The sequence below is a fragment of the Tenacibaculum aiptasiae genome, from assembly GCF_965221665.1.
GTDB classification, from domain to species: domain Bacteria; phylum Bacteroidota; class Bacteroidia; order Flavobacteriales; family Flavobacteriaceae; genus Polaribacter; species Polaribacter aiptasiae.
On record NZ_CBDCSN010000003.1, the window covers coordinates 1,384,116 to 1,441,786 of the forward strand.

Annotated in this window: 49 protein-coding genes and 1 other RNA gene (2 of these 50 cut by a window edge); 27 read left to right on the forward strand and 23 right to left on the reverse strand. The window is 30.4% G+C overall.

Features of this window, described 5'->3' with window-relative positions; translation table 11 throughout:
- Both fumC and ACOQN8_RS17730 read left to right on the forward strand, forming a co-directional pair.
- On the forward strand, positions 1–1,018 hold the 3' portion of the coding sequence (fumC, locus tag ACOQN8_RS17725; protein ID WP_420553712.1) for a class II fumarate hydratase. It extends 383 nt beyond the left edge of the window; the window shows 1,018 of its 1,401 coding nt (coding positions 384–1,401); the start codon falls outside the window, past its left edge; its stop codon occupies positions 1,016–1,018.
- A gap of 87 nt (positions 1,019–1,105) precedes the next feature.
- Complete coding sequence (locus ACOQN8_RS17730; RefSeq protein ID WP_150901430.1) at positions 1,106–1,579, forward strand: nucleoside deaminase; 474 nt, start codon at positions 1,106–1,108, stop codon at positions 1,577–1,579.
- Positions 1,580–1,621: 42 nt separating this feature from the next.
- On the opposite strand, the gene ACOQN8_RS17735 is transcribed toward ACOQN8_RS17730, so the two are convergent.
- The 8 genes from ACOQN8_RS17735 to ACOQN8_RS17770 all read right to left on the reverse strand — a co-directional run bounded on the left by ACOQN8_RS17735 (position 1,622) and on the right by ACOQN8_RS17770 (position 9,092).
- A complete protein-coding gene (locus ACOQN8_RS17735; RefSeq protein ID WP_420553713.1) occupies positions 1,622–3,133 on the reverse strand; it encodes a hypothetical protein in 1,512 nt (503 codons plus the stop codon).
- A 165-nt stretch (positions 3,134–3,298) separates the two neighbouring features.
- Positions 3,299–4,138 carry a prolipoprotein diacylglyceryl transferase gene (lgt, locus tag ACOQN8_RS17740; protein ID WP_420553714.1) on the reverse strand — a complete coding sequence of 280 codons (840 nt, stop codon included), beginning with the start codon at positions 4,136–4,138 and terminating at the stop codon, positions 3,299–3,301.
- Positions 4,139–4,159: 21 nt separating this feature from the next.
- The gene (yidD, locus tag ACOQN8_RS17745) at positions 4,160–4,420 is read right to left on the reverse strand and encodes a membrane protein insertion efficiency factor YidD (protein ID WP_272151504.1); all 261 of its coding nucleotides are present in this window, start codon (positions 4,418–4,420) and stop codon (positions 4,160–4,162) included.
- A gap of 1 nt (position 4,421) precedes the next feature.
- A complete protein-coding gene (locus ACOQN8_RS17750; protein ID WP_420553715.1) occupies positions 4,422–4,937 on the reverse strand; it encodes a GNAT family N-acetyltransferase in 516 nt (171 codons plus the stop codon).
- 5 nt (positions 4,938–4,942) lie between these two features.
- A complete protein-coding gene (gene cysS, locus ACOQN8_RS17755; protein ID WP_150901435.1) occupies positions 4,943–6,424 on the reverse strand; it encodes a cysteine--tRNA ligase in 1,482 nt (493 codons plus the stop codon).
- Positions 6,425–6,534: 110 nt separating this feature from the next.
- Entirely contained in the window at positions 6,535–7,986 is a 1,452-nt protein-coding gene (locus tag ACOQN8_RS17760) for a hypothetical protein (protein ID WP_420553716.1), read from the reverse strand.
- Positions 7,967–8,545 carry a hypothetical protein gene (locus ACOQN8_RS17765; protein ID WP_420553717.1) on the reverse strand — a complete coding sequence of 193 codons (579 nt, stop codon included), beginning with the start codon at positions 8,543–8,545 and terminating at the stop codon, positions 7,967–7,969. The genes ACOQN8_RS17760 and ACOQN8_RS17765 overlap by 20 nt, the downstream gene beginning before the upstream one ends.
- Entirely contained in the window at positions 8,538–9,092 is a 555-nt protein-coding gene (locus ACOQN8_RS17770; protein WP_420553718.1) for an RNA polymerase sigma factor, read from the reverse strand. The genes ACOQN8_RS17765 and ACOQN8_RS17770 overlap by 8 nt, the downstream gene beginning before the upstream one ends.
- A 99-nt stretch (positions 9,093–9,191) precedes the next feature.
- On the opposite strand from ACOQN8_RS17770, the gene meaB reads away from it, so the two are divergent.
- The 8 genes from meaB (at position 9,192) to ACOQN8_RS17810 (ending at position 18,816) form a co-directional block, all read left to right on the forward strand.
- A complete protein-coding gene (gene meaB / locus ACOQN8_RS17775) occupies positions 9,192–10,268 on the forward strand; it encodes a methylmalonyl Co-A mutase-associated GTPase MeaB (RefSeq protein WP_420553719.1) in 1,077 nt (358 codons plus the stop codon).
- Complete coding sequence (locus ACOQN8_RS17780; RefSeq protein ID WP_420553720.1) at positions 10,265–10,612, forward strand: tRNA-binding protein; 348 nt, start codon at positions 10,265–10,267, stop codon at positions 10,610–10,612. Before meaB ends, ACOQN8_RS17780 begins: the two co-directional genes overlap by 4 nt.
- A 13-nt stretch (positions 10,613–10,625) precedes the next feature.
- Positions 10,626–12,110, forward strand: coding sequence for a 2OG-Fe(II) oxygenase (locus ACOQN8_RS17785; protein WP_420553721.1), 1,485 nt, complete (start codon positions 10,626–10,628; stop codon positions 12,108–12,110).
- Positions 12,103–12,789 (forward strand): FISUMP domain-containing protein, encoded by a 687-nt coding sequence (locus tag ACOQN8_RS17790; protein WP_420553722.1) that lies wholly within the window; start codon positions 12,103–12,105, stop codon positions 12,787–12,789. Before ACOQN8_RS17785 ends, ACOQN8_RS17790 begins: the two co-directional genes overlap by 8 nt.
- 24 nt (positions 12,790–12,813) lie before the next feature.
- Positions 12,814–13,299: a hypothetical protein gene (locus ACOQN8_RS17795; protein WP_235275896.1), complete on the forward strand. Its 486-nt coding sequence runs from the start codon at positions 12,814–12,816 to the stop codon at positions 13,297–13,299.
- 78 nt (positions 13,300–13,377) lie between these two features.
- Positions 13,378–15,693, forward strand: coding sequence for a type IA DNA topoisomerase (locus tag ACOQN8_RS17800; RefSeq protein WP_420553723.1), 2,316 nt, complete (start codon positions 13,378–13,380; stop codon positions 15,691–15,693).
- 128 nt (positions 15,694–15,821) lie between these two features.
- The gene (locus ACOQN8_RS17805) at positions 15,822–16,205 is read left to right on the forward strand and encodes a hypothetical protein (RefSeq protein ID WP_420553724.1); all 384 of its coding nucleotides are present in this window, start codon (positions 15,822–15,824) and stop codon (positions 16,203–16,205) included.
- A 13-nt stretch (positions 16,206–16,218) separates the two neighbouring features.
- Entirely contained in the window at positions 16,219–18,816 is a 2,598-nt protein-coding gene (locus tag ACOQN8_RS17810) for a DUF4132 domain-containing protein (RefSeq protein WP_420553725.1), read from the forward strand.
- On the opposite strand, the gene ACOQN8_RS17815 is transcribed toward ACOQN8_RS17810, so the two are convergent.
- The 3 genes from ACOQN8_RS17815 to ACOQN8_RS17825 form a co-directional block, all read right to left on the reverse strand.
- Entirely contained in the window at positions 18,817–19,488 is a 672-nt protein-coding gene (locus tag ACOQN8_RS17815) for a TrmH family RNA methyltransferase (RefSeq protein ID WP_235275900.1), read from the reverse strand. It abuts the gene before it with no gap.
- A gap of 28 nt (positions 19,489–19,516) precedes the next feature.
- Entirely contained in the window at positions 19,517–20,749 is a 1,233-nt protein-coding gene (locus ACOQN8_RS17820; RefSeq protein ID WP_420553726.1) for an erythromycin esterase family protein, read from the reverse strand.
- 220 nt (positions 20,750–20,969) lie between these two features.
- Positions 20,970–24,359: a VIT domain-containing protein gene (locus ACOQN8_RS17825; RefSeq protein ID WP_420553727.1), complete on the reverse strand. Its 3,390-nt coding sequence runs from the start codon at positions 24,357–24,359 to the stop codon at positions 20,970–20,972.
- Between the two features lie 240 nt (positions 24,360–24,599).
- Here ACOQN8_RS17825 and ACOQN8_RS17830 point away from each other — a divergent pair, with 240 nt between their 5' ends.
- Together ACOQN8_RS17830 and ACOQN8_RS17835 are read left to right on the forward strand one after the other, a co-directional pair.
- Positions 24,600–25,283, forward strand: coding sequence for an SIR2 family NAD-dependent protein deacylase (locus ACOQN8_RS17830; RefSeq protein ID WP_420553728.1), 684 nt, complete (start codon positions 24,600–24,602; stop codon positions 25,281–25,283).
- 22 nt (positions 25,284–25,305) lie between these two features.
- The gene (locus ACOQN8_RS17835) at positions 25,306–27,066 is read left to right on the forward strand and encodes an amidohydrolase (RefSeq protein WP_420553729.1); all 1,761 of its coding nucleotides are present in this window, start codon (positions 25,306–25,308) and stop codon (positions 27,064–27,066) included.
- A 15-nt stretch (positions 27,067–27,081) separates the two neighbouring features.
- Here ACOQN8_RS17835 and ACOQN8_RS17840 read toward each other — a convergent pair whose 3' ends face one another.
- From ACOQN8_RS17840 to ACOQN8_RS17885, 10 genes are all read right to left on the reverse strand, one after another.
- Positions 27,082–27,555 (reverse strand): DUF6495 family protein, encoded by a 474-nt coding sequence (locus ACOQN8_RS17840; protein ID WP_420553730.1) that lies wholly within the window; start codon positions 27,553–27,555, stop codon positions 27,082–27,084.
- 77 nt (positions 27,556–27,632) lie between these two features.
- Entirely contained in the window at positions 27,633–28,565 is a 933-nt protein-coding gene (locus tag ACOQN8_RS17845; RefSeq protein ID WP_272151486.1) for a hypothetical protein, read from the reverse strand.
- Between the two features lie 74 nt (positions 28,566–28,639).
- Positions 28,640–29,311 carry a Crp/Fnr family transcriptional regulator gene (locus tag ACOQN8_RS17850; RefSeq protein WP_150901450.1) on the reverse strand — a complete coding sequence of 224 codons (672 nt, stop codon included), beginning with the start codon at positions 29,309–29,311 and terminating at the stop codon, positions 28,640–28,642.
- Between the two features lie 75 nt (positions 29,312–29,386).
- On the reverse strand, positions 29,387–30,535 hold the full coding sequence (argE, locus tag ACOQN8_RS17855; RefSeq protein WP_150901451.1) for an acetylornithine deacetylase: 1,149 nt from the start codon (positions 30,533–30,535) through the stop codon (positions 29,387–29,389).
- A gap of 1 nt (position 30,536) precedes the next feature.
- Positions 30,537–31,910 (reverse strand): YfcC family protein, encoded by a 1,374-nt coding sequence (locus ACOQN8_RS17860; RefSeq protein ID WP_420553731.1) that lies wholly within the window; start codon positions 31,908–31,910, stop codon positions 30,537–30,539.
- A gap of 92 nt (positions 31,911–32,002) precedes the next feature.
- On the reverse strand, positions 32,003–34,270 hold the full coding sequence (locus ACOQN8_RS17865; RefSeq protein ID WP_420553732.1) for an aconitate hydratase: 2,268 nt from the start codon (positions 34,268–34,270) through the stop codon (positions 32,003–32,005).
- Between the two features lie 175 nt (positions 34,271–34,445).
- Entirely contained in the window at positions 34,446–37,223 is a 2,778-nt protein-coding gene (locus tag ACOQN8_RS17870) for a bifunctional aconitate hydratase 2/2-methylisocitrate dehydratase (protein WP_420553733.1), read from the reverse strand.
- Between the two features lie 394 nt (positions 37,224–37,617).
- An RNA gene (rnpB, locus tag ACOQN8_RS17875) (RNase P RNA component class A) lies at positions 37,618–37,925 on the reverse strand.
- Between the two features lie 156 nt (positions 37,926–38,081).
- Positions 38,082–39,206: a molecular chaperone DnaJ gene (gene dnaJ, locus ACOQN8_RS17880; RefSeq protein WP_420553734.1), complete on the reverse strand. Its 1,125-nt coding sequence runs from the start codon at positions 39,204–39,206 to the stop codon at positions 38,082–38,084.
- A gap of 64 nt (positions 39,207–39,270) precedes the next feature.
- Positions 39,271–39,825, reverse strand: coding sequence for a nucleotide exchange factor GrpE (locus ACOQN8_RS17885; protein ID WP_420553735.1), 555 nt, complete (start codon positions 39,823–39,825; stop codon positions 39,271–39,273).
- Positions 39,826–40,030: 205 nt separating this feature from the next.
- Here ACOQN8_RS17885 and ACOQN8_RS17890 point away from each other — a divergent pair, with 205 nt between their 5' ends.
- Positions 40,031–40,237 (forward strand): hypothetical protein, encoded by a 207-nt coding sequence (locus ACOQN8_RS17890; RefSeq protein WP_235275913.1) that lies wholly within the window; start codon positions 40,031–40,033, stop codon positions 40,235–40,237.
- A 51-nt stretch (positions 40,238–40,288) separates the two neighbouring features.
- Here ACOQN8_RS17890 and pepE read toward each other — a convergent pair whose 3' ends face one another.
- Positions 40,289–40,987, reverse strand: a complete 699-nt coding sequence (pepE, locus tag ACOQN8_RS17895; RefSeq protein ID WP_420553736.1) for a dipeptidase PepE — start codon at positions 40,985–40,987, stop codon at positions 40,289–40,291.
- Between the two features lie 70 nt (positions 40,988–41,057).
- Here pepE and ACOQN8_RS17900 point away from each other — a divergent pair, with 70 nt between their 5' ends.
- The 7 genes from ACOQN8_RS17900 (at position 41,058) to ACOQN8_RS17930 (ending at position 49,468) form a co-directional block, all read left to right on the forward strand.
- Positions 41,058–41,837: a peptidase associated/transthyretin-like domain-containing protein gene (locus ACOQN8_RS17900; RefSeq protein WP_420553737.1), complete on the forward strand. Its 780-nt coding sequence runs from the start codon at positions 41,058–41,060 to the stop codon at positions 41,835–41,837.
- Between the two features lie 4 nt (positions 41,838–41,841).
- Positions 41,842–42,657: a carboxypeptidase-like regulatory domain-containing protein gene (locus ACOQN8_RS17905; protein WP_420553738.1), complete on the forward strand. Its 816-nt coding sequence runs from the start codon at positions 41,842–41,844 to the stop codon at positions 42,655–42,657.
- Positions 42,654–43,457: a carboxypeptidase-like regulatory domain-containing protein gene (locus ACOQN8_RS17910; protein WP_420553739.1), complete on the forward strand. Its 804-nt coding sequence runs from the start codon at positions 42,654–42,656 to the stop codon at positions 43,455–43,457. Before ACOQN8_RS17905 ends, ACOQN8_RS17910 begins: the two co-directional genes overlap by 4 nt.
- 125 nt (positions 43,458–43,582) lie before the next feature.
- Positions 43,583–44,377: a peptidase associated/transthyretin-like domain-containing protein gene (locus tag ACOQN8_RS17915; protein ID WP_420553740.1), complete on the forward strand. Its 795-nt coding sequence runs from the start codon at positions 43,583–43,585 to the stop codon at positions 44,375–44,377.
- A 30-nt stretch (positions 44,378–44,407) separates the two neighbouring features.
- Complete coding sequence (locus ACOQN8_RS17920) at positions 44,408–44,899, forward strand: DUF6702 family protein (RefSeq protein WP_420553741.1); 492 nt, start codon at positions 44,408–44,410, stop codon at positions 44,897–44,899.
- Between the two features lie 63 nt (positions 44,900–44,962).
- Positions 44,963–47,074 (forward strand): M1 family metallopeptidase, encoded by a 2,112-nt coding sequence (locus ACOQN8_RS17925; RefSeq protein WP_420553742.1) that lies wholly within the window; start codon positions 44,963–44,965, stop codon positions 47,072–47,074.
- A 165-nt stretch (positions 47,075–47,239) separates the two neighbouring features.
- Positions 47,240–49,468, forward strand: coding sequence for a M1 family metallopeptidase (locus ACOQN8_RS17930; RefSeq protein ID WP_420553743.1), 2,229 nt, complete (start codon positions 47,240–47,242; stop codon positions 49,466–49,468).
- A gap of 78 nt (positions 49,469–49,546) precedes the next feature.
- Here the strand turns inward: ACOQN8_RS17930 and ACOQN8_RS17935 are convergent, their stop codons facing one another.
- Positions 49,547–49,987 carry a hypothetical protein gene (locus ACOQN8_RS17935; protein WP_420553744.1) on the reverse strand — a complete coding sequence of 147 codons (441 nt, stop codon included), beginning with the start codon at positions 49,985–49,987 and terminating at the stop codon, positions 49,547–49,549.
- A 197-nt stretch (positions 49,988–50,184) separates the two neighbouring features.
- On the opposite strand from ACOQN8_RS17935, the gene ACOQN8_RS17940 reads away from it, so the two are divergent.
- The 7 genes from ACOQN8_RS17940 to ACOQN8_RS17970 all read left to right on the forward strand — a co-directional run.
- Positions 50,185–51,396: a peroxiredoxin family protein gene (locus ACOQN8_RS17940; RefSeq protein ID WP_420553745.1), complete on the forward strand. Its 1,212-nt coding sequence runs from the start codon at positions 50,185–50,187 to the stop codon at positions 51,394–51,396.
- 77 nt (positions 51,397–51,473) lie between these two features.
- Positions 51,474–52,139: a M15 family metallopeptidase gene (locus ACOQN8_RS17945; protein ID WP_420553746.1), complete on the forward strand. Its 666-nt coding sequence runs from the start codon at positions 51,474–51,476 to the stop codon at positions 52,137–52,139.
- 67 nt (positions 52,140–52,206) lie between these two features.
- On the forward strand, positions 52,207–52,884 hold the full coding sequence (locus ACOQN8_RS17950; protein ID WP_420553747.1) for a hypothetical protein: 678 nt from the start codon (positions 52,207–52,209) through the stop codon (positions 52,882–52,884).
- A gap of 142 nt (positions 52,885–53,026) precedes the next feature.
- Positions 53,027–54,022: a pyruvate dehydrogenase (acetyl-transferring) E1 component subunit alpha gene (pdhA, locus tag ACOQN8_RS17955; protein WP_150901470.1), complete on the forward strand. Its 996-nt coding sequence runs from the start codon at positions 53,027–53,029 to the stop codon at positions 54,020–54,022.
- A gap of 7 nt (positions 54,023–54,029) precedes the next feature.
- On the forward strand, positions 54,030–55,667 hold the full coding sequence (locus ACOQN8_RS17960) for a pyruvate dehydrogenase complex dihydrolipoamide acetyltransferase (RefSeq protein ID WP_420553748.1): 1,638 nt from the start codon (positions 54,030–54,032) through the stop codon (positions 55,665–55,667).
- A 124-nt stretch (positions 55,668–55,791) separates the two neighbouring features.
- On the forward strand, positions 55,792–56,994 hold the full coding sequence (locus ACOQN8_RS17965; protein ID WP_420553749.1) for an Ig-like domain-containing protein: 1,203 nt from the start codon (positions 55,792–55,794) through the stop codon (positions 56,992–56,994).
- Positions 56,995–57,010: 16 nt separating this feature from the next.
- Positions 57,011–57,671 carry the 5' portion of a hypothetical protein gene (locus tag ACOQN8_RS17970; protein WP_420553750.1) on the forward strand. Its footprint extends 200 nt past the window's final position, so only the first 661 of its 861 coding nucleotides appear in the window; its start codon is at positions 57,011–57,013; the stop codon falls past the right edge of the window.

Consider the following 57,671-nt stretch of genomic DNA (forward strand, 5'->3'; position numbering starts at 1 on the left):
AACTATTCAACCAAATGATGATGTAAATAAATCACAATCATCTAACGATACCTTCCCTACTGGAATGCACATTGCTGCATATAAGAAAATTGTAGAAACTACAATTCCAGGAGTTGAACAATTACGCGATACTTTACAAGCAAAATCTGAAACTTTTAAAGATGTTGTAAAAATTGGTCGTACACACTTAATGGATGCTACTCCTTTAACTTTAGGACAAGAATTTTCTGGTTACGTTGCACAATTAAACTTTGGTTTAAAAGCCTTAAGAAATTCTTTAGAGCACTTATCTCAATTAGCTTTAGGAGGAACAGCTGTGGGAACTGGGTTAAATACTCCTGCTGGATATGATGTATTAGTAGCAAAATATATTGCTGAATTTACGGGATTACCGTTTGTTACTGCAGAAAATAAATTTGAAGCTTTAGCTGCACATGATGCTTTAGTTGAAACTCATGGAGCTTTAAAACAATTAGCTGTTTCATTAAATAAAATTGCTAATGATATTCGTTTAATGGCTTCAGGACCTAGATCAGGGATTGGAGAAATTATTATTCCAGCAAATGAGCCTGGTTCTTCAATTATGCCTGGAAAAGTAAACCCAACACAAGCAGAAGCTATTACTATGGTATGTGCACAAGTTATGGGTAACGATGTTGCTGTAACTGTTGGTGGTACTCAAGGGCATTACGAGTTAAACGTATTTAAACCAATGATGGCTGCTAACGTATTACAATCTGCTCAATTAATTGGAGACGCTTGTGTGTCTTTCGATGTTAATTGTGCTGCTGGTATTGAGCCTAATCATGGAAGAATTACTGAATTAGTAAACAACTCATTAATGTTAGTTACTGCTTTAAATACTAAAATAGGATATTATAAAGCTGCTGAAATAGCAAATACAGCACATGCTAATGGAACTACTTTAAAAGAAGAAGCTATTAATTTAGGATATGTAACTGCAGAGCAATATGACGAATGGGTAAAACCAGAAGACATGACTGGAAGTTTAAAATAAAACTGTATTTTTGTACAAAACTTAAAAGCTGCAATTTTTGCGGCTTTTTTTAGCGAAAAGAATTAACCATATTAAAAGATAATGAAGATGAACAAACACGAAGAATATATGAGTGAAGCTGTAAAAGCAGCTTTACGTGGAATGCAAAATAACGAAGGTGGACCTTTTGGTTGTATCGTTGTAAAAGATGGTGAAATTGTTGGACGTGGAAATAACAAAGTTACTTCTACTAACGATCCTACTGCACATGCAGAAGTTACGGCTATTAGAGATGCTTGTAAAAACTTAGGTTCTTTCCAATTAGATGGATGTATAGTATACACTTCTTGTGAGCCTTGTCCTATGTGTTTAGGTGCTATTTACTGGGCTAGACCTGATAAAGTATATTACGGAAGTAATCAAGTTGATGCTGCTAATATTGGTTTTGATGACGAATTTATTTACAAAGAAATTCCATTACCATACGAAAAAAGAAGTATTCCTTTTGAGCAAATTGGACGTGACATTGCTTTAGAGCCATTCCAAAAATGGACTGAAAAGCAAGACAAAATAGAATATTAAAAAAAATCCCTTGTAATATGTACAAGGGATTTTTTTTAGCTTTTATTCTAATTGAAATCTAATAAACTCCTCTACTTCTTGTTTCGCTTTCATTGCTTCTACCTCATTAAATGTTTTTCCTTCTGCTCGTTTTATATAAGCATCAAAAATATGACTCATATAAATAGGCGAGCTATTTTTAGTATAGCTCACTGCATTATGACAACTAAAGCAATTCGCCAAATTCCCTACATTAACTTCCGACAGTTTATCTTGAAAAGTTTGAGTGAATGTTTCCATAGTAACATTTGCACAATTTAACGATCCTCTAGCGAAAGCTCCAGGATAAGCACTAGATACTTCTCCTCTTAATCCAACTAATATTTGTGCTTGTTGTTCTGGCGTAAATCCATCAGTATCTATCCAAATAGAACCATTGTAAAAATAGTTTTTCCAAGGCCCTTTTTCTTTCTCTAAGTGTCCTTTTACACAAGCATTAATATCACTAATATTTTTAAAGTTTATAGGCTCTTCTTGACTTGTATTCTTCATAAACCCTCCTGTACTATCTCTTGGAACTCCATATTGAAACAAATCAAAAGCCTTACTTTTTAAAACAGGTTGTTTTGTTAATGTATCCCAAGTTATACCTGCTATACCAGAGGTTTCTCCTTTTTCAAATAACAATTTCTCTGTTGAAGAACTTGCTTTATCTTCTCCTCTGTCATAATTTGGAGCCATATCTGTATGTTCAAAAGTTGCCCAAATAAACTCTGGATGATTTTCTACAACTCCTACAACATGCATTCCTAATAACGCTACTTCTGTATTAACATAATCTACTCCGTTTTCACTAATTCCTGCTACTGTTGTATAATAATCGTCTATTTTATCTTCTGGAATTGCTGATTTAGCTACCCAAGAAACTTTTAATTCTAATGAACCAACTGGAAAAGACGATAAATTATCTTTCGATAATGTCCCGTTTAAAATAGAATCTTTAAACTTAGTTGCAGCTTTTTTAAATATTGGACTTACATGAATTGAGTAGTAAACCGTTTCTGCTTTATTATTCTTTTTATTATATGCTGGATTAGTTTTTAATATTCCTGAAGATCCAGCTTGTTTAGTATCACTCAACATCACTGCAACTCCATTTTGTAATGGAACATCATCTAAATGTGAAGTTACCTGATGCATTCTTTGAGGATTTAAGAATAAAGGTAATTTTTTAGTAATGACTATTGGATCTGGCTCTCCTCTGATTATTATAGGAATTAAATCTATCTCAATAGTTGGTTTTGTTAACCATAAAAACTTTTGCCAAGACCATTGATGAAAAATTCTATTTGTAGTACTAGATACATCAAAAGGACTTCCTTTTCCTTCTTCTGGCGGAGGTGTTTGTTCATGAGGAAACCAATCGCTCATACACAAACTCGCATTTGACTTCTCGTTATAAGCTATTTTGTCCTTCTCTTTCTTTAACTCTTTTTCTTCTTTTTTACATGAAGTAAAAATAATAGCACTCAAAATGAGTGCTGCTATTAAATTTTGTTTTAATAGTAATTTCATAATTGGTTAGTTTTTGTTAATTACTAACAAATTATTGAATTTTGACACAGCGTCTTAAAAAAATGTCATGAAACCCTAATTTTACGTTGTGAAAAAAGAAATATTAGGATTTAGAAAATAATCTAACGAAAAAGCCAGTCAAAAATGACTGGCCTTAATTTTATTTTATGCTTCTGTTTTAGTTGTTTTTCTAAACATTAACCAAAACCCTATCAGTATTAGTGGAATACTTAATACCTGTCCTGTATTTAAAGAATTCAATACCCAATCTTCTCTTCCTTCTACTTGTGGTTTCTTTAAAAACTCTATAAAGAACCTCAACGACCATAAAACTACCATGAATAACCCAAATAAGAAACCTGATTGATTCTTTTTGTCTGTTTTCCAATAGAAGTACCAAAGTGCAAAAAACAGTCCTAAATAACTAAATGCTTCATACAATTGAGTTGGGTGACACGGTACAGTTTCACCTGCTCTTTTAAAAATAACTCCATAGCTACTTCCAGTTGGCTTTCCATAAATTTCTGAATTAAAGAAGTTTCCTAATCTAATAAAGAAACCAGATAAAGCTACCATAATTCCTAATCTATCCAAAATAAATAACCAAGGTTTATGTAAATGTTTCTTAGCATAAAAGTACATAGCAATTGGAATACCTATTGCTGCTCCATGACTAGCAAATCCTGTAAAACCAGTAAATTCCCATGAACCATCAGCCATTTTTTTAATAGGCAAAATTATTTCTATTAAATGATTTTGATAATAATCCCAACTGTAAAAGAAAACATCTCCTAAACGCATTCCTATTAACATAGAAACGAATACATACATAAATAACGGATCTAGTTTTTCTACTGGAACATTATCATTGATGTAAATTTTCTTCATAAAACGAAGTCCTAATACAAATGCTGCTACAAACATTAGGCTATACCAGCGTATTCCTAAACTTCCAATTTTTATGATTTCAGGATCCAAATCCCATACTATTGATAAAAAATTCATTTATATAATTTTAATTTGTCTTTATTGCTCATTAGAACAACAACTATTATTCTTCTTTTTTTCTGGAACAGGATCATAACCACTTCCTCCCCATGGATGACAACTAAATATTCTTTTTAATGCCAACCAACCACCATAAAACAATCCATGCTTTTGTAAAGCTTGTATTGTATAACTTGAACATGTTGGAGAATACCTACATGTTGCTGGTGTAAATGGTGAAATTGCAGTCTGATAAAATCGAACCAACATTATAAACGGATATGTTAAAATCTTTTTCAACTTACTGCCAATCCTTTTTTAATAATTCATATCGTCTATCTGTACAATCATCTTTTTCATTATGAAATTCCTTAACTGGCTTTAAAAACTTATTCAATACTTTATTAGATGGAATATTTTCCACCCAAACATCTGCTGTTATTTTTTCAAACTTTAATGATAAAAAAGAATGATTAATCATTTCTTTAGTAATTTCTGTAGCATAACCTTTACCCCAAAAATCTTTTCTAAAACGATATCCTAATTCTCTCTCCTCTTCATCATTTGTAAGAAAACCTGCTAAACCTATTAATTCATTTTTATTTTTCTCAAAAACTCCCAAAAGACTAATCTCATTTCCTTCTATATCTCCATCAAAAGAAAGTGCTATTTGAAATTTCATTTCAACATTTTCTTCCGAAGGCTTTTCTTGAGGAATTGCGCTTATTATTTCTTCAGCAGTTAAAAGTTCTACAAACTCATTTCTATGAATCTCTTCAATTTTTTTAACTACTAGTCTTTCAGTTTGAAAAACCATAACTCTTAATTAATTGTAAAAGTTGTCCCTTCTCTTCCGTCTTTTAATTGAACACCTAAAGCCAATAACTCATCACGAATCTGGTCAGATAATGCCCAATCTTTATTTTCTCTTGCCTCTTTACGTAACTTAATTAATAATTCTACAGTACCATCTAATGTTTTGGTATCCTGCTGATTTGTTTCTGAAACTAATCCTAAAACATCAAAACAAAAAGCATTTAATGTATTTTTTAATTCTTCTAAATCATCAGAAGAAATAGTTGCTTTTTTATCTTTTAATAAGTTTATAAATTTAACAGCATCAAATAAATGCGCAATTAAAATTGGAGTGTTAAAATCGTCATTCATGGCATCATAACATTTCTGTTTCCATGCCTTTACATCAAACTCAGAAGTTACTTTATCTGCATTAATCCCTTTTAAGTTCTTAATAGCTTCCATTAACTTATTAAATCCTTTTTCTGAAGCTAACATTGCTTCTCCAGAGAAATCTAAAATACTTCTATAGTGCGCTTGCATAATAAAGAACCTTACTACTCCAGCACTAAAAGCTTTAGGAAGAATATCATTCTCACCTGTTAAAATAGCTTCTGGCAGAATATAATTCCCAGATGACTTAGCCATTTTTTGACTATTTAACAACAGCATATTTGCATGCATCCAATAATTAACTGGCTGTACACCTGAACATGCATGTGATTGAGCTATTTCACACTCATGATGCGGAAATTTTAAATCCATTCCTCCACCATGAATATCTATTTGTTCTCCCAAATATTTTGAACTCATCACTGAACATTCTAAATGCCAACCTGGAAAACCATCGCTCCATGGCGAAGGCCATCTCATAATATGACGTTCATCTGCTTTTTTCCAAAGTGCAAAGTCTTGTGGATTTTTCTTATCCGATTGCCCGTCTAATGCTCTTGTATTGTGAATTGCATCTTCAACAGTTCTCCCTGATAAAATTCCATAATGACTTGTTTCATTATATTTTAAAACATCAAAATACACAGATCCATTTACTTCGTAAGCTAATCCTTTATCCATGATTTCTTTAATCATTTCTATTTGCTCTACGATATGACCTGTTGCTGTTGGCTCTATGCTTGGAGGTAAAAAGTTATAAAGTGCAGTTACCTTATGAAAGTCTACCGTATAACGTTGTACGACCTCCATAGGTTCAATCTCTTCTAAACGTGCTTTTTTCGCAATTTTATCTTCTCCTACATCTGCATCACTTTCTAAATGACCTGCATCGGTAATATTACGAACATAGCGAACTTTAAAACCTAAATGTAACAAATAACGAAACACCATGTCAAAAGACATAAATGTTCTTACATTTCCTAAATGTACATTGCTGTATACGGTTGGACCACATACATACATTCCTACACGTCCTTCAGTTACTGGTTTAAAAAGCTCTTTAGATTTTGTTAAAGAGTTATATATTTTTAGTTGATTTTCTTCGTATAATTTCATAGAAATAGTGACTATTAACAGATGCTAAAGATAGTCACTTTATGAAGAATAATGAAAAAGAATTTGTTAGCAATTTTATAAAAATTTAAAGTAATTATTTTTACTATAAATTATTGTTTTTTTAAGGTTAATTGACTGTATTTCCCTTTAACTTCTAAAGTTTTATTTTTTGAAGTAATTATAAAATCACCATTAAATTTTAAATCTCCATTTTTTAAAGTTCTCATATTATCGCTAACATCAAATTTTAGTTCTCCTTGCATATCTAGTACATTTATTCCAGCACTTGAATAATTTAAATACACTTTAAAATTGTTATGATTAGGATGTATTTTCTTGATTGTTAACTCTCCAAATTTGTTAATCAACTCTACATTATCATAGATATTATCTACTATTACTCCAGATGAATTTGTATCTAAAGTTGTATTAGCAACCGATGCTACATGAGCATCGGTTACATTATTTAAGAACAACGTACAGGCGTTTAATGAATTTATAGTTACAGGAGAATAAGATACATTTAACTTTCCTCCATTTAACACATCTGCCTTGAAAGTACCATAACTTACTTTTCCTGAAGCTTTCGTTTTTGGTAATTTGACTTTACAATGACGTGTATTTAAATCGAAAGTAGCATTCTTTGGCACTTTGATAACGATCTTTTTAGTCACTTTTATTTTTTTCCCATTTATCGTAAAATCATTTCCTTCTGTTGAATACGAGTAACTATAACTTGATGGATTTTTACCCATTTTTTTAAGCAATTTATTTCTTTTAGATTCAATTATCATTAATCTTAAATCTCTTTCTCTTTTTCTAGCTTTTTCTTTTAATTCTTTTTTTCTTACTAATGCTTCTTTTTTTGCTTTCAGAAGTTCCCTTTTTCTTTCTCTATTTAATCTATTACTTTCTTCTTTTAATTTCTTTTTAAGCTTTTTATACTTTTTACTTTTCTTAAACTTTTCCCACTCTTTTTTAGACTTTATAGTAATATCATTAGCTCCATCTTGCCATGAGAAAAAATAACTACCTCCATCTTTTGCATACTTATCAAAATCGAAATCTTCTAGTGCCTTACCAAAAGTAATTTCTTCAAAGTTAATTTCTGGGATTACTACATCTGGAATTTCTATATTGTCTACTTCTGGAATTATGATAATATCGTCGTCGTTATCATTATGAAGTTCATATATCTTTGGAAAATTATTCCCAGAAGAATTAAAGTATACAATATTATCATTTCCTATGGAATGAAATCTATTCTTATTAGCACTAATTTGTACCTTACTTTTATTTCCTAGAGCTTCAAATCCCCAATTTTTTAAATACTTTTCAGCTTCTTTTTTCTCAAGCCCTTCTACTTCTATAACAGCTTCTACTGAAACTTCATTTTTGTTCCATGTAGCCACATCTATCTCTGCATTTGAAGCATTAATATTTACAACTACATCTTTATTAGTATTGAAATTTTCGCTAAATTTCTTATTGTATTTCTGTGCGGATACTGCCGTAGTAAGCAGTAAAACTAAAGCACTAATTTTAAATCGTTTGAATGTCATTTTGAGTTGGATTTTTAAATTCTTTTAATTGTTTTTGCATTCGTTTTAACAGCTGTAAACGTAATTGCAGATTTCCAATCAATGCATTGATAGTATCATCGTTAACTCCTTTTTTATTGAGCTCTTCGGTTAACGACTTATATTCTTTAGTTAATTCACCTATTTTAGTAATATAACCATCAAATAATTCTTTATTATCTTCAGTTAATTCTAACTGACTTAATTCATAGTTTATCGTATTTACGTAATATGTTTCTAAGGTTTTTAACTCTGGCGAAACATTTCCTAAACTAATTTGATTATCTATAGAATTAGACTTTTCAATAATAGTAGGTTCAACTATTTCACCTCCTCCAATAGGATAAAATTTAATTCCTAAACCTAAAAGTACAACTATAGATGCTGCAACATATAGCCATTGATATGACTTTTTCTTTGATGGTTTCTCATGCAATTCTTCCATCAATCTTTGTTGAAAACGCAATCTATGATTTGTTGACAATTCAGCTCGTTTCTCAACATCTTCTTTTAATATTTCTCTAATATCTTTTTTAGACATGATGTACTGCTTTTAATTGTTCTTGTACTTTTTTCTTACCTCTTAACAAGTGTGTTCTGGAGGTTACTTCTGAAATCCCTAATATTTGTGAAATCTCTCTATGATCGTAACCTTCTAACAAGAACAAGGTTAATACAACTCTATACTTTTCTTTTAATTTTTCTATACAATTTACTATTTGTTGATATGATATTGTAGCTGCCACATTCCAATCCTCATTATCATCATCTATCATTGTGGTTACTTCATCATTAATAGAAATCAACTCTACTTTCTTTTTCTTTAACCAATCTATACTCTGATTAATTACTATTTTTTTTAACCAAGCTCCAAAAGCAACTTCCTCTTTATAGTATTGAATATTTTTAAACGCTTTTATAAATGCCTCTTGCATTATATCTTCAGCTACATAAGCATCTTTTACATAACGACTTGCAATTGTAAGCATAGCTTCGCAATACAAATCATACAATTGCATTTGTGCTTTTGCATCATTGTTTTTACATGCATCTATTACTGATTGATGTAGCTGTTTAGTTGGTTTCATTTTTGATTTCTTATACTAAAGACGATACTTTTTTTCTAGTGTTGCATTTTTGCTAAATTTTATTTCTAAATTTACATTATTATTTCGTTTTCACTTGATATGACTGACAAAAACAAATCTGCTCTTTCTGAAAAAGATGGTGTTTCTCAACCAGAAACAACCAGTAAATCTTCTGCTGAAAAAATAAAATTAAACAGAAAAAAAAGAACTACAACTCAAGAATTCGTAAATCATATTTTAGCGGGTAATATTCCTTTTCTAAGTAGAGCAATTACTTTAGTTGAAAGCACAAATAATAAACATCAAAAACAAGCTAACGAAATTTTAGAAGCTTGTTTACCTCATGCCAATAAATCTGTTAGAATAGGTATTACTGGTGTACCTGGAGTTGGTAAGAGTACCTTTATTGAAGCTTTAGGAAAACACCTTACTTCTTTAGGGAAAAAAGTAGCCGTTTTAGCTGTTGATCCTAGTAGTTCTATTAACAAAGGAAGTATTTTAGGAGATAAAACTCGAATGGAACAATTAGTTACTGATGAAAATGCATTTATCAGACCTTCTCCTTCTGGTACTTCTCTAGGTGGAGTAGCTCAAAAAACTCGTGAGAGTATTATTTTATGTGAAGCCGCTGGATTTGACACCATTATTATTGAAACCGTTGGGGTTGGTCAATCTGAAACTGCGGTACACTCAATGACAGATTTTTTCTTACTCTTAAAACTTGCTGGTGCTGGTGATGAACTACAAGGTATTAAACGTGGAATTATTGAAATGGCTGATGCTATTGTAATCAACAAAGCTGATAGTGGTAATGAGAAAAACGCTAAGATTGCTAAAGTTGAGTTTAATAGAGCGTTACACTTATATCCACCTAAAGATAGCGGATGGCAACCTAAAGTTTTACTAGCTAGTGCGCTTCACAACAAAGGAGTTGATAATGTATATCAAATGATTAATGAATATATAAGTGCTGCAATAGAAAGTAATTACTTTGACACGAAACGAAATGCTCAAAACAGGTATTGGTTATTGGAAACCATAAACCAGCAATTAAAAGATAATTTCTATAACAATTCTGCTATTAAAGAATTATTAAATAATGAGCTTATCAAATTAGAAAATGGAAAAACAACACCTTTTGCTGCTGCAAATAGACTACTAAATAAACAACTATGAAAGAAATAACTAACACTTTAACTTGGGATGATTTTACTAAAGTTGAAATGCGAATCGGTACAATTATCAGTGCTGAAGAATTTAAAGAAGTAAAAAATCCTGCTTATAAAATGCAAATTGATTTTGGAGAATTTGGTGTTAAAAAAACCTCTGCACAAATCACTAAGTTATACACTCCAGAGGAGTTAATAGGAAATCAAATTATTGCCGTTGTTAACTTTCCTAAAAAGCAAATTGCAAATATGATGAGTGAGTGTTTAGTTTTGGGAGGTATTGGTGACAACAAAGAAGTTACTCTTATTGCTCCTGAAAGAAATATTAAAAACGGAACTAGAATTGGGTAGAAATTAGTTCGCTTTGACAAATTTAAAAATACAAAATATTTTACCTGATTCAGACCTTATCTGTTTTGTAGTTCCTTCTCTTTTTTCTAAAGCTGAATGCAAAAAGTTTTTAAATAACAATATTAGAAATTCTTTTCAAGAAGCTATCACAAACTACCCTGCACATTATAGGAATAATGAAAGAACTGTAATTAATGATAATGATTTATCTAGTTATCTTTTCAAACAGGTAAAGCCTTTTTTACCAAAAACCTTAGAAATCAACTCTAGTATTGAATCAGAAAATGGAATTTGGCATTTAAAAAAATTAAATAATAGACTTAGGTTTTGTAAGTACTCAAGCAATCAGTATTTTAAAAGACACCTCGATGGTATTCATTATGAAGATCATGTAACTCAATCAAAGTTAACATTTATGATTTATTTAAATGATGCAAATGAATTCAAAGGAGGTAAAACCTTATTTTTCGAAACTAAAAGCACAAATAAAGTTTGGGCGTCATATATTCCTAAACAGGGAGATTTGATTGTTTTTGACCATAATGTTTGGCATGAAGGCGAAATATTAACACAAGGTGAGAAATTTGTTTTAAGAAGTGATATCCTATATTCCAAAAAAAAGGAAAACAAAAACTTACAACCATTTTATGGGCACCTAGGTTATATTTGGTCTTTATTAAAAAATAGTGATGAAATTATTTTGAGTGGTGGTCGAGATAAAGAAATAAAAGTTTGGACTAACTTAGGAAAACTAAAAACTTCTTTAAAAGGCCATCTAAACTCTGTTTTATGTATTGAAAAAATAAATAACAATATTTTTATTTCTGGTTCTAGAGATAAACAAATAATTGTTTGGGAAAATTATAAAATACTAAATAAAATTAAAATTCATTCGGCTGTTATTCTTTCATTGTGCCGCTTAACTAATAATACATTTATATCTAGTAGTGGTGATAACACTATCAAAATAGTAAAACTTAATGGTAAGATTCTAAAAACTTTTGATGAACATAGCAATTGGGTTTGGCAAACAACAAAAATCAACAACTATACTCTTGCTTCATGCTCTGAAGATTGTTCTGTTAAAATTTGGAATATTAATAACGAAAAATCTATATATACCTTTCATGAAACTTCTCCAATTATTAGTATCACATTTAATAATCACACAAAACAATTAATTAGTGGAAATTTAAATGGTGAAATTACTATCAGAACTTTAAAAAATGATTTTAGTCTTTCTAGTATAAAAACATTCCAAGCACATTCCGAAACCATTAGGACTATAAAAATTTTAAATAATAATTACATTGCTTCTGGAGGAGAAGATAATTCAGTTAAAATATGGAGCTTAAAAGGTAATCTAATATCCACATTTAAACACTTAAATTTTGTACAATCCGTAGAAACTTTAAATTCAAATACTTTGATAAGTGCTTCTTATGATGGAACTATCAAAACTTGGGATATTGAATCATTAACAAAAATCAATGACTAAATTATATAAATATAACATCAAATTATTTCTATATATCTTTCTACTTATTGTTTTTTTTAACTGTACAAACAAAAAGCAAAAAACTACTACTCCACATAAACCAAAAACTCTAATAATTCAAAATAATCTGACAGATTCAAGGGATGGTGAGACTTACAAAACTGTTCGAATTGCAAACAAAATATGGATGGCAGAAAATTTACGTTACAATTCTTCTGGTTCTATAATAAACCCTAACAATCCTTCTAAAACTTATGGTCGATTATATAACTTAAATTCTTTAAAAGATGCTTGTCCAAAAGGCTGGCATATTCCTTCTGATATAGAATGGGACGAATTAGAAATAGCTCACGGAATGCCCTCTTCTTTTATTAGCAAAGGTGGTTGGCGTGGTGAACATGCTATACACATGAGAAGCGTAGAGCATTGGAATAATGAATCTAATAACACCAACAAACTTAAATTCAATGTACTTCCAGCTGGTTATTTTGATACAGGAAAAACAGGGCTTCCAAAAGGTTTTGAAGGTTTAGGATTTGCAGCAGCATTTTGGTCTTCAACCGAAAATAATATAGCTACTGCTCGATTTATGTTTAGCGGAAAAACTTTTGTCAATAAATGGAAAGACAAAAACAATAATACCAACATGGCTTTATCTTGTCGATGTGTTAAAGATTAATTATTTTTAGCAAAAAATATAGCTATGAAACAATATTATTTAAACAATAATGAACTAATTTTAAAAGTAAAAAAATCTCCTTTTTTCATAAGGTTGATTATGTTTTTATTTTCTTTTCTATTCTTTCTAGCCCCAATAATAGGATTATTCTTCTCCTTTTATCTAAAACAAAAATTTCATTTTGGTTTCTTAATAGGAATAGGAATATTTGGATTACTTGGATTCTACATGCTAAGAATTTCTCTATGGAATACTTATGGAGTTGAAAAAATTACATTCAATAAAAATTCTGTAACTTACTTAGCAGATTATAAATGGTTTAAAGATGGGTTAGAAACAAAAGAAATAGATCCAATATTTTTTTCAATAGTTCCTATAGGATATGAAGAAGACAATACGGGAGTATTAAAAATTGGCTTAGGTAGTTACACTATTGAATGTTCTACTAAAATGTCTATTATCGAAATAGAAGAATTAATTAAAGAATTAGATGTAAAACTTGACTTATAATACATTCTTTTTTATCTCTTTTATTTCCTTTCTGCATTCATAAATATTTTATTAATTTCGAATTTCTAAACTATATTAATGAAAGTTTGTATCGCCGAAAAGCCAAGTGTAGCCCGTGAAATTGCTAATATCTTAGGAGCCAATACCAAACGAGATGGATATTTCGAAGGTAATGGCTATGCGGTTACTTATACATTCGGTCATTTATGTACACTTTTAGAACCTAAAGACTACAAACCTCACTGGAAAAGCTGGGATTTAAATAATTTACCCATGCTTCCAGATAAATTTGACACTAAAGTAACGGAAGATTCTGGTATTCAAAAACAGTTTAATATTGTTAAAGGATTATTTGAAAGAGCTGATGTAGTTATCAACTGTGGGGATGCTGGACAAGAAGGAGAATTGATTCAACGATGGGTTATTAATCAAGCAGGTTATACAGGTGAAATTCAACGATTATGGATTTCTTCCTTAACTGAAGAAGCTATTAAAGAAGGCTTTGAAAATCTAAAAAGTAACGACGATTATAACAATTTATATTACGCAGGTTTTTCTCGTGCTATAGGTGATTGGTTACTGGGATTAAATGCTACTCGATTATATACCGTAAAGTTTGGAGGTTACAAGCAAGTGCTTTCCATAGGTAGAGTACAAACTCCTACCCTAGCTATGTTGGTTAATCGATTTAAGGAAATTCAGAATTTTAAACCTCAACCTTATTGGGAACTTCAAACCTTATATAGAAACACACTTTTTAGCTGTGAAGAAGGTCGTTTTTTAAAAAAGGAAGATGGTGAAGCTTTTGCTAACAAGGTAAAAGAAGCTGATTTTGAAATAACATCTGTAACCAAAAAGAAAGGAAAAGAATATGCTCCTAAGTTATTTGACTTAACTGGATTACAAGTATATTGTAATAATAAATTTGGTTTCTCTGCTGATGAAACTTTAAAAATAGTTCAAAAATTATATGAAATGAAAGTAGTTACCTACCCTAGAGTAGATACTACTTTCTTACCAAATGATATTTATCCTAAAGTTCCTAATATTTTAAAAGGGTTAAAGCAATTTGCAAGTTTAACACAACCTTTATTAGGAAAGAAAATTCGTAAATCGACCAAAGTATTTAACGATAAAAAAGTTACAGATCACCATGCTATCATTCCTACAGGAATAGAAATCAATTTACAGTATAATCAACAACAGGTCTACGATATAATTGCTCGTAGATTTATTGCTGTTTTTTATCCTGATAGTGATATTGCAAAAACAGAAGTAAAAGGTGAAGCTGACAAAGTTCCTTTTAGAACCTCTGGAAAAGAAATTTTAACCAAAGGTTGGCGTGAAGTTTTTGAATTTGGTATAGATACTAAGAAAAATGAAGAAAAAGATGTGTTACCTACTTTTGAAAAAGGTGAAAAGGGTCCACACGAACCGTCTTTCTTAGAAAAAGAGACCAAACCACCTCGAAATTATACAGAAGCAAGTTTATTACGAGCTATGGAAACAGCTGGTAAACAAGTAGATGATGAAGAAATGCGTGACTTAATGAAAGAAAATGGAATTGGTCGCCCTTCTACTCGCGCTAGTATTATAGAAACATTATTCAGACGAAAATACATAGAACGTCAAAAGAAGTTAATTATTCCAACCCAAACAGGTATAGATTTGATTGATTTGATTGATAATGAATTATTAAAATCTGCTGAATTAACAGGACTTTGGGAAAAACGTTTAAAAGAAATTGAACGTGGTGAATACAATGCTTCTCACTTTATAAAAGAGATGAAACGAATGGTAGATACTTTAGTATATGAAGTACGATCTAGTAAAAAAACTGCTCGTTTATCTGCTGAAACCACAGTTAAGACTGCAACTACAAAACCGAAAAAAACTTCTAAAAAGAAAGAAGTTGCAGGAAAAGAATGTCCAAAGTGTAAAAAAGGTCAACTACTAAAAGGAAACTCAGCTTTTGGATGCTCTAATTATAAAAACGGATGTGATTTTGTTTTAGCCTTCCAATTTTTAGGTAAAAAGATTTCTGAAACTCAACTTATTCGTTTAATTGACAAAGGTTGTACTACCAATTTAAAAGGTTTTAAACAAGGCGATGAAAAAGTTGAAGGCTTGGTTCGTTTTGATGATGATTTTAAATTAAAATTAGAACCAAAAAAAGGAGCTTCAACTCCTAAACAAACTTCACAAAACGATAGTGATAAAATTACATGTCCGAAGTGTAAAAAAGGTACTGTTTTAAAAGGTAAATCGGCTTACGGTTGTTCTGAATATAAAAACGGTTGTGGCTTTGTTTTTACTTTCGATAACATCAAAAAAATGGCTAATGGACAACCATTAACCAAAGAATTAGTTTTAAAAATTATTTCTTCAAATTAACTTCGTTTTTACAATACTTTATTATCCTATCATTTGTTTCTAATTTTTTTATATAAATACTAAATAAAACGACCTATATTTATCTTTATAGTACAATTTTGATTAATTTTAACTCAAACAAATTATCTATGAAAAGTATCGTTATAAAAGATGAAAATCTTGGTGGAAATATACTAAATGAAATAACTCTTAAGTTTAACAACGAATATATATCAACACTTGAACTTATAAGAGAAAGAATTAAAGTTGAGATAGAACGTTATAAAAACGATGTTAACGCCTATAAAAATGGCCTAGTACTTCCCATAAATCTTGAGACTCGCTTAAGTAAAAAAACGCTACCAGATATAGATTTAGAAAAACAATTGTATATCGCTTTAGACTCCTTTCAAAAAAATGGTTTCTTCATATTAGTAGATGATGAACAAATTGAAAGTGTAGAGCAAAAAATATTGGTTGATGAGACCACATCAGTATCTTTTATAAAATTAACTCCTCTTGTTGGAGGATAAAATTCATATTGCTATGTTTAATTTTTTAAAATCAAAATTGACTAAAAAAGAAAAAAACATTAACCATGTAAGTAAAATTGTAAAGGACATAAAAAAAACTAATAATTACATTTATGGACCTAATGATTTATCTGGAATTGAGGCTTACGAACTTCTCAAAAAAGAAAAACCTTCTTTTATTAAACCTTTCATATTAGAGCTATTATTGTATATTGAAGAGGTTCTTTTAGAATATTCTAAATTCTATAAAAAAATTGGTCATTCTCCTTATAATCACGATATATTCAATACTAAAACTGTCGCCTTACATTTATTAAGCGCTTTAATGAGAAGAAACCAATCTTATAATGAAGAAGAATGGATTACTTTTTTTAATTCACTATTGAATCTATTGACTAAAATAGATTATAACATCACACATACTACTCTTTCAGATTTTCCAATAAATTATGCTATTCAACAAATTGAACGACATTTAAAAAAGAACGATTTATCTGATGAATTACGTAACTTTATTATAAACCTATTAGATTCTGAGTATTTTAATGATACTAATAAGCGTTATTGGGGAAGTGATATTAGTAAAGCAAGAACAAAACTATACAGTCTTATTCAGTCTGAAAATGAAGTAGTTTCTTTTTCTTTAAAATCTAATGATATTGGACCTTCTATAAATGAAATAACTAAAAATACTAAAACCAAAAATTCTAAAGAACTACACTCATTATTAATACTACTTAATAGTGTTACAGGGGGAAAACCTACCATAAAACTAAAAAAACAAATCTCTCTTTCAATAGACAACATCGGTAAGGATATTTACAGAAAAATGGTGCACCAAATTCTGCAAACTACTATAGATTTTCCTATTAGCGTTAAAACCCAAAAATATAACCATGGTAATAGTGAATACGAATATTCACACTACGAGTACTTATGTGAACCTTCAAAAAATTTTATAAAAGGTATTGTTTGGAGTATGCAGTTTTTTTCTGATAGAGAAACTATTTCCTTAGTAAGTAATTTATTAGAAAAATCTTATACAAGAATGCCTGGAGTTGGACCCGCAGCCGCAGGTATAGGAAATGCTTGTGCTTATACATTAGGAAATATTCGTGGTAAAGATGGTTTAGGTGCCTTAGCTAGAGTAAAATTAAAACTTAAACAAAATAATATAAAAAAGACGATAGATAAATATTTAGTTGAAGGAGCTAAAAAATATAAAGTATCTGTTGAAGAACTCAAGGAAATGGCTGTTCCTGATTTTAATTTAAAACTTGGTACTAAAACTATTCCGTTCGATTCCTACAAGTTAATTATAACTATTGAAGGTAGTAAAGTTATTCAGCAATGGAAAAAAGCTGATGGTAGTACAATGAAATCAGTACCCAGTATTGTAAAAAACAGTAAAACTTTAACCGATAAATTAAAATTAATTCGAAAGGAAATTAAGGAAATTCAAAAAGTTTATTCAGCACAAAAACAAAGAATTGACAATCAATTCATTTTAAACAGAACGTGGAATTTCTCTTCTTTTAATAAATATTATTTAAATCATGGTATTGTATTTCCAATTGCTTCTAAACTAATTTGGACATTTATTAATCAAAATGGAACTAAAGAGAATGGTATTCTAAGAAATGATAATTGGGAAAATAGTACAGGAGAGATAATAAGTTGGATAGATGAAACTTGTAAAGTACAACTTTGGCATCCTATTTTTTCTACTGAAGACGAGATTATAGCTTGGCGAGAAAAAATGATTCAAATTGAATGTAAACAACCTATTAAACAAGCCTTTAGAGAATTATATATTTTAACAGAAGCTGAGATTAACACTCAAAATTACTCTAATAGAATGGCAGCTCATATTCTGAAGCAACATCAGTTTAAAACATTAGCCGTTATGAGAGATTGGAAATATTCTTTGATGGGAGCATATGATGATGGTAGAGATGACGAAGTTTGTTCTAAATTTTTACCCGAATATCAAATCACAGCTGAGTTTTGGATTGATGAATTGCATGATTATGATGCTTTTAACGATACTGGAATTTGGTTATATATAACCACAGATCAAGTTAAATTTAAAGATCTTAATGGAGAAGTTATAAATCTAATAGACGTTCCTAAAGTAGTCTTTACTGAAATAATGCGTGATGTTGATCTCTTTGTTGGTGTTTGTAGTGTTGGAAATGACCCTGAATGGCGAGATAATAATGGAGATAGGCAATCTAATAGAGACTATTGGGCCTCTTACTCTTTTGGTGACCTTAATGAAATTGCTAAAACAAGAAAAACTATATTAGAACGCTTATTACCTAGACTTACAAAAATTAAAAACAAAGCACATATAAATGGAAAGTTTTTAATTGTAAAAGGAGATTTAAGAACTTATAAAATTCATATTGGTAGTGGTAATATTTTAATGGAACCAAACGATCAATACTTATGTATAGTTCCTGCTCGCTCTCGTGATAAAACTACCGATAAACTATTCATCCCTTTTGAAGGAGATAGAGGATTATCTATTGTTCTAAGTAAAGCATTTTTATTAGCTGAGGATGCAAAAATTACAGATAGTACTATAACTAGTCAAATTAACAGGTAGTTAAGTTAAGCTATTATTATAATATTCAATTAACTTATCAGGATTCTTAATTGTGTTTTTTATCCATTCAAAGTATAAGACCTTTTGCTCTTCTGGAGTTAATTGCCAATCTACTTTTGTTTTTCGTAAACGAGAAGTAACATCATTTAAAATAATAGCTGCTGCAACAGATATGTTTAAACTTTCTGTAAAACCTACCATTGGAATTTTCAAAAAACCATCGGCTTCTTGTTTTATATAATCAGAAATTCCATCTTTCTCTGCTCCAAAAACAAAAGCTGTTTTTTTAGTTACATCAAAATCGGCTAACACACATGAATCTGTATGTGGTGTAGTTCCTATTATTTGATATCCCTTACCTCTTAAATCTTCTAAACACGCCTTAGTATTATCTCCATCTTCTTTAAAACGATTAATATTTAACCATTTCTGGCTTCCTTTGGCTACATGTCTAGAAACTTTATTGGTAAATTTATTTTCAATAGCATATACATCTTGAACTCCAAAAATATCACAACTTCTCACTACTGCACTTGCATTATGAGGTTGATAAATATCTTCTAAAACCACGGCAAAATGACGAGTTCTTTCATTTAATACTCTATGAAAAGTATTCTTTCTTTTTTCAGTAATATAGCCTTCTAAATAAGCTAACAATCCTTCATCAATCATACAGCAAACATACTAAAATTATAGTTTCCTATTTTTCTTCTATACAAGGTGATATTTCATCTATATAAAAAATACCATCGAAAGCAGTTAACCAGTTATTTTTATAACTATAATGACTAGATCCTTTCATATGGAATGTTTCTGAATTATTTTTTAAAGCTTTGAAATTGATAAAAGCATACTGGAGTTTTTTAGAATAAACCCAACTTTCAAAACCTTCCTTTTGAGCATTAATAATTTTATAACCTTCAATATTAGTATTTAAACTTACTCTATCTGTAAACCCAACTCTAGAGGAAAACCCGATACTATAAACCTCATTTGCATTTAATCTATCAATAGCGTACTTACCCGCAGAAGTCTTTGTATAAGAATTTATACTTGATTTTCCTTTAACTAAATGTGCACTATGCGCCCAAAAAATTATTTTTTCATTTGGAAATTTTGTAGCTACTAACCATAAAATATTTTTCCCCATTTGGGTATCGCGTCCTTGTCTATATTCTTTATTCCCCCATGCCATCTTAGCATAAGATTCTATATTTTCTAGATTTTTAAATAAAAAAGTTTCTTTATTCTTGATTCCCTTTTTTATTTCTATCAGAGTTTGGAAAAACTTTTTTTGTGTTTTCTTTTTTACCTTTTTAAAATAAGCGTCTTTCTTTTTTGTTTTTTTAACAAAGAAAATCACATCTTTTAATGTTTCTCTAAATAAATTATAGTTATCAATAGTAGAAACATCTATTTCTTTTTCAATATATTTTTCCATCTCACTAACGAAACTAATTCTATCTTCTTCTAAATTCTGTCCTATTTGACAATCAAATCCACTAATCGTTATTGGATTCTTTTTTTGTTGGTTTTTGATGTAACTAAACAGTGGATTTACTTGAACACACTTTGACCAAACCGAAAAAATACTTTTCTCAATTTCTTCTATTGGTTTATTCTCATCAGACTTTTTATTAATATTAAAGAAATCACTTTCAAAAGCTAATACATTGAATCCTTTTTTCTCATGCAAATACTTTATAATTCGAGTTTTTGCTTCAAACGCTGTAGCGTCTCCATGATCTTGTTCTCCTAAAAAAACAATTTTAGAGTTACCTATTGCATCCCCTATCTTTTTTAAATCTGAAAAATTAGTATCCTTTGGATTTACAGATTTTATTTCTGAAAGATTTTCTAATATTTGATTTTTAACTGATTGTGCTTTTGTTATAAAAGAAATAAACAACAATAATATTGTCAGTTTTTTCATAGTTTATTTTTAAGTTTGATTTGACTTCAAATATAAATGTATCTCAATATTTTTTTGAGAAAATCAATACTAATATTCTCAAAAATTATCTAATTCAAATAAACTAATGCCTTCTAAAAAGGAAACTAAAATTTCATATTTTAGTCCTCCATAAAAGAATCATTTCAATGATTGGTGTTTTAAAAATCGTTTCGAAAATTGATATAGACTCTAAATTATTTTAAAAAATTAAATTCCCTATCTCAATATAATCCTCTTGTTTATCTAATTTCACAATAACTATTTGTTTTTCTTCATTTCTTTTTCCATAGTTCTTATATACATTCAATTTTAAAATAGTAGGTCCAGATATTTTTTGAACATTATCAGCATAGTAATCGACCATAATTTTATATTTTCCTTTAATAGCTTTTTTTAGCATAAACTCTTCTGGTCCATAACCTTCAGTCATATCAGTTGACATTCTCCCTCCAATTAATGTTTCTTGGTTCTTATAATAGGCTTTTTCTCCATTTGGATCAACAACCCATAAATCAAGATCAGTATCATTATGATTCCAATCAACAATTATTCGTATATCTACTGGTATTGATTTAAAAAACTTTCTCTGATATTTACTCAACTTTAATTTATTTCCATATTTAGACACTAATTTTGTAAGTTCTACAAAGACAACAGATTCTATACCGTCAAACCGTTCATCGATATCTTTTTCTAAAAGTTCTCCTTTATAAATCTTATATAATAAGTTAAAACTATCTTGATAATCACCTGTTAATTCATACATCAATGCCAAATCTCTGTATGACTGTGGCTCTTCGGGTCTCAACTCTAGTACTTTCTTATAAATTTGCTTTGCTAAATCATACTCTTTAAAATACTCTAACTTATATGCCAATGCTTTTATAAGCTCATAATTATCCAAATCAATCTCTATTAAATTAGTCAGAACTCTAATTGCTAGTTCTTTTTCTCCTTTTTGATCAAAAAAATCAGCTACATCTATGTAAAACATTGGACTATTAGAATAATCATCTCTAATCTCTAAATACTTTTTATAAGCAGATAAAATTGAAGTTTCACTTTTTAGAACATTTAAATATGGAGTCTTTGGGTTCCAAACTTTTAATTCTATTCTTTCTTCTATCAATGAGTTTAATTTATCAATTTCTTTTTCATTAATTTCTTTTCCTTCTTTGGTTATATAGATTATAATGCCATTTCTTGCTTTTGCTCCATAAAGTTTTGTTGCATTAAAAGGCTTTATTACTTCTATAGTCTCAATCTCTTTGGAGTTTAATTTTTCAACAAAACTCTTTTCTACTGGAATTCCATCAATTATATACATTGGGTCATTTTGACTCAATAAATTATTTTCTTTTAAAGAAACGTTTGCGTCTTCCTCATTATTTTGAGAAATCTTTACTCCCGAAGATTTACCTATTAAAGATTCTATTACACTACTACTTACTGATTTTGACTCTTTTTTCACCCCATAAGCCACAACAACAACCTCTTCAAGTAAGTTATCTTCTTGTAGTTTTACATTTACAATATTATTACTATTTACAACAACCTCTTTGGTTGAATATCCAACAAAAGAATAAACTAAAACCTCACCAACTTCTACATTTAAAGTATAATTACCATCAAAATCGGTTTCAGCTCCTTTAGTAGTTCCTTTAACTATTACAGTAACTCCTGGTAAAGCACCAGATGAATCACTTACAATACCTTTAACAACCTTTTTAGAATAATCTATGTCAGTTGTGGGCACATCTACATAACTATCATTAGTTCTAGTATTAATTGTAGTATTTACTTCATTTGTACTAGTATTTATAACTCTTGACGTTTGAGGCATTCTAATTTTCTTTGGGTAAGTTAATTCGTGCCAATCTCTAATTTCTTCATATTGATCAAAAAGATCTTCTTTTCTATCTTTAATATCCTCTTTCTCTAAAACTTGAGTCTCCTCTTTTTCTTTTAATAATTCTTTATAAGGTAACCTTAACTCTTTTGGTGGCTCTATACCATATTTGACATAATCTTCAATTCTATCTAAAATTAACATTGAAGTATAATCTGTTATCAAATGATACTGCTTTGCTAAAGAAACTATTTTCTTTTTGTTTTCTTCTTTTTCATTATTTAAATACTTCAATTTCTCTTTTGCCCAAAGTCTCTTAACATTATTAGATTTTTGAGAATCTTTTAAATTGAGAGTTACTATTTTTGAGACTTTTCCTTGATATCCAAATTTCAATTCTATTGAAGGATTCTCTTTAAATCTTCCAGAAATTATAAAGTCACCTGTAACATTTACTCTATCTTTTGGATACACCTCTTCAATATTGGCAGAGCTTTTAACCCCTAAGAATTGTAACACTTCTTGTTTTAAAAATCTATTTGCTTCTTCACTATTAAGTTTTCCTAAATTTATATATACACCTCCTTGATCTGTAGCAATTTTATTTAATAGAAAATGATTTGCGGACTGTAATGAATTAATTGTATAAATTGTTTTTTTCTTAATCTCTTTTATACTTCCTAAATTTACTAGACCATCAGAAAATAAAAGTATTTCATTGGACTTTAATTTTAGAGTCTTTAATATTTCTAAATTAGTTCCTCCATCATAAGTTATAGATTGTATTTCCTTTTTAAGATTACTCCATTCACCATTAGTTATAACAAATTTTTCTTTTTTATTTATTGCATTACTAAAAGAAACAAACTCAACTTCTATATTTTGTAAATAGTTAAAATACATATCCAAAAGTTCTACTTCTTTATTCAAATCTTTATTTCTCATTGAAAAAGATGTATCCCAAAGAATACTTAACCTTTTTGGTTTCTGTTTATTTCTTGATTCTTTTTTTAAAGGAATTAAACTATAAAAATAATCTAAGTAAGTTAGTGTCTTTTCTGATTTTAAATTTCTTTTTATCTCTATTTTAATTGGTTTTTGAGGAATTACATTCTTTTCATTTAAAAATGCACTCATTCCATTTTCTTTTTTAATAAAATGGATATATTTAGAAAACTCACTTTTAATAGTTGGTTTATTTGTTATTCCAGAAATAAAAACGTCTAAAGAGAACTCCTTTATAAGTTCCTTAATTCCTATTGGTAACTCAAATACTAATTTATCATTAACTGTTGATAGTTCTTCTTCATATGTTAAAACAACTCTTTTATTTTTCTTAGGCAAAATTGGATATACTCTTGCTTTGTAATTATTACCTGATGCCTTTTCTAAAAGCGCTGGGTCAATATTTTGTCTAACCGTAGTTTCATAAGCAACTCTAGCTAATTCTTTTTCAACAACTACTGCCTCTCTTAATTCTCCATTAAAATCCATTGCAAACTTATATACTGATTCTCCTTCTCCTAAAGGAAATACTAACTCCCCTTCAAGTGTTCTATCTAGTCCATTATAAAACTCCATATCATAAGTAGTAGTAGCAAAATTACCCGTAATACTAACATTTACTTTTAGACTAGATAATTTTAGTTCTCCAGAATCTTTTAAAGTTATTTTAGGTATTTTTTGTGTAAAAACACTAAGGCTAAATAATAGCAGGCTTATTAGTAGTACTTTTTTCATAGTAGATGCATTAAATTTCAGATAAAACTCAGCATTTAACTTGAAAAATAATATTAAAAATGAGTGTACATCTCTTTTTAATGAGTAAAGCCTCTCTTGTAAAAAAGGAAAACATTTCATAACGTTATAAACTAACTTGGTTTTTATACTTTATCGAACCATAAAAACTTTCTATGTAGATCAAAAACCTTTGATCCATCTCACTAGCTACTAGTAATCTAAATTTCATATTTTAGTCTCATGAAAAAAAGATTAGTAGTGTTGACTGGTGCTGGTATTAGTGCCGAAAGTGGAATTAAAACATTTAGAGATGCTGATGGTTTATGGGAAGGACATGACATTTATGAAGTAGCTTCACCCGAAGGTTTTCGTGCAAACCCTGAATTGGTATTAGACTTTTACAATCAACGTAGAAAACAATTATTGGAAGTTAGCCCAAACGAAGCACACTTTAATTTAGTAAAGCTAGAAGAACATTTTCAGGTAGATATTATTACTCAAAATGTTGATGATTTGCATGAACGCGCTGGAAGCTCTAATGTTTTACATTTACACGGAGAACTTTTAAAAGCTAGAAGTACAGCACATGAACACCTAGTTTATAATTGGGATTCTGATATTACCTTAGGTAGCTTATGCGAACAAAATTCTCAATTACGCCCCCATATAGTATGGTTTGGAGAAGAAGTTCCTATGCTTGAAAAAGCTGTTGAAATTACTTTACAAGCTGATATTCTCGTTATAATTGGTACATCAATGCAGGTGTATCCAGCAGCTAGTTTAATTGATTATGCTCCTGAAAATACTCCTATTTATTTTATAGATCCTAAACCTGCAATGAGTAGTAACTCAATGAACAACTTAACCGTTATTAAAGACGTTGCTAGTTTAGGTACCGATAAACTAATAGAGCATTTAATATAAAAAACGCTAAGATTTCTCATCCATGAAAAAGAAAATTCTATTAAGCCTTATTCTTCTATTTTTAATTTCTGGATGGATATTATCAAAGCAAGATTTTAAAAAGGCACCTCCAACGCTTTATTATAATGCTAATATAATTACGGTTAATAATAAACAACCTACTGCAAATGCCATGCTAGTTACTGATGGCGTAATTGAAGAAATTGGAGAGCTTAAAAATTTTCCTGAGTTCAAAAATGAAGATTTACAAAAAATAAATCTTAAAGGAGCAACCATAATGCCGGGTTTTATTGATCCTCATACTCATTTTGCTTTATCTATGTTTTTTCAAAACATGTATGATTTATCTGGATTTAAGCATAAAAATAATGCAGAAGTATGGAAATATTTTGAAAAATACGCCTCTAAAGCTTCTAAAAACGAATGGCTTATTTTTAAAGGTTTAGACCCCGTTTTAGTTAGTGATTTAAATACTCCAACATTACAATACTTAGATAAAATTTCCCCTAACAATCCTGTTATTATTTTTAGTCAAAGTTTACATAGTTATTGGGTGAATTCTAAAGCCTTAGAAAGTGTAGCTATTACCAAAAATACTGCAAACCCTTCAAAAAACAGTTATTACGAAAAAGATGCTAAAGGAAATTTAACAGGCCTTATTGTTGAACAAGAAGCTTTCAAACCTTTTATAGAAAAACTAAAAAAAGAAGTACTTACTCCTAAAGTATTAAGTAATTCTTCAGAAAAAACAATGTTGAATTATGCTAAAAATGGGAATACCACTATAGTCTCTACAGGTTTAACTATAAACGATAGTAAACCTCTTATTTTAATGAAGCATTTATCTGATAAAACACCAAGTTTATTAGGTAACTTTTTAGCTTTAATTGGTCAATTACCAGAAAGAAAACCTGCTCCTCGTCATTTTATTTATGTACGTCATGATATGACTTATATTTTACCTGAAACAAAAGGAAAGACTAACGATTTTTATGATATTATAGGAATTAAACACTGGTATGATGGTTCTCCATATACAGGCTCTATGTATATTAATGAACCTTATTTAATCTCTGACTTAACTGAAAACAAATTACATATTCCTGCTAACTCTAAAGGAAAAGCTTTGATTGATAATGATGAATTGAAAGAGTTTATTTCAAAATACCATAATAATGGATGGCAAATAGCTATTCATGCCCAGGGTGATGCTGCAAATACTGAAGTAATTAATGCTTTTGAAGAGCTTGATAAAGAATTAGATTTTAAAAATTCTAGACATCGCTTAGAGCATTGTTTGCTTTTACCTGAAAAAGAATTATTAAGAATAAAAAAACTAAACTTATTTCCCAGTTTTCACATAAACCATTTACTCTATTATGGAGATGCTTTAAACACCTCTATTTTAGGTGAAGAAAGGACTTCTAAAATATTACCTATCAAATCTGCTTTAAATACTGGCATAGTAAGTACATTACATGCTGATCAACCCATGTTTGAAAGTAATCCTTTTAGGTTAATTCAAACAGCAATTGAAAGAAAAACTAAAAAAGATAGTTTAATTGGTGGCAACGAACGATTAAATCTTCTTGATGCTATAAAAACCTTAACTATAAATGCCGCATATCAAATACACAAAGAAGACAAAATTGGTTCTTTAGAAAAAGGAAAGTATGCGGATTTTATTGTTCTTGATAAAAATCCTTATTCAATAAAAACAGAGAAACTACATACCATTAAATGCCTTCAAACATTTATTAATGGAAATAAAGTCACCTATTAATGTTTAAGGATTCTCTTAGCTTTTTGAAACTAGTTTATTAAAATACTCAAACAACTCCCCTTTCGATATAGCACTTCCTTTTTCTATTAAATCGAAAATTTCAGGATTCCTCTCGTTTGTGTATTTTTTAGCTCCTGTAAAAAACTCAATCTTCTCATCATTAGGATTTTTCATCAACCATTCAAATCCTTCTTGCTCTAATACATTAATATCTTTATCGATTTTTATTACAATACGATGCATTTCTTCCTCATCGCATTTAAATAAATTAACAACCTTAGGAGAAAAGTGCTCTAAATACTCGGTTCTCGTAAGTACATCGTCCCAAACAACATCACTAAAAACATTCATTTCGTCTTCAGCTACGTGTGGTTTTTCTTCTTTTAATTGTTTCCACTCTTTGGCATCAATACTTTGTGATGCTAAAAAACGTGCAAACTCTTCGTGTAATCCTTCAAATTGTTCCTTAGTAAGTTGTCTGTATTTCATAAAAAAACCGCCTTTTATAAGGCGGTTCAAATATCTGAATTTCCGAACAAATTAGAAAATCCATATAAAATTTATAATTATCTAGTAACTGTACCAGAAATTGCTTTACCAGCATATGTATTTGCTACTGTAAACGCAGTAGATACTGCTTGATTACTTAAAGCTTGAACAAAAGGTTTTAAACCAAATGGTGCTTGTGCATCATTAGTTGTTGGTTCAATAGAAATAACTACTGTTGCATTCGTTAAATCGATAGGGAAAGTCACATTAGGGTATCTATTATTAGGGTCTACGATATAATCTTCACCTGGGAAAGGTGGTACACCATTTGGTCCTTTAAATTCATTGTTATTTGCTGCTCCAAAAAAGCTTACATCTGCCATATTAGGATCTGAGAATCTTCCTGTTGATACTGGAGTTGGATTACCTGAATTGTCGTTTACAACAACCCATCCTTCATAAATCCATCCGTTACCTAAAGTTGGTAAATTAGTAAACCCACCTGTTGTTGGAGGTAAAGCATCTATAAACCAAATTCCGTTAGCATCTGATCCTACTGTTCCAACTGAAGGTGCTTTTAAGAAAGCTTGTCCAGTTGCTGTTTCTAAATTACTTGATCCACTATATAAAGCATCATTTGTTGATGGCGTTGCTGTAGTGTTAGTAAAAGCTCCTTTTGAAAAAATCCATCCACTTGGTGAAGATAAATCTGCTCCAGTTTCATTAGCAGATTCAATAGTAAGTACATATTCTGTAGCTGTATTTACTTTTGTTACATCTATTAAACCACTTGTATGATTTGCTCCTTCTGTATGAGAAAATCTTCCTGTAGAAATTTTTTCAGCTCCTACAATTAGCCATCCTTCATATACATAATTAGCTCCTAAATCTGGTAAGTTTTGAAACGCTTGTGTTACTGTCTTAGTCGTTGCTACATTATCGTTATCGTCGCTACAAGAAGTAAAAGTTACGATACTTAATGCCGCTAGGCTCATTACTATTTTTCTCATTGTTTTTGTATTTTAAATTTTACAAAAACAAAGTTATATCCTACATTTTTTTTAAAATGTCAGCTAGCTGACACTTAGGCTATATTTTTTCGAAGTCTTAATTCTTTTCTATTAAATTCTATGACATTTTCTTGTTTTAACTCATTCATAATTGAGTTTAATGTCTGACGTGAAGTACCAATTAAAGTAGCTATATCTTTTTGACTATATGGATGTTTTATTACGTGATCTCCATTATCTGGACATTCATATCCATAATCTTCACAAAGATCTTTGAAGAATTCTAATAATCTTGTTTTAGTATCTTTAAATAAAAGTAATTGTAATCTTCTTTCTAGCTTTTTCATTCGCAATCCTATAAACTTATATATCTTAAAGCTTACAGATGCATTATCTCTCATTAAGTCATGCATCGTATCTTTAGCTACAGGACAAATAAGTGTTTGATTATCTATAGACTGCGCAAACTCATTTCTTTTTTCAATTCCTAAAATTGCTTTCTCTCCAAATAATTCTCCTTTGGTTAATATTGCTTTGATTACTTCCTCTCCTTCTTCTGTATAGTACCCTATTTTTACTTTCCCTTCATCAATCAAATACAATTTTGTTGCTGCATCATCTTCAAAATAAATATAATCGCTTTTTTTGTAGGAATTAAACTCATGCCCAGCCTTATACTCCGAATATTTATGCGGGCATAGTATTTTAAATAAATTAACTTCTTCGAAGTACCACAGAGCTCTCATAGTTAAGGCATTTATTAGGGTATGTCGAAAAAGATTAAAATTCATTACAAAAAAACTCTGGTAATATCCAGAGTTTTAAAGACTAATCTTTTTTATAATATTTTCAATCATTTGAACACCGAGGTTTAATTGTTCTATAGATACAAATTCATTGGCTCTATGTGCTTGTTCTATTGATCCTGGTCCACAAATAATACTTTCAAAGCCCGCTTCTGCAAATTGCCCTGCTTCTGTAGCATAGGCCACATAACTAGGTTTGGTATTTCCTGTAACCTCAGCAATAAGTTTTACTATAGAAGCCTCTTCGCTAGTTTGAAGTCCCGGAACCGGTGGATGCAATAACGTATTTTCTATTTTAAACTCTGGAAAAAGTTTTCTTTTTTCTTTCTGAAGTTCATTGCAATACTCTTGATAATCGTTTACAATATCCATAATACTATCTTCTGGTATTGAACGAACATCCCATTGAAATGTAGTATTTCCCGCCACAACATTGGTAGCTATTCCTCCTTTTATTTGCCCCACATGCATTGTTGAATGTGGAGGTAAAAATGATTCATTTCTATTTTGTTGCGATAATTCTTTCATTTTGTTTTCTAACCAAAGAATTAATCTAGTACTTTCATGAATGGCACTTACTTCCTTCTCTATTCTACTACTATGACCTTGACTTCCATTTACTTTTGTTTCGACATACAAAATTCCTTTTTGTCCAACAATTGGTTGCATCATTGAGGGCTCTCCTATAATAGCATATTTAGGTTTTTCTGTATAATAGGATTTTATATGTTCTGCTAATTCTGGCGCTCTTAAACATCCTATTTCTTCATCATAAGAAATAGCAAAATAAATTGGTACTGATAAGTTAGCCTTTACCATTTGAGGCAATACTGATAAAAAACAAGCAATATATCCTTTCATATCACAAGCTCCTCTTCCATATAAATTACCTTCTTTTTCTATTAATTCAAACGGATTGGTATTCCATGGTTGGCCTTTTACAGGTACCACATCAGTATGTCCTGATAAAATAATACCTCCATCAACAGCTGGTCCTATTCTACAATGTAACGAAGCTTGTGTTTTCTCTTCATTGTATACATATACTGTTTCTACACCGTATTGGTTAATATAGTCGCTAATCCAATTGGCTATAGATAAATTATTTTGTTTACTCAATACATCAAAACTCACAAGTTTTGCTAAGATTTCTTTGGCTGTCATTTTAATAATTTATAAAAGTAGCAATAGTTAAAATAGTCCATGAAAGTACTAATATTATAATTACCAAGGGCAAAATAAATTTAAACCATCTATTTAAAGGAACTCTACACATACTTAGCATAGCTATGAGTCCGCCCAAAGTAGGATTTACCAAGTTGGTTACTCCATCTCCTATTTGAAATGCTAATATTGTTGTTTGCCTAGTTAATCCTAATACTTCTCCTAAAGGAATCATTACTGGAAGTGTTGCCAATGCTTGTCCACTACCTGAAGGAATAAATAAGTTGATTACTCCTTGCGATATTGACATACCAACTGCAGCAAAAAACTGAGGTAATCCCTGTAATAAATTCGCCATTTCAAAAGATATGGTATCGCTAATATTACTCATATCCATTAACACTTTAATTGTAGTTGCGAAACCTACCATAAAAGCACCTGGAGCTGCTTTTGCTACCGATTCTAATACTGTTTCGCTAAAAGTTGTTGGGTTCATTCTTGATACTAAACCACTTCCTATTGCAATCATTAAAAATATTGCTGAAAGTTCTGTAAAATACCAACTGTGTTTAAATACACCCCAAAGTATAATTCCTAAACCAATAACAAATACACTTAAAACTAAGTAATTACTTTTAGTAATTGTATATTCTGAGATAGATTTGGATAATTTTATTCCGTTTTCATCCAATCCTTTTCCTAAAGATTTTTCTGGATTATCAGTTATTTTTTTTAAATAACGAATATTATAAAATGCTAATGCTCCTAACGCTAGCAAACATAATATAGTTCGTAATATAGCTCCAGAGAATAAAGGTAATTCTGCTATTTTATGACCAATTCCTACTGTATACGGGTTTATCGGTGATAACCCAAAACCTACGGTAATTGCTGCCACTGAAATACCAGCTGCTAAAATTAAATCGCCTCCAATAGCTATACTTAATACTGCTGCTAGAGGTACCATAGCAATATTATGTTCGTATCCTACAAAAACTCCAAGAAAACCATAAAAAAAAGTAATTAAAAATACGATAAGATACCTTTTTTTATCTCCTAACTTCTTCACTAAAGTTCCTGCTGCATTCTCTATAGCCTGTGTTTTTTCCATAACACCAAACATAATTCCTCCTGCCAATACAATAAAAATTATATTTACTGCCGTTTTAAAACCTAAAGGAATTGCTTTAAAAATATCGAAAAAACTTACAGGTGTACTTTGAATTACCTCATATGAATTTGGTATTACTCTATTCCTTCCTTCTACTAAAACTCTTTCAAATTTTCCTGCTGGAATTATATGCGTAAATGCAGAAACCAATATTATGATAACAAATAGTAAAGTTAAAGCATGAGGGATTTTAATTTTTTTCAAAAGTATTGTTTAAGAATTATCATTCATCCCAAAAATAAAAAAGTGCAGTTAAAAACTGCACTTTCTATATAAAATATTTGATTTTTAGAAAATTAAGCATTCTGCTTTTTTATTAAATTTAATGCTGAGCCTTCTTTATACCATTCTATCTGCCCTTTATTATAAGTGTGATTTGCTAAAATTGTATCCTTAGAACCATCAGCATGTACCACTTCTATAGTTAAAGGTTTACCAGGAGCGAACTCATGTAAATCTAAGAAATTAAATGTATCATCTTCTTGGATTAAATCATAGTCAGATTCGTTTGCAAATGTTAATCCTAACATTCCTTGTTTTTTAAGGTTTGTTTCATGAATTCTAGCAAATGATTTTACCAACACTGCTACAACTCCTAAATGACGAGGCTCCATAGCTGCATGCTCACGTGAAGAACCTTCTCCATAATTATGATCTCCAACAACTATAGTTTTAACTCCTGCTGCCTTATATGCTCTTTGCGTTTTAGGAACAGCATCATATTCTCCAGTAATTTGGCTTTTTACAAAGTTCGTTTGCTTGTTATAGGCATTTACCGCTCCAATTAAACAGTTATTAGAAATATTATCTAAATGCCCACGATAACGTAACCAAGGTCCTGCCATAGAAATATGATCTGTAGTACATTTTCCAAAAGCTTTGATTAATAATTTTGCGCCCTTAATTTCATCTCCTATAGGTGTAAATGGCGTTAATAACTCTAAACGCTCTGAATTAGGGTTTACCACAACTTCTACACCGCTTCCATCCTCTATAGGCTCTAAATAGCCATTATCATCTACTTCAAATCCTTTTGGAGGTAATTCCCATCCTGTAGGCTCATCTAACATAACTTCTTCTCCATTTTCATTGATTAATTTATCAGTCAATGGATTAAAATCTAAACGACCTGCTATTGCAATAGCTGCTGTTAATTCTGGTGAAGCTACAAAAGCGTGTGTATTCGGATTTCCATCGGCTCGTTTTGCAAAATTTCTATTAAATGAGTGTACTATAGAATTTTTAGGTGCATTTTTTGGATCTTCATAACGTCCCCATTGACCTATACATGGACCACATGCATTGGTAAAAATTTTAGCATTTAAATTTTCAAAAACTTGTAAAATACCATCTCTCTCAGCCGTATAACGAACTTGCTCTGACCCTGGATTAATACCAAATTCTGCCTTGGTTTTTAATCCTTTATCCAGAGCTTGTTGTGCTACTGATGATGCTCTAGACAAATCTTCATAAGATGAATTTGTACATGAACCTATTAACCCCCATTCTACTTGCAATGGCCAATCATTAGCTGTTGCTTTTTCTGTCATTTCTTTACCTACTGAAGTAGATAAATCTGGTGTAAATGGTCCATTTAATAAAGGTCCTAATTCTGATAAATTAATTTCAATTACCTGATCAAAATATTTTTCTGGGTTTGCATACACCTCTGCATCACCTGTAAGATATTCTTTAATTGCATTTGCTGCATCAGCTACATCATCTCTATCAGTAGCACGTAAATAACGCTCCATAGAATCGTCATAACCAAAAGTAGAAGTAGTTGCTCCTATTTCAGCTCCCATATTACATATGGTTCCTTTACCTGTACAAGACATAGCTGTAGCACCTGGACCAAAATATTCTACAATTGCTCCTGTTCCTCCCTTTACCGTTAAGATTTCTGCTACTTTTAAAATTACATCTTTAGGAGCCGTCCAACCTGATAACTTACCTGTTAACTTTACTCCTATTAATTTTGGAAACTTTAACTCCCAAGGCATTCCTGCCATAACATCTACTGCATCTGCACCTCCAACACCAATTGCTACCATTCCTAATCCCCCAGCATTTACGGTATGTGAATCGGTACCAATCATCATTCCCCCAGGAAAAGCATAATTTTCTAGTACTACTTGGTGAATAATTCCAGCTCCTGGTTTCCAAAATCCAATTCCATATTTATTAGAAACTGATTCTAAAAAATTAAATACTTCGTTTGAATTATTTAACGCTGTTTGTAAATCTACTGAAGCTCCTACTTTTGCCTGAATTAAGTGATCGCAATGTACTGTGGTGGGTACTGCTACTTTTTTCTTTCCCGCTTGCATAAACTGCAATAAGGCCATTTGTGCTGTTGCATCTTGACATGCTATACGATCTGGTGCAAAATCTACATAATCAACTCCTCTTTTATAAGTAGTCGTTGCTTCCCCATCCCATAAATGCGTATATAAAATTTTTTCAGCAAGTGTTAATGGTTTACCTGTAAGTTTTTTTGCTGCATTAACTCGCTCTTCAAACTTACTATAAACCTTTTTAATCATTTCGATATCAAAAGCCATGTGTTTGTTTAGTTTTTTGTTACATGTCTAAAGTTAGGAAAAAATGACGTAATCGAATTGATTTCACTATAATTAATACAAATAGAAGTATCTGATTAATTGATAAAAACAGTATAAAAAATAAAAGTCCGAGCTTTAAACTCGGACTTTCTTTTATTATAAAAAACAATATAAATTACATTACTAATTGTTTTTGTGATGGCTTAAATTTAGTTAATACAATACCATCTACTGCTGCTTCATATTCTTCCATAGTAGGAGTTCTTCCTAAAATAGTTGATAATACCACTACTGGTGTAGATGATAATAATGATTGTCCTTTTTTCTCAGCTGTATCTTTTACAACACGTCCTTGGAATAAACGAGTTGATGTAGCCATTACAGTATCTCCAGGCTCTGCTTTTTCTTGGTTCCCCATACAAAGGTTACATCCTGGACGCTCTAAATATAATTTGTTTTCATATTTAGTACGTGCTGCTCCTTTAGGGTTATCATCGTCAAATACAAATCCAGCATACTTAGCTAATACTTCCCAATCACCTTCTGCTTTTAATTCATCAACAATATTATATGTTGGTGGAGCTACTACTAAAGGAGCTTTAAATTCTACTTCTCCTTTTTGTGCTTCAATATTTTTTAGCATTTGTGCTAAAATCTGCATATCTCCTTTGTGTACCATACAAGAACCTACGAAACCTAAATCTACTGGCATTGTTCCTTCATAAAAAGATAACGGACGAATAGTATCGTGAGTATAACGTTTAGATGGATCTTCATTATGTACATCTGGATCAGCAATCATTGGTTCAGCAATTTCATCTAAATCAATAACAACCTCTGCATAATACTTAGCATTTGCATCTGGCTTTAACGCTGGTCTTTCTCCTGTTTTTAATTCATTGATACGCTTGTTAGCTTTATCAACTAAACCTTTAAGAACTTGCTTCTCATTATCCATACCTTTATCAATCATGATTTGGATACGCTCTCTAGCAATTTCTAAAGATTCTATTAATGTTTCTTCTTCTGAAATACAGATAGAAGCTTTTGCTTTCATTTCCGCAGTCCAGTCAGTAAAAGTAAACGCTTGATCTGAAGTTAAGGTACCAATATGAACCTCTATAATTCTTCCTTGGAATACGTTTTCTCCTCCGAATTGCTTTAACATTTGTTGTTGTGTCGCATGTACTACATCACGGAAATCCATAAAACTTCTCATCTCTCCTTTGAAAGTAACTTTTACAGAATCTGGAATTGGCATAGTAGCTTCTCCTGTTGCTAAAGCCAAAGCTACAGTTCCTGAATCGGCACCAAAAGCAACTCCTTTAGACATACGAGTGTGAGAATCTCCTCCAATAATTACATCCCAATCATCTACAGCAATATCATTTAATACTTTGTGAATAACATCAGTCATTGCATGATACTTTCCTTTAGGATCACGAGCCGTGATTAACCCAAAGTCGTTCATGAACTTCATTAATCTAGGAATATTTGCTTTAGATTTGTCATCCCAAACTGAAGCTGTATGACATCCAGATTGGTAACCAGCATCTACAATTGGTGAGATAACAGTAGCTGCCATCATTTCTAATTCTTGAGAAGTCATTAATCCTGTAGTATCTTGAGAACCTACAATATTAACCTCTACACGAACATTAGATCCTGTATGTAATGTTTTTCCTGGGGTTGTTCCTACAGCATTTTTATTAAATATTTTCTCTACTGCAGTTAATCCTTGTCCATCTATCGAGATTTCTTTAGATGCAGCATACACCTGAGGAACATCAATTCCTAAAGCTTTACAAGCAAATGTTTGTAATTTTTTACCGAAAACCACTGCATAAGAACCTCCTGCTTTGATAAACTCCATTTTTTGTGGTGTTAAAGCTGTTGAGATATCTTTTAATTCCTGATCTCCGTTATATAATTTCTTTGTTTTTGTATTAATTGTTAAAACCGTTCCTGTTTCAACTGAATACATTTGCTCTAATACTGGCTCTCCATCTTCATCATAAACTGTATTCCCTTCTTCATCTTTTTTCTTCACCCAGTTTTTTAAATCAATTCCTATACCACCAGTTACACCTACAGTAGTTAAGAAAATTGGTGCAATACCATTAGTTCCAGCAATTACTGGTGCTATATTAATAAATGGCACATAAGGACTTGAAGGAACTCCTGTCCATAATGCAACATTATTTACTCCTGACATTCTTGAAGACCCTACTCCCATTGTTCCTTTTTCAGCGATTAACATAATACGCTTATCTGGGTGCTGTTCTTTTAAAGCTAATACTTCTTGTTGCATTTCTTTATTATGCTCAAACATACACTGACCGTGTAACTCACGATCTGATCTTGAATGTGCATCTGCCCCTGGAGATAATAAATCTGTAGAAATATCTCCTATACCAGCTACATATGTAACTACCTCTATTTCTTCATCTATTTCTGGTAACTTTGTAAAAAACTCAGCTTGTGCATAGCTTTCGATAATTTCTTTAGCTATTGCATTTCCAGATTTCATAGCTTCTTCTAAACGCTCAGTATCTGCTTCATATAAGAATACTTGAGTTTTTAATACCTTAGCTGCTTCTTTTGCTATCTCTTCATTATTTCCTAAAGCTAAGTCTAATAAAACTGCTATTGATGGTCCTCCTTTCATGTGAGATAATTGCTCAAAAGCAAACTCTACTGAAATTTCTTCCACTACAGATTCTCCTAAAATAATCTCTTTTAAAAATTTAGCTTTTACGCCAGCAGCACTAGTAGTACCAGGTAATACATTATAAATAAAAAAGTTAAGAGACTCTTTACGGTGTGCATTATTTACATCTTTAATTTGCGAAATAATATCTTCTAATAATTCACTTCCGTCAATTGGCTTAGGATGTAATCCTTGGCCTTTTCTTTCTTCAATCTCTTTAAGATAATCTGAATACGTGTTCATAAAAGGTTTATTTTTTAGTAATTAAAGAAAACTTATAAGTTGGTTAAATTCTACTTGTAAAAGATATACTACTCTACAGTTAAATTATTTTACTTAGTAAATTTTCTTTTATAAAAACTAGCTGCGCAATGCTTTTTAAAAAGCTTTTCAACTTTTATAGCTATGTTTTTATATAAATTATTTTGTTAATTTTTAGGCTTAGCAAAACTACAATTTTAGCCTGAGATTAAAAAATAAACAACAAAACTCAAAAAACAATAAATTTACTTAATTAAAAACCTAGTTTTTGAGAAAAATCTAAAAAAAAGCAGTTTTAATCTCCTTAAAATTACGAATATGACAATTGACTGTTTTTTAGATGTTAAAAAATATTGTTATAATGATTCTAAATAAGAAAAAAAGCAGACCAGTAAGCTGGATTCTGTTCCTCTAATGAGGCCCTTATCATTTATCTAGTTTTACAATTACTTGTAAAATCAATCTGCCTACCCCTTAGAATCGCGCGAGTAACGCTCGAGCTCTAATGTACATGGCATTGCACCGCATAGAGTTTACCTGGTTTCACTACAGCATTACCTGTACATACTTTCTGTTGCACTTGTCCTCGGTTTACACCGGACGGATGTTATCCGCTATGCTACTCTTTGGTGTCCAGACTTTCCTACTTATACTAAATATAAGTCGATAAGATAGGTCTGCTTATATATTTTTGTGATTTTTTAGTCTTAGTTCATAAAAAACCCACTCAAAATTTGAGTGGGAAAATTGCTATGAAAAAGAAAAAGTGTCTAGAACGTCTCCTAGACATTGCAAATATAAAATTGTTTTTCAAAAAAAAAAAATATTTTTTCTTTTTTTTTAAGAAAACATATCTTTTACTTTCTCAAAAAATGATTTATCCGATTTTTGTGGATTCGGGCTAAAGTTTTCGTCTTCTTGCATTTGCTCAAAAAACTTACGTTGCTCTTTAGTTAACTCTTGTGGCGTCCATACATTCACATGAATTAAGAAATCTCCATTTCCATATCTTTCAATGCTTGGTAATCCCTTACCTTTTAATCTTAAAATTTTACCAGATTGTGTACCTGCTTCTATTTTAATCTTTACTTTTCCTGTTACTGTTTGAACTTCTTTTGACGCTCCTAAAACAGCTTCTGAAAAGTTTATATATAAATCGTAGTGAATATTACTTCCTTCTCTTTTTAGAGTTTCGTGAGGAATTTCTTCAATTAAGACTAATAAATCTCCTGAAATAGAATTTTTACCTGGAGCTTCATTTCCTTTCCCTCCTACTTTTAATTGAACACCTTCTGTTACTCCTTCAGGAATGTTTATAGAAACGGTTTCTTCTTTTACTATTAATCCTTGAGCATCTGAACCATTTGGTTTACTACCAATCATTTCTCCTGCCCCATGGCATGTACCACAAGTAGTTGCTGTTTGCATTCTACCTAAAATAGTATTGGTAACACGCATTTGCTGCCCAGTACCATTACAAGTAGTACAGGTTTTGTAAGTTACTCCGTCAGCTTGAACCTTCCTTCTAACTTTTACCTTCTTTTCTACTCCATTGGCTATTTCTTCTAGGGTAAGCTTTACACGAATACGTAAATTACTTCCTTTAACTCTGGCTTGGCGTTGTCCGCCTCCACCAAAACCACCGAAGCCACCACCAAAAGCTCCTCCAAAAATATCTCCGAACTGACTGAATATGTCATCCATATTCATTCCTCCACCACCAAAACCACCTTGGCCACCTTCAAATGCTGCATGTCCATACTGATCGTAACGAGCTTTCTTATTCTCATCACTTAGTACTTCATAAGCCTCAGCACATAATTTAAATTTTTCTTCAGCGTTTTTATCATCTGGATTTTTATCTGGATGATATTTAATCGCCATTTTACGGTACGCCTTCTTTATTTCAGACTGTGTTGCTGATTTTGAAACACCTAATACTTCGTAGTAATCTTGTTTTGCCATTTTAATTCAATTGACAATTAGCAATTAACAAAAACAATTGATAACTGATAATTGGTAATTTTGTTTACGCTTGTCCAACCACCACTTTTGGGTGACGGATAATTTTATCTCCTAATTTATATCCCTTTTCTACACAATCGATAATTTTTCCTTTTAAATCATCTGATGGTGCTGGTATTTGAGTAATTGCCTGATGTACTTCTGCATCAAAATCATCTCCTGCCTTCACTTCTACTACTGTTAATCCTTTTTGTTCTAAAGTTTTAACTAACTTTTGATATATTAACAATACACCTTTACGTAATTCTTCTGCTTCTTTATCGTCTTCTATATGAGTTAACGCTCTTTCAAAATCATCCAAAATTGGCAGTAAAACTGTCATTACTTCTTGATTTGCCGTTTTGAATAACTCAATACGTTCTTTTGAAGTTCTCTTTTTATAATTTTCAAACTCTGCAAATAAACGTAAATATTTGTCTTTCTCTGCTTGAATCAACTCCTCTGTAGTTGGTTCCTCTTTCTTAACAGCCTCCTCATTTTCAATAACTTCCTCTTGATTTGCTTCAGCTTCAATATTATCTTTTAACTCGTCTTCTTTAGTATATTGATCTTTACTCATTGTAAATCTTCTCTTTTATTTTCTCTTTATTTGAGCAATAATACTGCCAATAGATTAAAATATGTCAACATGACATTTTGTAATTTTAAATATTAAACCTTTGTACATAGGGAATTTTAAAATTTTATTTAAAAATTACCTTTTTTTCATTTATAATTTCTACTTTTAGAAAAATTATAAATAAACTTTAAGTCCCTCATTAATTATGAAAAAAAACTTATTAAACATTAGTGGAGCAACAATTTTAACTAGAAAAGAGCAAAAAAACTTAACTGGAGGAATCTCTTTCGACCAAGACATTCGTAAATGTGGTTGTGATTGCGCTGGAAGAGTAACTGGACCTTTTTATTGTCACCAATTAATAGCTTGCCCTCAGGTTTATACTTGTGATGAAGAAGGTGCTTTATCATAAAAAACAACTTATTTCAAGATAAAAACCAGCTTTACAGCTGGTTTTTTTATGCTAATTTATTTCTTTATTATTTGCTATTTCTATTGGTTCTTTATCTTTCTGAAATAACCTTGCCGATAAATTACCTTTCAGTACTATAGACTCTCCGTTTACTTCTAACCAACTTCCTTCTCTAAGTCCTAACACCTTAGTTTCATTAAAAATATGATATTCTCTAATTCGTGTTTCTCGAGTTTCTCCCATATGAGTAGAATCTGGATTAGGATCTAAATAATGCGCATTAATATTAAACGGTATAAACTCTAATGTTTTAAAACTTGGCGGATATACAATAGGCATATCATTAGTATTCATCATTGTTACTCCACATATATTACTTCCTGCACTTGTTCCTAAATACGGTATTCCTTTTTCGACTACCTTCTTTAAATCAGAAAAAATATTGTTTTTATAAATCTGATTTACTAGCTCAAAAGTATTCCCCCCTCCTGTAAAAATTGCTTCCGCTTTTTGAATTCCTTCTTGAGGATTTTCAAATTGATGCACTCCTACTACTTTCTTATTTATTTTTTCAAATGCTTTACTAGCAATTGCTGTATATTCATCATAACTTATTCCTCCTGGTCGTGCATACGGAATAAATACAATTGTCTCTATACCTTTAAAAAAGTTAGAAAGTGTTGGTAAAATATATTCTAAATATCCACTACCGTGAACTGTTGATGTACTTGCTATTATAAGTTTCTTCATAAATCAAATTAACAAAAATTTACCATGTTATTAAAACATTTTTAAGAGGGTTAGGTACTTTATTTGTTACATGAAAAGATTATTACTTTTATTTTTCACGATATTATCTTTTAATGCAACAGCTCAAAATAACCCTAAAATTATTTCTGGTTATATTTTTGTAGACAGTATTCCTACTCAAGATGTTCATTTAATAAATAAAAAACTATCGATTGGTACTATTACTGATGAAAAAGGACATTTCGAAATTTTAGCTAACAAAGGAGATATACTTATTGCATCTCATTTAAACATTGAATACACTGAATATAGCATTAGTAATCAAGATTTAAAAGCTACAAAAATCACTGTTTATATCGATAGTAAAAATCACTTACTTGACGAAGTTGTTTTAGAAAAAAAGAAAGGAATTTTTGATATAGATAAAGATATTTTAACCAATAACGCTCCTATTGTTAATGCTAAAACTTTAAAACTTCCTTATGCTAATAGTAAAAAACCTGAAAAAGATAAAACTCTAAAAATTAAATCAGGAGTCTCTGTTAGTTTAAGTGGACTTATCAATTCCATTAACGGAAACAATAGAAGAGAAAAAATATTACGAAAAGTAAAATCTGAAGATGAAAATATCTCTAAAATAAGAAAATATTTTACAGATGGATTCTTTGTACAGCAGTTAAAGATTAAAAAAGAAAATATCAATTCGTTTTTAGAGCATTGCATCTCAAGAGGTATTATCAATCTATATAAAAAAGATAAACTTCTAGAACTAACCTCTATATTAATAGACAACAGTAAAAACTCTCCTTACCTATTAGAAAAAGAACACACTAAACTTACTCAAAAATAAGCCTATGAATAAACCTTTACTTATCCTTCTTTTTATTATTACATATCAAAACTATGCTCAAGAAAAAAGAAAATTTTTATATGCTAGTATTGAAGATAATTTTAATCCTATTGCCAATGCACACATTATTAATTTAAATACTAAACAAGGTACTTTTACGAATGATTTTGGTGAATTCAGAATTCTCGCTAAAAAAAAGGACTCACTACAAATATCATTTATTGGATACGCTACAAAAATTTTTACTGTGAGTGCTAATGATTTTGGCATGTTAAAAACCACTATTAAATTAAAAAAAATAGATTATGAGCTAGATGAAGTTGTATTGAAAAAACACAATTTAAAAGGCGTTCTTTCTATTGATTCTAAACAAGTACCCAAAGACCAAGGAATTGTTAAATCTGCAAAAGCTGTAGACTTCTCAATGATTAACTTTAAAGAAAGTATTATTTTACCTATTGATGTAATTGATAGATCAAAAGCCCCTAACATGAGAAAAGTAACTGATCCTACTTCAAAATTTGCTGGTGTTGGTGGAAGTTTTAGTTCTGGTCCTGACAAATACTCTTTAGAAAAAAGAAAAATGAGAAAAAGAATTGCTTTCAAAGAGAGTTTCCCTAAAAAACTTTTATCAGAGCTTTCACCTAATTTTTTCTTTAAAGAATTAAAAATCCCTAAAGACAGGTACTATCATTTTTTAGATTACTGTAATCAGTTGGGAATTGAAAAACTATATAAAAATGGCAAAATATTTGATGTAATAAAAATACTAAAACAAGAAAGTATACCTTATTTAAAAAGTATAAATTTACAAGAATGAAAAAACTCATACTCCTCTTTATCTTATGCATTTCTTTTTCAAAAATTCAATCTCAAGAAACCAGAAAGTTTCTTTATGCAGAAATAAAAGATAAAGTTGGATATGTAGTAAACGCACATATTATAAATTTAAACACAAATCAAGGGACATACTCAAATGACAATGGAGAATTTAGAATTTTAGCAAAAGTTAACGATAGTTTAAAAATATCATATATAGGATATGAAACTAAAGTTCTTAACGTTAAAATCACACATTTCGGAATTCAAAAAAACATTATCAATATAAAGAAAGTCCCTTATGAACTAGATGAAGTAAATCTTAACAAAAACAACTTATTAGGTTATTTGTCTACTGATAGAAAGAATATTAAATCTGAGAAAGAGATAAATGCAAAAACGCTAAAACTTCCTTATGCTGGTTCTAAAATTCTAACTCCAGCTGAAAGAAAATTACAAACTGCTAAAGGAGGTAGTACTCCTTTTACTTTTGGACTTGCTAATGCCTTCTCTTTAGATTATATAATTAATAGTATTTCTGGAAGAATAAAAAAGCTTACTAAGCTAAAGAATATAGAAGCTTTAGAGTTTAAAGTTAAAAAAATAAAAGACACTTATTCTATTCATTTTGTCAAAGAATTTGGCATTAATGAATCGGACATCTATAAGTTCATCTATTATTGTAGTAGTGATGAAAATTTTAATACAATATTTTATTCTGGAGAAATTGATTTGATACAGTTTTTTAAGGTTAAATCAGAAAGCTTTAAAAAAATTCATCATACAGACTATCCTAATTAACTCTACATAATAATTGGTAGTCAAAAACCATGAACAAAGTCTATTTCCTACTTTCATATAAACTCATTCCTAGATATTTTCATATTTTTTTCGTATCTTTAGAAGTATCCTGATTATAATTTATCATGAAAAAAATACTTCTTTTCTTAGTGTTACTTTCTCAATTTCTTTTCTCCCAAGAAGAGCGAAAAACATTGTTTGGGATTATTTACAACGAAAATGGAGTTTTAGAAAATGCCCATATTGTTAATTTTACAACTAGTCAAGCTACATTTTCAAATAAAAAAGGAGAATATCGAATTTTCGCAAAACCAAGTGATTCAATTCGCTTCTCTTCAATAGGTTATAAAACTATATTCGAAAAACTTACTCCTAATGATTTTAATGTGTACAGGAAAAGGACCACTTTAGAAAAACAAGTGTATGAACTAGACGAAGTTTTACTTAATAACAATGAACTTTCTGGTTCACTTACTAGTGATTTAGAAAAAGTAAAACAAAACCCTAAGTTAGAACTTGCAAAAAAAGCTAGTACTTTCTCTAAAATAGAATACACAAACAATTCAGCGGATCGTATAAATACTAATGTAAAGCCTAATATAGTTAGAACTGACCCTACTACTGCTTTTGAAGGTTTCGGTACAACAACTGTAATTCCTTTTGGACAAATAGGTAAAATTAAAAAACTTCGAAAAGAATTGGCTTTAAAAGAAAGCTTACCTTCTAAACTTTTAAGTGAGTTGGGTGAAGACTTCTTTTTTGTAGAATTAAAAGTACCTGTTGACAAATATTATCACTTTCTTGAATACTGCACACCATTAGGCATTGAAAATCTTTACAGCGAAAATGAAATGTTAAAAATTATAAATATCTTTAGAAAAGAACATCTAAGTTATCTTAAACTTATCGAAAAACACTAATTTGGCGCAATAATTGATTTTTAACGAAGTATGAAAAAACTGTTCATTGCTTTATTAATAGTACCACTATTATCTTTTTCAGTTCACAAATATTACATCGCTTTAACAGAAATTGAATATAAAGAAGAAACTCAATCTGTTCAAATGATTATGAATGTTTTTATGGATGATATTGAAACAGCTATTAATCAAGATTTCAATATAGATTTGCAATTATCTACCAAAAAAGAATTAAAAAATTCTGATGAATATTTTTTTAAATATTTAAAAGACCATTTTAAAATTCTTATTAATAATCAAAAATTTGATTATAATTTTATAGGGAAAGAATACGACGGGAATATCGTTTACTTCTATTTGGAAATAGAAAATGTTTCCTCAGTAAAATCTATCGAAATTCGTAATGATGTACTAATAAAATACTTCCCTGATCAACAAAATTTAATAAAAGCATCTATAAAAAAAGAACGAAAAAGTTTATTTTTAACTAAAAAAAACGATAAAGGTTTGTTAAAATTTTAACACTTACCAAGCTAATCATCTGCTATTTATTAAATTCAACCACAATTAAACAAACAAAAACTCATGAAGAAAATAACTTCGTTAGTGCTTTCTATTTTATTTGTTTCAACAACTATAGTTGCACAAACAAAACAAGGACACACAAATCAAAATAAGTTTAGGCAATTAAAAGATGTTTTAGCAACCCCAAATAATCAACATACCGCTTCTGGTGCTCCTGGAAAGGAATATACTCAACAAAAAGTTGATTATAATATGGACATCATTTTAAATGATGACAAACAACAAATAACAGGTAATGAAACAATTACATATCATAATAATTCTGTAGATGAATTGGCTTATTTATGGGTTCAATTAGACCAAAATATGCGTGCAGCGAACTCTAAAACTCCAGATATAAGTTCTGGTAAAATTAGAAAAACATTAAGCAAAAAAGGATTTGATAGAGCTTTCCCAGATAAACCTTTTGATGGTGGATTTAAAATTACAAGCGTAACAAATGTTGATGGAAGTGATTTATCTCATACCATTAACCAAACAATGATGCGTATTAATTTACCAAAACCTCTTGCTTCTGGAGAAACATTTAAATTCAATATTTCTTGGTGGTACAATATAAATAACCACAGGACTCAAGGTGGAAGATCTGGTTACGAACACTTTCCTAAAGATGGAAACAACAACTATGTTATCGCTCAGTTTTACCCAAGAATGTGTGTTTATGATAATGTAGAAGGTTGGCAAAATGATCAATTTTGGGGGCGTAGTGAATTTGCTCTAGAGTTTGGAGATTTTAATGTAAATATTACTGTACCTGCGGATCATATGCTTGGCGCCACAGGAGTTTTACAAAACAGAAAAGAAGTTTTTTCTAAAACTGAATTAAAACGTTTTGAGAAAGCTAGAAAAACTTTTGACAATCCTGTTATTATCAGAACTCAAAAAGAAGCTGAAAAGATTGAACAAGGTCGCTCTAAAAAAACAAAAACATGGAAATTTAAAGCAACTAATGTTAGAGATTATGCTTTTGCAACGTCACGAAAATTTATTTTCGATGCTATGGCTGTTGATATAAATGGAAAAACTGTAATGGCAGAATCTTTATACTCTAAAGAAGCTAACCCTCTATATGGAGAGCACTCAACAAGAGCAGTTGCACAAACATTAAAAACATATTCTAGATATACTTTTGATTATCCATACCACAAAGCAATTTCTGTTGATGGACAAATGGGAATGGAATACCCTCAAATTTGTTTCAATCCTGGAAGACCAAATCCTGACGGAACCTATTCTGATAGAACAAAGTACAGAATGATTAAGGTTACGATCCATGAAGTTGGTCATAATTTCTTTCCTATGATTGTAAATTCTGATGAACGTCAATGGACTTGGATGGATGAGGGTTTAAATTCTTTTATGGAAATATTAGCTGAACTAGATTACGACAAGAACTTTCCTATAACAAGAGGTTATCCTAAAAATATAGTAAAATATATGGCAGGAGATCAATCTAAAATTGCTCCTATAATGTCTAAAGGAGATCATGTTTATGAATTTGGAAACAACGCTTATGGTAAACCCGCTACCGCATTATGGATTTTAAGAGAAACTATTATGGGACATGAGTTATTTGACCATGCTTTTAAAACCTATGCAAAAAGATGGAAATTCAAACACCCTACTCCTGCTGATTTTTTTAGATCAATGGAAGATGCTTCTGCAATGGATCTAGATTGGTTTTGGAGAGGATGGTTCTATACTACTGATGTAAATGATATTGGAATAAAAGGAGTTAAAAAGTTTTATACCTCTAAAAATAAAGATAACTCTGTTAATTTTAATGAAGACACTACTGAAGGATTAAATTTTTCTAAAAAGCACAGTAAATATTATTACGAAATCACCTATAATAAACCGGGAGGACTAGTAATGCCTATTATTGTTGAGTTTACCTATAAAGATGGAACAAAAGAAAAGAAAACATACCCAGCTGAAATTTGGAGATTTAATGATAAAGAAATTAGCAAAGTGTTTTCATCAGACAAGGAATTAAAAAGTATAACTATAGATCCTAATTTAGAAACCGCAGACATAGATACCTCTAATAATAGTTGGCCTAAAAAATCGGTTAATAAATTTGAAAAGTTTAAAAATAAAATAAAAGGTTAAAACCAAAACATTTTAAAAGCGACATTATTAATAATGTCGCTTTTTTATTTCATTTTTTACTCTAACAAAAACCGAGTGTTAAAGTTTTTACAAAATTTCCTTACTAGCAATCAAAATTCAGTAACTTTCCGCACATATTTTTATAAAAATCAATCAAAACAAACAATGAGAAAATATTCTACGTTACTATTTTCGGCTCTTTTTGTTTCCGCTTCTTTATTTGCACAAGAAACAAATAAAAAGGAGCCTCAAAAGGGTCATACTGATCAAAATAAGTTTCGTCAATTAAAAGATGTATTGGCTACACCTAACGATCAGCGTACTGCTTCTGGTGCTCCCGGACATGCATACACACAACAAAAAGTGGATTATGTAATGGACTTGCGTTTAGATGAAGCTAATAATACTTTATATGGAGATGAAACTATTACGTATCACAATAATTCTAAAGATCATTTAGAATATTTATGGGTACAATTAGATCAAAACATGCGTGCTCCAGATTCAAAAACTCCATTAGCAAAATCTGAAGGAGCTAGTAGTTTCCAAACTCCAGAAGGTTTTGTTTCAAAAAACATGGGAAAACCAAAAGATTTTGGTTATAAAATTGATGCTGTAAAATATCTTAACGGAAGAGATTTATCTCATACTATTAACCGCACAATGATGCGTATTAATTTACCTAAAGCATTAGCTCCTGGTGAAGTTTTTAAATTTAGAATTAAATGGCACTACCTTATCAACAACTCTGTTGAAGATGGTGGTCGTTCTGGTTTTGAATCATTTCCTGACGGAAACAAAAACTATACTATTGCTCAATTTTTCCCTCGTTTAGCTGTATATGATAATGTAGAAGGATGGCAAAATATGCAATTTTGGGGACGTAGCGAATGGGCTTTAGAATTTGGTGATTATGATGTTAAGTTAACTGTGCCTGCTGATCATATCGTTGATGCTACAGGAGAATTACAAAACGAAAAAGATGTTTTAACTAAAGAGCAACGTAACCGTTGGGCTAAAGCTAAAAAATCATACAAAGATCCTGTTTTTATAGTAACGCAAGAAGAAGCTGAAGCTAACGAAAAGGAAGGCACCACAAAAACTAAAACTTGGCACTTTAAAGCTAAAAATGTTCGTGATTATGCTTTTGCATCATCAAGAAAATATATCTGGGATGCTATGGCTGTTAATATTAACGGTAAAAACGTTATGGCTGTTTCATTATATCCAAAAGAAGGAAACCCTTTATGGGAAGAGCATTCAACAAGAGTTGTTGCAAACACTTTAGAAGAGTACTCTAAAATGACTTTTGACTATCCTTATTCTAAAGCTGTTTCTGTACATGCTAAAAATCAAGGAATGGAGTACCCAATGATTTGCTTTAATTATGGACGTCCTAACCCTGATGGAACTTATTCTGATAGAGTTAAGAACGGAATGATTGGTGTAATTACGCACGAGGTTGGGCATAACTTTTTCCCTATGATTGTAAATTCTGACGAGCGTCAATGGACTTGGATGGATGAAGGATTAAACTCTTTTGTTGAAATTTTAGCTGAATTAGACTACGATCCTAATTTTAATACTGGTAACTTACCTAAGGACATTGTAAGATATATGAGTTTAGATCAAAAGAACTTAACTCCTATTATGGCTCAAGGTGACTACGTTAAAAACTTCGGACCTAATGCTTATACTAAACCAGCTGCTGGTTTATATATGTTACGTCAAACAATTATGGGACCTGAATTATTTGACTATGCATTCAGAACTTATGCTAAAAGATGGATGTTTAAACACCCTACTCCAGCAGATTTCTTCAGAACAATGGAAGACGCTTCTGGTATGGATTTAGACTGGTTCTGGAGAGGATGGTTTTATACAACTGACTATACCGACATAGGTATTAAGGAAGTTAAACCATTATACTTAACAGACAAACCTAACGAAAGAACTAAAAAACTACAAGAGCAATATCCAAATTATTTCGCACGTTTAGGTAAGTTAGTTTTCTTAACTACTAAAAAAGAAGATGCTAATTCATCTGATGTAGAAGCTTACATTAACGGATTACCTGCTGATAAAAAAGCAAACTTAAAAGCTTTACCTAAATACATGTATCAGGTAGAATTTGAAAAACCAGGTGGATTAGTAATGCCTATTATTGTAGAATTAACTTATGCTGACGGGACTAAGAAACGTGAAACTTTTCCTGCTCAAATATGGATGAAAAACGATAATAAAGTATACAGAGTATTTTCTTCTGAAAAAGAAGTTAAAAGTATCGTTGTTGATCCAGACTTAGAGACTGCTGATACTGATACTTCAAACAATAGCTGGCCAAAGAAAACAGCTAATAAGTTTGATCAATTTAAAAATAAAGTAAAAGGATAATATATTTTATCTATCGTTTATATATTAAAAACGCAGCTTATTAGCTGCGTTTTTTGTTTTGTAAAAAAGTTAAGAATATTATTTCTGAAATAATTTATTAACTTCATTTAATGTTAAAAATTTAGAAACAGTCATTACATCTGGATCTCTACTAACATATTGTTGAATCTGCATTCTCATTTCACCATCATCTCCTCTTTCATACTTAAAGAAAATTACATCTCCATTAGCTTTTATTTGAAATTTATTTCTAGGCATTTCTTCAAAACCTCTCAACATAATTTGATGTAATTTTTCTACATCATTATCCGTATTATTAAATGAAAAGAATACATATTCATTTATTGGATTATTAATGTTTTTATAAAATAAATTATACGATTCATTATCTCCTACTTTTTCTAAGTATACAAATTCTACTTGCCCAACAATATCAACTTTTGTTGATTCAACAAATTCAATTTGGGAATACGATATTACAGAAAAAAATAAGGTTGCTAAAAAAAATAGTTTTTTCATAAAGTTTAAGGGTTTAAAGTTCGATCTAAATATATTTGATTATAATTAAATAAAAGAACGTTTTAATAAATAAAAAATTATACCTCTCTTTTTTAAAGATCCTTTTACAATAAAATGGAGTCTCAACATTTCATCTTATCTACCTCATTTTTACAGAATAAAACAGTACTTTAGACCTATCAATCTTTTTAAATTTTATGAAATATTTTTTTTCTATTGTAAGCTTTATAACTTTTCTTTCATGCAATAAACCTAACTCCAATATATTAGAAACAGGAAATTATAGAGCTATTTTAAAAGTTCAGGACAAACAAAAACTTCCTTTTATTTTTAAAGTAAAAGAAAATAATTTAATCGAAATATATAATGCAGATGAAGTTATAGAAGTAGATGAAATTACTTACAAAAACGATTCAGTTTATATTCAAACCCCAGTTTTTGAAGGTTATATTACAGCAAAAATTCACCCTAATAAAAAACTAAATGGGTACTTTATAAAACCTAGTTTAAACAGAATTGTTCCTTTCTCTACTGAAGCTAGTGATAAAAGATTTGATTCAAAAAACAAACCTAATTACAATATAACAGGAAAATGGGAAACCATTTTTAGTCCAAATAATAAAAACGATAAATACATTGCCAAAGGAATATTTACACAAGAGAAAAATAAAGTAAAAGGTACTTTTAGAACTACAACTGGTGATTATCGTTATCTAGAAGGTGTTATAGATGGTGACTCTTTAAAACTTTCCACATTTGATGGAGCACATGCTTTTTTATTCACTGCTAAAGTTAACGACTCAAGCATGGTTGGTAATTTTTACTCAGGAAATCACTGGAAAGAACCTTTTATAGCCAAACTAAATAACAATTATGAATTACCTGATGAAAATTCTTTAACAAGTTTAAAAGATGGTTATAAAAACTTCAACTTTTCTTTCCCTAATGAAAATGGAGAATTAATTTCATACTCAGACAAGCAATTTCAAAACAAAGTTGTAATTGTGCAAATCATGGGTACATGGTGCCCTAACTGTTTAGATGAAAGTAAATATTATGTTGAATATTTAAAGAAGAATAAAAACACAAATCTAAAATTTGTAGCATTAGCTTTTGAAACTGATAAGACTCAAGAAAAAGCTTTTGAAAAAATTAAACGTCTAAAAAAACGATTGAACATTACATATCCAATACTATTAGCACAATATGGAGGTTCGGACAAAAAAGAAGCTGCAAATAAACTACCAATGTTAAATCATATTCTCTCATACCCTACCACAATATTTATAGATAAAAAAGGAATGGTTCGAAAAATACATACAGGGTTTAATGGTCCTGCAACAGGAAAAAAATATATCGATTTTAAAAATGAGTTTAAACACTTTGTAAATACTTTATTAAAAGAATAACATCTTGTAATTTTTAGATTATTTTTTAATGATCCCTCACTAATACTATCAAAGTTTAAAATCATTACTTTTACCCTATGAAATGGATTTTTTATTTAATATTATGTTTATCGCTTGCTACACAAGCACAAGATTTACCTAAAGGTTTTACATACCTAAAAAACATAGCTCCTTCTATAAAAAAAGAGCTTAGATATTGTTCTAGTAATAATTTTATAGGAAAACCGATAGATGGATATGAAAAAGATGTAATTATTACCACAACGCAAACAGCTAATGCTTTGAAAAAAGTTCAGGATGAATTACAGAAAAAAGGATTGAGTCTTAAAATTTTCGATGCTTATCGTCCACAAACTGCTGTAAATCATTTTGTAAAATGGGCACGAGTAATTAATGATACTTTGATGAAACAACAATACTATCCTAGCATAAATAAAAGACACTTATTCAAATTAGGATATATCGCTTCTAAATCTGGACATTCAAGAGGTAGTACTGTAGATTTAACCATAGTCAACACAAAAACAAATGAAGAATTAGACATGGGTAGTCCATATGATTTCTTTGGGATTTCTTCACATATTACTTATTCAAAACTAACAAAGAAGCAAAAAGAGAATCGACAGTTATTACAAAGATTAATGAAAAAAAACGGTTTTAGACCTTATACTAATGAATGGTGGCATTTTACATTACGTGGAGAGCCTTTTCCTAAAACTTATTTTAAATTCCCAGTAAAGTAGTAATTTTTAACGCTTTATTTAGACAAACAAAAAATATCGGCATTATATTTGCTTAGATTTACGTTATATGAAAAAAGCTATACATTTTATATTCATTCTTGGTCTAATTACCATACATACTAATAGTTTTGCTCAATTAGATAACTCTTCTGGTGGTGAAAAAAAAGGAGTTTCTTCCTTTGGGTTTAAAGTTGCACCAGCCAAAGAAGTTAAAAAACCTAAATCTTTAGATTTCAAAAACAACAACGGTTTTAAAACTGCACATACAAAACAACAAAAAGAATTAAAAAAGAAACAAGCTGAAAGGGATTTTGAAAATAAAGGAATCTTAACAAAAGCTAAAATTGCTGAAGAACAATATTTAAAAGCCTTCCAAAAAATAAATGGAATGTATCAGTACCCAGTTATTGATCAAGACTTAGGAAGTTTTAGCACAAAATCTAAAAGTGTTAATATTATATGTAGAGATTTTCAATATCCAGATGGGGATAAAGTAACTATTTTTATTAATGGGATTCCTGTGGTTAGTAACATTGTACTAAAACAACGTTACCAATCATTTAATCTTCCTTTAGATGAAGGTATAAATACTATAGAAATTTTGGCTATTAATCAAGGAACCTCAGGTCCTAACACTGCTGGTTTTAAAATTTTTAATGATGCAGGAATGTTAATTTCTGCTAATCAATGGAACTTAGCCACAGGTGCAAAAGCATCAATAATAATTGCAAAAGAAAAAGAATAACTTCAAGCTATTTTAACGCTACGAAAACCTTACAGCAACTTTTAATAAGAACTTTTTTTAAATTACCAAAAACTACTTACTTTTGTAGTTACGTTTTATAAGAAGTAAAACAAACAAACGTTAAATAAACAACTAATATATAATGAATAAAATCACCAAAGAAACCTATATCAATTGGTATAGAGACATGCTATTTTGGAGAAAGTTTGAAGATAAACTAGCAGCTGTTTACATTCAACAAAAAGTAAGAGGTTTTTTACACTTATATAACGGTCAAGAGGCTGTTTTAGCAGGTTCATTACATGCAATGGACTTAACTAAAGATAAAATGATTACTGCATACCGTAATCACGTACAGCCAATAGGTATGGGTGAAGATCCTAAACGAGTTATGGCCGAGTTATATGGTAAAGCTACAGGAACATCTCATGGTATGGGAGGTTCAATGCACATTTTTTCAAAAGAATTTCGTTTTTATGGTGGTCACGGTATTGTTGGTGGTCAAATTCCATTAGGGGCTGGAATCGCTTTTGGAGACAAATACAAAGGTAATGATGCTGTAACACTTTGTTATTTTGGTGATGGAGCAGCTCGTCAAGGTTCATTACACGAAACATTCAATATGGCAATGAACTGGAAGTTACCGGTTATATTTATTGTTGAAAACAATGGGTATGCAATGGGAACTTCTGTAGAAAGAACTGCAAATCATACTGATATTTGGAAATTAGGTTTAGGTTATGAAATGCCTTGTGGACCTGTTGACGGAATGAATCCTATTAAAGTTGCTGAAGCTGTAGACGAAGCTATCCAAAGAGCTCGTCGTGGTGAAGGACCAACTTTCTTAGAAATGAAAACATACCGTTATAGAGGACACTCTATGTCTGATGCTCAACACTATCGTACTAAAGACGAAGTTGAAGAGTACAAGAAAATAGACCCTATTACACAAGTATTAGACATTATAAAAGAAAATAATTATGCTTCAGATGAAGAAATCGAAGCTATAAATAAAGAGGTAAAAGATTTAGTTAAAGAATGTGAGCAATTTGCTGAAGATTCTCCATATCCAGAATTAAACCAATTACACGATATGGTATACGAACAAGAAGATTACCCATTTATAAAATCTAAGTAAAAGACCTATGGCTACAATTATAAATATGCCTCGCTTAAGCGATACGATGGAAGAAGGAGTTGTTGCTTCTTGGTTAAAAAATGTAGGTGATAAAGTTGAGGAAGGTGATATTTTAGCAGAAATCGAAACGGATAAAGCTACTATGGAATTCGAATCTTTCCATGAAGGTACTTTATTACATATTGGAGTACAAGAAGGCGAAACTTCTCCTGTTGATACTTTACTTGCTATTATTGGTGAAGAAGGTGAAGATATTTCTGCTTTATTAAATGGAGGTTCAGCTCCAACTGAAACAAAAGAAGAAGCTCCAAAAGCAACTACTGAAACTAAAACTGAAAGTACTGCAGTAGCTATTCCTGAAGGAGTACAAGTAATAACAATGCCTCGTTTAAGTGATACTATGACTGAAGGTACTGTTGCTTCTTGGTTAAAGAATGTAGGAGATACAATTGAGGAAGGAGACATTTTAGCAGAAATCGAAACGGATAAAGCTACTATGGAATTTGAATCTTTCCACGAAGGAACTTTATTACACATTGGTGTAAACGAGGGAGAAAGCGCACCAGTTGATAGCTTATTAGCTATTATTGGAGCTACCGGAACTGACGTTTCTTCTCTATTAGAAGCTCATAAATCTGGTGCTTTAACAAGTGCAGATGCAGCTGCTCCTAGTAAAGAGGAAGCTCCTAAAGTTGAAGAAAAAGCTTCTGAAGCTCCTAAAACAACTGCCGAAGTAACAAACACTAATACAAGTGGAGGAAGAATCTTTGCTTCTCCTTTAGCTAAAAAGATAGCAAAAGATAAAGGTTACAATTTAGCCGATATTAAAGGTTCTGGAGAAAACGGACGTATCGTTAAGAAAGATGTTGAAAACTTTACTCCTGTTGCCAAAGTTGAAGCTACTGCAACTACTAGCACTCCTTCTACTCCAGCTGCAGTAACTAATTTTGCTATTGCTGGTGAAGAGAGCACTTCTGAAGTTAAGAATTCTCAAATGCGTAAAGCAATTGCAAAAGCTTTAGGTAACTCTAAGTTCTCTGCTCCTCACTTCTACTTAAACATTGAAGTAGATATGGATAATGCTATTGCTTCAAGAAAAATCATCAACCAAATGCCTGATACAAAAGTATCATTCAATGATATGGTTGTAAAAGCTTGTGCTATGGCATTACGTAGACACCCACAAGTTAACACAATTTGGAAAGATGATGTTACTGTATACAACCAACACATTAACATAGGTGTTGCTGTAGCGGTTCCTGACGGATTAGTAGTTCCTGTTTTAAGACATACAGATCACATGAATATAAACGAAATTGATATTCAAGTTCGTGATTTAGCTGGAAAAGCTCGTAACAAGAAATTAACTCCAGATGAAATGCAAGGAAGTACTTTTACAGTTTCTAACTTAGGAATGTTTGGTATTGAAAGTTTTACTTCTATTATTAACCAACCTAATTCAGCAATTTTATCTGTTGGAGCTATTGTTGAAAAACCTGTAGTTAAAAATGGTCAAATTGTGGTTGGTAACACAATGAAGTTAACTTTAGCTTGTGATCATAGAACTGTTGATGGTGCTGTAGGAGCTCAATTCTTACAAACATTAAAAACATATTTAGAAAACCCTGTTACCATGTTAGCGTAACGTTTTTCAGATATCATAATTAAAAAACTCGGGATGTAAAATTCCGAGTTTTTTATTTTTATATGTAATGTATCATTTTTTTTTCGACGAACTGAGGGTTAAACAACCCATCAAAAAAAATTAAATGAAACATTTACGAATCTTACTAGTACTATCAATAATAATACTACAAAGTTGTGTTCAAAATGATATTATAGACGATAGAGTTGATGAAAAACTAGCATTTAGCACGTCTATTCAAGAACTTACCATTAAAGGCACTTTTCAATACAATACCAAATACACAGATAATGTTGGAGAAGTACAAACCCCTAGCATTACTTGGACAACTTCAAACCCTGATATTATATCAGTCTCTAACTCAGGTTTAATTACTGCTTTAAAAATTGGTACTTCAACAATTACAGCTTCTGTAACAACTTCTGAAGGTAAAGTAGTTACTAATGAAAATGAAATTACTGTTGTTAAAGCCCAACCTAAAATAGAGATTGATAATTTATTACAGAATTTAACCATAAATACAACACATCAATACACAACAACCTATACAAACGATTTAGGTGAAAACGAAACGCATCCAGTAACTTGGTCAAGTTCTAATTCAGCCATTTTATCAGTTTCAAGTAGTGGTTTAATTACTGCTGTAGCTTTAGGTGATGCAACCATTACTGCTACAGTTACTATAAATGGGAATGCTATTTCTACAGAAGATGTATTAACCGTAGTTGGTGTAGCAGAAAGGTTAACAATTAACAACCCTGTTACTGAATTAGATGCTGACACTAATCAAACACACCAATATACTACTACATATACTGATCAAACTGGTCAAGTACAAACTCCACAAATAACTTGGTCAAGTTCAGATTCAAACATAGCTAGTGTTTCTTCTACTGGTTTAGTTACTGCTAATTCTATTGGAACTGTTACTATCACTGCTAGTGTAATTGTAAACGGAAATACAACAACAGATCAAAGTAGTATAACTATCAAAGGAAGTGCTCCAAAAGAAAAATCTGGAACAATTAAAACTACTAGTAGTTATGCTTTATCAGGAACTTTTACATTAAAAGAAATTCCTGGAACCAACGATTTAGAGTTAAGTATTAATGCTGATTATAATGCTTCAACATCATTACCAGGTTTATATTTATACATGACAAATAACCCTAGTAATATAGGAAATGCTAAACAAATTCAAAAAGTCGCAGTATTTAGTGGAGCTCACAACTATATAATTAAAGACACTGGAATAGATGACTTTAACCACTTATTATACTGGTGTAAACCTTTTAGTGTAAAAGTCGGTGATGCAGAAATTAAATAATTTAGAATACATAGAAATGAAAAAATATATCATATTATTAGGCTTAATAATTACTTGCTCAAATTCTTTATTTGCACAATGGTCTAAAGGAAAAGGAAAAGGTTATTATAAATTATCTGCATGGTATTTAAAATCTGATCAGCATTATACAAATACTGGTGCCATTGATCCAAACGTAACAAGAACACAATTTAATACTAGTGTTTATGCAGAGTATGGACTTACAAATAAAATAGACCTTATTGCTTATGTGCCTTTCTTTTCAAGAGCTGCGCAAAACAATCAGGTTTCTGGAACAAACAACAATATAATTCAAAATGGAGAGTCTTTTAATTCTTTTGGTGATGTAGACTTTGGTGCTAGATATGCTTTTTACAAAAAAGGAAAATGGGCTGCAGATGTAAAGTTACTTTTAGGATTACCAACTGGTGATGATTCTGGTGGTAGTGATGGAAGTTACCAAACAGGAGATGGAGAATTCAATCAATATTTATCTACTTCATTAGGTTATTCTACAGCATTCAATGGTTTACCTTTCTATGCAAAAACGCATATTGGATACAACAACAGATCTAAAGGTTTTTCTGACGAATTTAGAGGAGGTTTAGAAGCTGGTCTTAACTTATTCAATAGAAAATTTTGGATTATAACTCGTTTAAACCTTGTAAAATCTTTCA

What these genes read in the sequence shown, in the direction of transcription:
- ACOQN8_RS17730 (WP_150901430.1), top strand. Translation starts at nt 1,106, where the DNA reads ATGAACAAACACGAAGAATATATGAGTGAAGCTGTAAAAGCAGCTTTA.
- ACOQN8_RS17735 (WP_420553713.1), bottom strand. Translation starts at nt 3,133, where the DNA reads ATGAAATTACTATTAAAACAAAATTTAATAGCAGCACTCATTTTGAGT.
- lgt (WP_420553714.1), bottom strand. Translation starts at nt 4,138, where the DNA reads ATGAATTTTTTATCAATAGTATGGGATTTGGATCCTGAAATCATAAAA.
- ACOQN8_RS17750 (WP_420553715.1), bottom strand. Translation starts at nt 4,937, where the DNA reads ATGGTTTTTCAAACTGAAAGACTAGTAGTTAAAAAAATTGAAGAGATT.
- cysS (WP_150901435.1), bottom strand. Translation starts at nt 6,424, where the DNA reads ATGAAATTATACGAAGAAAATCAACTAAAAATATATAACTCTTTAACA.
- ACOQN8_RS17760 (WP_420553716.1), bottom strand. Translation starts at nt 7,986, where the DNA reads ATGACATTCAAACGATTTAAAATTAGTGCTTTAGTTTTACTGCTTACT.
- ACOQN8_RS17765 (WP_420553717.1), bottom strand. Translation starts at nt 8,545, where the DNA reads ATGTCTAAAAAAGATATTAGAGAAATATTAAAAGAAGATGTTGAGAAA.
- ACOQN8_RS17770 (WP_420553718.1), bottom strand. Translation starts at nt 9,092, where the DNA reads ATGAAACCAACTAAACAGCTACATCAATCAGTAATAGATGCATGTAAA.
- meaB (WP_420553719.1), top strand. Translation starts at nt 9,192, where the DNA reads ATGACTGACAAAAACAAATCTGCTCTTTCTGAAAAAGATGGTGTTTCT.
- ACOQN8_RS17780 (WP_420553720.1), top strand. Translation starts at nt 10,265, where the DNA reads ATGAAAGAAATAACTAACACTTTAACTTGGGATGATTTTACTAAAGTT.
- ACOQN8_RS17790 (WP_420553722.1), top strand. Translation starts at nt 12,103, where the DNA reads ATGACTAAATTATATAAATATAACATCAAATTATTTCTATATATCTTT.
- ACOQN8_RS17795 (WP_235275896.1), top strand. Translation starts at nt 12,814, where the DNA reads ATGAAACAATATTATTTAAACAATAATGAACTAATTTTAAAAGTAAAA.
- ACOQN8_RS17800 (WP_420553723.1), top strand. Translation starts at nt 13,378, where the DNA reads ATGAAAGTTTGTATCGCCGAAAAGCCAAGTGTAGCCCGTGAAATTGCT.
- ACOQN8_RS17805 (WP_420553724.1), top strand. Translation starts at nt 15,822, where the DNA reads ATGAAAAGTATCGTTATAAAAGATGAAAATCTTGGTGGAAATATACTA.
- ACOQN8_RS17810 (WP_420553725.1), top strand. Translation starts at nt 16,219, where the DNA reads ATGTTTAATTTTTTAAAATCAAAATTGACTAAAAAAGAAAAAAACATT.
- ACOQN8_RS17815 (WP_235275900.1), bottom strand. Translation starts at nt 19,488, where the DNA reads ATGATTGATGAAGGATTGTTAGCTTATTTAGAAGGCTATATTACTGAA.
- ACOQN8_RS17820 (WP_420553726.1), bottom strand. Translation starts at nt 20,749, where the DNA reads ATGAAAAAACTGACAATATTATTGTTGTTTATTTCTTTTATAACAAAA.
- ACOQN8_RS17825 (WP_420553727.1), bottom strand. Translation starts at nt 24,359, where the DNA reads ATGAAAAAAGTACTACTAATAAGCCTGCTATTATTTAGCCTTAGTGTT.
- ACOQN8_RS17830 (WP_420553728.1), top strand. Translation starts at nt 24,600, where the DNA reads ATGAAAAAAAGATTAGTAGTGTTGACTGGTGCTGGTATTAGTGCCGAA.
- ACOQN8_RS17835 (WP_420553729.1), top strand. Translation starts at nt 25,306, where the DNA reads ATGAAAAAGAAAATTCTATTAAGCCTTATTCTTCTATTTTTAATTTCT.
- ACOQN8_RS17840 (WP_420553730.1), bottom strand. Translation starts at nt 27,555, where the DNA reads ATGAAATACAGACAACTTACTAAGGAACAATTTGAAGGATTACACGAA.
- ACOQN8_RS17845 (WP_272151486.1), bottom strand. Translation starts at nt 28,565, where the DNA reads ATGAGAAAAATAGTAATGAGCCTAGCGGCATTAAGTATCGTAACTTTT.
- ACOQN8_RS17850 (WP_150901450.1), bottom strand. Translation starts at nt 29,311, where the DNA reads ATGAGAGCTCTGTGGTACTTCGAAGAAGTTAATTTATTTAAAATACTA.
- argE (WP_150901451.1), bottom strand. Translation starts at nt 30,535, where the DNA reads ATGACAGCCAAAGAAATCTTAGCAAAACTTGTGAGTTTTGATGTATTG.
- ACOQN8_RS17865 (WP_420553732.1), bottom strand. Translation starts at nt 34,270, where the DNA reads ATGGCTTTTGATATCGAAATGATTAAAAAGGTTTATAGTAAGTTTGAA.
- ACOQN8_RS17870 (WP_420553733.1), bottom strand. Translation starts at nt 37,223, where the DNA reads ATGAACACGTATTCAGATTATCTTAAAGAGATTGAAGAAAGAAAAGGC.
- dnaJ (WP_420553734.1), bottom strand. Translation starts at nt 39,206, where the DNA reads ATGGCAAAACAAGATTACTACGAAGTATTAGGTGTTTCAAAATCAGCA.
- ACOQN8_RS17885 (WP_420553735.1), bottom strand. Translation starts at nt 39,825, where the DNA reads ATGAGTAAAGATCAATATACTAAAGAAGACGAGTTAAAAGATAATATT.
- ACOQN8_RS17890 (WP_235275913.1), top strand. Translation starts at nt 40,031, where the DNA reads ATGAAAAAAAACTTATTAAACATTAGTGGAGCAACAATTTTAACTAGA.
- pepE (WP_420553736.1), bottom strand. Translation starts at nt 40,987, where the DNA reads ATGAAGAAACTTATAATAGCAAGTACATCAACAGTTCACGGTAGTGGA.
- ACOQN8_RS17900 (WP_420553737.1), top strand. Translation starts at nt 41,058, where the DNA reads ATGAAAAGATTATTACTTTTATTTTTCACGATATTATCTTTTAATGCA.
- ACOQN8_RS17905 (WP_420553738.1), top strand. Translation starts at nt 41,842, where the DNA reads ATGAATAAACCTTTACTTATCCTTCTTTTTATTATTACATATCAAAAC.
- ACOQN8_RS17910 (WP_420553739.1), top strand. Translation starts at nt 42,654, where the DNA reads ATGAAAAAACTCATACTCCTCTTTATCTTATGCATTTCTTTTTCAAAA.
- ACOQN8_RS17915 (WP_420553740.1), top strand. Translation starts at nt 43,583, where the DNA reads ATGAAAAAAATACTTCTTTTCTTAGTGTTACTTTCTCAATTTCTTTTC.
- ACOQN8_RS17920 (WP_420553741.1), top strand. Translation starts at nt 44,408, where the DNA reads ATGAAAAAACTGTTCATTGCTTTATTAATAGTACCACTATTATCTTTT.
- ACOQN8_RS17925 (WP_420553742.1), top strand. Translation starts at nt 44,963, where the DNA reads ATGAAGAAAATAACTTCGTTAGTGCTTTCTATTTTATTTGTTTCAACA.
- ACOQN8_RS17930 (WP_420553743.1), top strand. Translation starts at nt 47,240, where the DNA reads ATGAGAAAATATTCTACGTTACTATTTTCGGCTCTTTTTGTTTCCGCT.
- ACOQN8_RS17935 (WP_420553744.1), bottom strand. Translation starts at nt 49,987, where the DNA reads ATGAAAAAACTATTTTTTTTAGCAACCTTATTTTTTTCTGTAATATCG.
- ACOQN8_RS17940 (WP_420553745.1), top strand. Translation starts at nt 50,185, where the DNA reads ATGAAATATTTTTTTTCTATTGTAAGCTTTATAACTTTTCTTTCATGC.
- ACOQN8_RS17945 (WP_420553746.1), top strand. Translation starts at nt 51,474, where the DNA reads ATGAAATGGATTTTTTATTTAATATTATGTTTATCGCTTGCTACACAA.
- ACOQN8_RS17950 (WP_420553747.1), top strand. Translation starts at nt 52,207, where the DNA reads ATGAAAAAAGCTATACATTTTATATTCATTCTTGGTCTAATTACCATA.
- pdhA (WP_150901470.1), top strand. Translation starts at nt 53,027, where the DNA reads ATGAATAAAATCACCAAAGAAACCTATATCAATTGGTATAGAGACATG.
- ACOQN8_RS17960 (WP_420553748.1), top strand. Translation starts at nt 54,030, where the DNA reads ATGGCTACAATTATAAATATGCCTCGCTTAAGCGATACGATGGAAGAA.
- ACOQN8_RS17965 (WP_420553749.1), top strand. Translation starts at nt 55,792, where the DNA reads ATGAAACATTTACGAATCTTACTAGTACTATCAATAATAATACTACAA.